Here is a 54,829-nt window from a genome sequence, read left to right as displayed (position 1 = left end):
ATGCAGTTTTCAAAGAACATTACGCGATGCGCGAAGTTCGAGGCGCGATGTTCGAATCGAAGTTTTAGCCTTTGGGCTAAAACAAGATCGTTATCTTACTTCTATATTCACGTTCGCTGAAAAATATAGGATCGGTAGTCAAGCATTTCTGCTTTAACTTCAATCCCGTCTGACTGAGTTTCCATTTCACAAAACCCTTCGTCCAACTCCCGTTATCCTTTCGGATCTCGGACATCGGACTTCGGACCTCGATCATCTGGTCTCTCAAAACTAAACAACAGCTCTTACCAATGAGTTGCCGATCCCTCGGCATGAGTCTTGCGACTCTAATGATCTCTCGCCAGACGTTAAGTCCTTTAAAAGAATCGACCCTTAGGATGTTCGTTTAAAGCGTGACGCTCTAAACAGTTCTCCTTAGAAAGGAGGTGATCCAGCCGCACCTTCCGATACGGCTACCTTGTTACGACTTCACCCCAATCATCGGCCCCACCTTCGACGGCTAGCTCCAATCCAGAGGTCAGAACTCAGATGCCTTTTCAGAGATCGGTTATCAGAGGCCAGATGTCAGATGCATGTAGTCTATTTAGACTAACTCTACTCTGACCTCTGGCTTCTGACCACTGACTTCCGTCTTGGCTTCTGCCCTCTGTCCTCTGGACCGGTTACCTCACCGGCTTCGGGTGTTGCAGACTTTCGTGGTGTGACGGGCGGTGTGTACAAGGCCCGGGAACGTATTCACCGCAGTATGCTGACCTGCGATTACTAGCGATTCCGACTTCATGCAGGCGAGTTGCAGCCTGCAATCCGAACTGAGACCGGCTTTCTCGGATTTGCTCCACCTCACGGCTTTGCTTCCGTCTGTACCGGCCATTGTAGCACGTGTGTAGCCCAGGACATAAGGGGCATGATGATTTGACGTCATCCCCACCTTCCTCCGGTTTATCACCGGCAGTCTGTCTAGAGTGCTCGCCTTCACGCGTTAGCAACTAAACACAGGGGTTGCGCTCGTTGCGGGACTTAACCCAACATCTCACGACACGAGCTGACGACAACCATGCACCACCTGTCTCTACGCTCCCCGAAGGGCACTCCCTAGTTTCCTAGAGATTCGTAGGATGTCAAGCCCTGGTAAGGTTCTTCGCGTTGCGTCGAATTAAACCACATGCTCCACCGCTTGTGCGGGCCCCCGTCAATTCCTTTGAGTTTCAACCTTGCGGCCGTACTCCCCAGGCGGAGTGCTTATTGTGTTAACTGCGGCACAGAAGGGGTCGATACCCTCTACACCTAGCACTCATCGTTTACGGCGTGGACTACCAGGGTATCTAATCCTGTTTGCTCCCCACGCTTTCGCGCCTCAGCGTCAGTTACAGTCCAGAAAGTCGCCTTCGCCACTGGTGTTCCTCCACATATCTACGCATTTCACCGCTACACGTGGAATTCCACTTTCCTCTCCTGTCCTCAAGATCCCCAGTTTCCGATGCACTCTCAGGGTTGAGCCCTGATCTTTCACACCAGACTTAACGATCCGCCTACGCGCCCTTTACGCCCAATAATTCCGGACAACGCTTGCCCCCTACGTATTACCGCGGCTGCTGGCACGTAGTTAGCCGGGGCTTCCTCCTTGGGTACCGTCATACTGACTCAATATTTTCAAATCAGTCATTCTTCCCCAAAGACAGTACTTTACAATCCGAAGACCTTCATCATACACGCGGCGTTGCTCCGTCAGACTTTCGTCCATTGCGGAAGATTCCCCACTGCTGCCTCCCGTAGGAGTCTGGGCCGTGTCTCAGTCCCAGTGTGGCCGTTCACCCTCTCAGGCCGGCTACTGATCGTCGCCTTGGTAGGCCTTTACCCCACCAACTAGCTAATCAGACGCGGGTCCATCCATAATCGGTAGCATTTTCAGAGGCCACCTTTCCTTAAACGCTGATGCCAGCATCTAAGATTATCCGGTATTAGCCCTCGTTTCCAAGGGTTGTCCCGGCTTTATGGGTAGGTTACCCACGCGTTACTCACCCGTCCGCCACTCCGGTTGTCAGATGTCAGAAACCGGATGCCAGATTAGGGTTTTTCCCTTCTGGCTTCTGGCCTCTGTCATCTGACTTCCGGCGTTCGACTTGCATGTGTTAGGCACGCCGCCAGCGTTCGTCCTGAGCCAGGATCAAACTCTCCAAAAAAAGTTATTCAAACTTCTACTATTGAAGAAGATGATTCGCTCATGATTTATTTTGAAACTCTCTCGAGTTTCTCTCATTGGCTGTCCTTGTTGTTTAGTTTTCAAAGACCATTAATTTTCCTTAGCCGTTTGCGGCCGGATTTACATATTAGCATTTCCAACTCTCGTTGTCAACAACTAATTTAAACTCAGTTTTGATCAAGCAGCTTGAAGCATTTACCCCTCACATTTCGATCATCGTGCGTTTGTGGCACTCAGTTATAATACCATTTTCAGCATCTGCTGTCAACTGTTATTTTTACCGACATTGCTCTCGGTCCCACTCGGTGGAGCAACTTTGTAATAGTATCATCGACATAAATAAATGTCAACTGTTTTTTTAGGTTGAATTCTTAGCCTTGTTCGGAAAAAACAAAACCAAGATCAGGCTTACTGCTGCCATAATGAGCACACCCCAAAAGACATAGCTTAGAGAACTCTCCAATGCTGATGTCATTGTCGTTAAAACCTCAGTAGGTAGCGCAGCTCGCTTAGAATGCTGATACTCTTTTACTCTGCTTAGGATATTTAACCCCCTTAGCTGACTGCTGAGCATCCGATAAACTATCGTAATAGCTGATCGTCTTATCAAAGTACCGGTTCAGAGACAACAATTGCCGGCCCAAGTGAATAAAACTTGTTCCATCATACATGGCCCCACTTAAAAAATTGTTAATCCCGAAATCAAGACTCATAAACTTTGTAGAAGGCGCATGTTCTAATTCCGGAATCTCGATGACAACAATGAGCTCATACTTGCCTTGCACTAACGGTTTAAACTCCAAGGTTTTAACCTTTTCGCCTTTGAGTTGTAGATGGTTCGGTACATCTACATAAAGAAACGTATCCTCAAAGCCGAAAGTTTCCTTTAAATAACCTCGGAGTTGTTTCGGTATAGAAAGCCTGATTTTATTTCCAGAGAGCACAGTGAATCCATCCTTTAGGTACTTTACGTTAAAGGGCTCATGTTTAAATTTTGGCGGTTTAGCATTTTCTATTCCGCCGGTCTTTTTAAGCTTCTAAGACGACTTCCAGGCGCCCTCTAACGTGTGCAATAATTCCTGTGCTGACTGAGATGGTAAGTTGTTATACCAGAAATGATTTTTAAGCCGTTTCTTTTGATCATACCAATTCGGATAAGAAATTCCCGACTCTTTGTCTTACGTTCATAGTTCGCAACATTCCAGAGTTTCCAAGCCGCATAAGCTAAGTGCCCAAGAACTAGGGATACATCTCCCGTGGCGTTAATAACACATGATTTAGCCAGTTTCAATCCTCGTCACCTCCCTTCCCCTGGCGTTCAATGTACATCTTGATAGACTCTTCTGAAATAGAGCCAATCGTCTCCAAGTAATAACTCGGATTCCACAGATGCCCTTTCCAAAGTTTCTTCGTAATCTCGGGAAATTTCAGGAGTAGCCTGCGTCCTGTGATTCCCTTCAGCATCTTTGCGATATAGGAGGGGGCAATCTTTGGATGGGCCGAAACAAAGACATGCACATGATCCTGTTCGCCCACTTCGCACGCTGCAATAATAAACTCCTTTTCTTGGGCAATGTCTTGGATCAAGTCTTTGAGATAGCGCTCAACTTCGGCTGTTAAGACTTTCCGTCGGTATTTCACCGACCATACAAGGTGATAGTTGACGTTGTAGACACAAGTACGTCCGTGAATTAAATGTTCTTTCTTCATACATATAGTATATCAATTCATCGCCCCATTGAAATAGGGGAGGATTCTTGGCGGGTTGTCCCAAATCTAGCTTTTGCTAATTTCTGCGAACCTCCCCCACGGGACATTTGAGGAGACCTGTAGAGGTGGAAGTCTTCTAGGGCCGGTTGATAAACCAACTCCTAAGCGTTCTCTCTCAATTTATGCTTCTCTAAAACTGCTCGGATCGTAAACCATTCTACCTCGTCGGATAGAAGATCTCTAATGGGTCGTAATCTCTCACGACCCACCTGTCTTACTGCCTCTAAAATATGGGATTCTTGATCTATGGGAATAAAATCATCCCAAGGCACAGCATGTCCTTCCTGAGAACATCGTACTAGATGATCCTCAACCGTGAGTAAAGTCACCTTCCTAATTTCTGCAATATCCTTTAAGGTGTATCCTTCTTGGTAGAGCTGAAAGGTTTGGAGATGACTTGACACTTTATCTTTAGCACTCTTCTCAGAGTTAGTACTCTTCGAAGCGTTAGTGCTTTTTGCGGAATTTGAAATCTCCTGTGAAGGGTCACTGTTTACTTGGACATTTAATAACTCTGAGGATAGCGATTTCGCGATCTCATTACCCTGTTTCTCTCCAATAAAATTCCGAATTTCCTCTAGAAATTGATCCCCGTATTTTTCTAACTTTCGCTCCCCAACTCCACTAATACGAATCAAGGAGCGTTTATCCTTCGGACATACTTGTGCCATTTCTCGTAAGGTAGTGTCTGCAAAGATCATGTACGGGGGTAGATTTTCCTGAAGAGCTATTTTTCTGCGCAACACACGAAGATGATCAAAGAGACTAACCTCTTCCCCTTTTTCACCAGATGGCTTACGTGATAATCTCTGCGTGACAGTTGCTTCCCCTTTTAAAACCGAAAGTGCTATAGGCAGGAGTTTTACAACTGGGTATTCACCAGTCGATAATTGTAAAAAGTTCTCCGCCACTAAATAGTTAATCCGATCTTTAATCTCTTGGAGTGGTATTTCTTTCATAATTCCATGCGTCGAAAGCTCGTCAAAGCGTAGTTCAAGAATTTTTGCCTTGCGCGATCCCTTTAATACCTCCGCCACCAATCCAATTCCGAAACGTTCTCGCATCCGATAAATGCAGGAAAATATCTTTTGGGCATCCACTGTGATATCGTTCATTTCACGATCGTCATTACAACTACTACAGTTCCCGCATTCTTCTTGAACATTTTCTTCATTAAAGTATTCTAAAATCGTCTTGCGTAAGCAACGAGGAGTGTGACAGTATTCGACCATCCCCTGAAGCTTCTTAAACTCATTCATTTTCCGCTCGGGTTGAAAAATACTCTGCTCAATTAAATATCGTTGTAATACGACATCCTGAGGGGAAAACAGCAATAAACACTCTCCTGGGTCTCCATCTCTGCCAGCACGTCCCGCCTCTTGATAGTAGGCTTCCATATTTTTAGGCATATTGTAATGGATTACGTACCGAACATTCGATTTATCAATTCCCATCCCGAACGCATTGGTAGCCACCATAACCGTTCTTTCATCGAAGAGAAAATCCTCTTGGCTTTTTTGACGATCTTCATCATTCATCCCCGCGTGGTATTTTCCAGCTTTGACACCACTTTTAGCAAGAAACTCTTGAAGACTGTCTACTTCTTTACGTGTCCCAGCATAAATAATGCCTGACTGATCGGCATGTGTTTGCACGTAATCCAAAACGAAAACCCTCTTGTTTTCTCCACGAAACGTTAAAAACGTCAGGTTTGGGCGGTCAAAACCAGTGACAAAGATGCCTGGTTGCTTTAACTCTAATAGACGGACAATATCTGCTTGGACCTCCTCAGTTGCCGTCGCTGTGAAAGCCCCGATCAGTGGTTTCTTCGGAAATGATGTAATAAAAGGTCCAAGCTGAAGATAACTCGGTCTAAAATCATGTCCCCACTGCGAGACGCAATGGGCCTCATCAATTGCCAAGAAGGAGACCTGCAGAGATTCCAAGAGGACACGAAAACTCTCCGACTCTAAGCGTTCAGGCGCAACATACAATAACTTATATTCTCCGTCTGCAGCCCGTTTAATCCGCGATCGAACTTCCTGAAGAGACAATGAACTATTAATAAAGGTGGCGGGTACCCCATATTGTTGCAGAGCGTCCACCTGATCTTTCATTAAGGAGATTAACGGGGAAATGACAAGAGTCGTTCCCTTAAATAACAATGTGGGAATTTGGTAAGCCAAGGATTTCCCTGCCCCTGTCGGCATAATGGCTAATGTATCCCTACCCCGGAGTAAACTTTCGATGACTTTTTGCTGGCCATCTCGGAATTGAGTATACCCGAAATACCTTTGCAGTACCTCCAAGGCCTTTTCCATCATAATAAGAACAACTCCTTAAGTTATTATAACTTTCTATGTTGTCTTCATTATAACAAAAAAATCCCAGTTAAGGGTTTTTAACTAGTAGATTTTTCAACCTCACCCCAACCCTCAGTACCGATTAAAGGAACAAAGCGCACTAACCCTAGATCTTCTTCTGACAATTCACCGGTCAGTGCTTTCTTAACACGTAGCAGATGTTGTTTTCCCTTATCTCCTACTGGAATAACCAAGCGCCCCCCCAGAGCTAATTGCTCAATTAAAGAATCTGGTATCACTGGGCCTCCCGCCGTAACTAAAATAGCATCAAATGGTGCCATTTCTGACCATCCCAATGTGCCGTCCCCCACGCGTACTCCAATATTTTTATAACCCTGCTTACTAAATTGTTCCTTCGCAAGCTGGGCAAGCAAGTAATGGCGTTCAATTGTATAGATGCTCAGAGCTATTCTAGATAGTATCGCTGCCGAATAACCGGACCCCGTTCCAATTTCCAAGACTTTATCACTCGCTTTAAGCTCTAAAGCTTGAGCCATAAGGGCTACAATATACGGTTGACTAATGGTTTGTCCCGCTTCAATTTCTAGGGCGGTGTCATAATACGCAAATGCTTGATTATTTTCACTCACATAGCTGTGTCGCGGAACCGCGAGCATACTCATGATGACTGCCTCATCGGTGATGTCACGCCCTCTGAGTTGCGTTTGTACCATCCATTCACATTCTGCCTGTCGACCTTCAAAACTATCCTTACAATAATCTTTGCTCAAATTTTTCTCCCCTTACCTTACGATATTTTTTTATTTTATCCGCATTGGAGAGTTTTTAATTTATATTAAGTATAAATATTTTATTTTTTATTTTTTTGCCATTATTATGTAGAAAGGAGGCGCTGCATGCGCCTCCCTCTTGGAGCTCGAGTATTAATGAAAGGTATCATCCTGTTTAATCCTATCACTAAAGAAATCTTTATTTATATCAGAATTTTAAACTTTGCCACCACATTAAAGTTAACCCTGGCACAATGGAAGCTCCCTTTAAGAAGCTTCATTATATGAGTAAGAAGAGGATTTAGCACTGTAATACAGGCATCCAAGTATTGTAGGCAAATACCTAACGGATTATTAATCTCATGGGCTACTCCTGCAGCAAGCTCTCCTGTTCAATGACCTCAGTTCCATTCATTATAGGCATGATAATGTCCAAAAGAACAATATCGATATCATGCTCTATAACAAGTTTCTCCACTTCCAATGGGCTTTGGCATAAAAATACCAAATAGAAGGCCTATCCTTTGGATAATCCTTCTATACGTTTTAAATCTTAACTATTTAGCATTTTTCAACCTTCGCTACAGCCTTAATAATCTCCACAACTAACGTCGCTGTCCTGTAAAGATCTTCTTCTTCGATACTTTCCTCTGTTGTATGCGGCTTTTGCATACCGGTTCCCAATACAACACACGGTACACCGTAGAGATTATAATAATTAGCATCGCTTCCCCCGCCAGTTGGACCGAAGGTTACCTTTAATCCTGCGTTTTTAGCAGCTTGACTGGCAATGACTGCTACTTGAGATTCCTCCCTAAGTGTAAATGGATCGTATAACCTAACTACCTCAATCTCGGCAACCGCTCCCATTTCCTCGGCACAACCCCGAAACGCTCGGCACATTTGATCAGTCTGACTTTCTAGTTTCCCTAAATCACGGCTTCTTGATTCACACGTGATTTCTACCCAGTCAGCGACAATATTTGTGGCCCTGCCACCTTGGATTGTTCCAATATTTGCGGTCGTTTCTTCATCTATCCTACCTGTTGGCATGCTAGCGATCGCTTTCGCTGCTACAACAATAGCGCTGATTCCCTCTTCAGGGGCCGCACCTGCATGAGAAGCCTTGCCTTTAATGGTTACGTTGAGACGATCTTGCCCAGGGGCGGCAAGAACAATTTCTCCAGGTCCGCCGACACAGTCGAGAATAAATCCAACATCCGCTTTCAAGAGAGTTTTAGCTAGATTCTTTGCGCCGTTGAGTCCCCCTTCTTCAGCGACACTAAAAATCACCTGAATATCTCCATGCTCAAGACGTTTTTCTCGGATAACTCTGATAGCTTCTAAAATGGGGGCTATTCCTGATTTATCGTCTGCGCCTAAAATTGTCGATTTAGCGGAAGTGATCACTCCATTATGTAGTACAGGCTCAATATTTAGACAAGGGTCTACTGTGTCCATATGCGCAGATAGTAAAACAGTCGGAGCCTTCGGAAGGTTCCCTTTTAGGTAAGCGATAACATTGCCGCAGTTGCCACTAATCAATTGACCCGCGTTATCTTCCGTAACACTTAAGCCTAAACTTTCAAGACGATTTTTAAGAACATCTGCGATTTCTCGTTCATTTTTAGTAGGCGAATCAATTTTGATTAGCTCAAAAAACTCGGCCAATAATCTTTCTCGATTGATCATTAGGTATGCCACCGCACAGTCCCAGCATCCCCTTGATAACGGGGTATGACATGAACATGCAAGTGGAAAATTGTCTGTCCGGAAGCGGTTCCTGTATTAGCCCCTACATTGTATCCATCTGGATGATACTTTTCGTCCAGTTCCGCCTTTACTCTTTGGAGAAGATTTCCTATACTTGCCATCTCCTCTGCGGTCGCCTCAAAGATATTACTAATGTGTCTCTTGGTTACAATCAAGACATGCCCCTCGCTGACAGGATACTTGTCAAAGAATGCCAAGGCTAGTTCATTTTCTAAGAAGATCTTAGTCCCTGGCAGAGTGCAAAAAATGCATTCTTTCATCACTGTCCACTCCTTCATCTTATTTGCTATACATAATGGACAAACATTAGCAAGCATCTAATCCTCTACTTTTTAGTTCGTCCATACACAGCCCAACCGAACAACATCGATGTCACAATAATAAAGGCCGGATGAATATTGGCTAAATAGAGCAAAGCGATCGTTACAACCGCGATTCCCCAAGTACTACTGGTCGGAAATGCTTTTTTGCCCATATCATAAGCAGTTTCCGCGACAAGAACTACGACGACTGGACGGACAGCCTGAAGCATAGCCTTGAGTTCTGGTGAATTAGAATATTTTATAATGAGACTTCCTAGAAAAACCACAACGATCACGGTTGGAGCGACTGTTCCTAATACAGCGGCTAAAGCTCCTAGCCAACCAGATACCTTATAACCGATATAGGCGGCCATTTTTGTCGCAATAGGCCCAGGTAAGGCGTTACCGATCGCTAGGGAATCCGCAAACTCTTCGTTATCCATCCACTTATATCGATCAACAGCTTCTGCTTTCACAAGGGGAATCAGTGAAGGACCTCCACCAAAACCTAGATTTGAAGCACGGGTAAAGCCTATAAACAGGTCCCAGAGTTTCATTAGCAAACCATCCCCTTTTAACACCAATTAAATAATACTATAGTTCAACGAAAAACTACTAACCCAAATACCATAGCTACGACAATAATTAAAGCGGGATGTAGCTTCAACCAATATAACGAAACCACCGTCCCCAAAGCTATGCCCCAAGTTATTAGATTTGGGAAAGATCCTATACTCATGTCAAAAGCGGTTTGAGCTATTAAGACTACAACAACGGGGCGTACTCCCTTTAGCATTCCTTTTAAGACTGGAGAATTGGAGTACTTCATTAAAAACCGTGCCAGTAAAATGACAGCCAGCGCGGTAGGTAGGATCACTCCGATTAAGGCTGCTAAGGCTCCTAACCAGCCGGCCTCTTGATACCCAACATATCCCGCCAATTTAGTAGCAATTGGACCTGGCAGAGCATTTCCAACGGCAAGTGCATCTGTAAACTCCGCGTTCGTCATCCAGTGATACCGCTCTACCACTTCAATTTTAATGAGTGGAATGACTGCTGGCCCACCGCCGAAGCCCAGGTTACTAGCTCTAGCAAAAGCAATTAGCAAATCCCAAAGTTGTGATAACATTGTATTTCATCTCCTTCCTCTGTCCAGATTAAATTCCTTTAATCAAATATTCCAGACTTGTCTCTGTTAGTTTTCTTAGCGTAAGTATAAAGCCTTAAGTCCAGAAATTCAATAGATTTGGTATACCATATTAGTGATTTTTGTATACCAAATTTCATTAACTATGAATTAATTGAGTACTACTCTCCTAAAAATGACTCCGATAAGGTATACACCTTTATGAATTATCTCAAAAAGCCATCTCCAAATAAGCTTTGCTCGAATTTTCCGCGTGCCTTTTGCCGGTGGCCTCAGCTTCTGAGCTGTCATGTCTACGTAGAGCCTCAATGATCGCACTGTGTTCCACCCATACTTCTTCAGGTCGCCCAGGTTTAGAATAGGCCACTTGAGTGAACTTCGTTATATACTCGTGCAAGGTATTAAGAAAATCGTAGACTCTTGGGCTTTCAGCGGTTCTATAAATTATCTCATGAAATTTATCGTTCAATTGGTTGGATTTTTTAAAGTTTCCTTTTCTATGTTCGTCTGAAATCTGCTTAGATAACGTTTCCAAACGGTCTAATTCTCGAGGTCTAATTTTCGAAGCTGCAATACCACAAATAAGCGCTTCTAATGATGTCCTAATCACCAGAATCTCTACGATATCTGCCTTGGTGAATCCAGAAACCACTACCCCTTTGCGTGGAATATGAGTTACCAACCTTTCCAATACAAGCTTGTGAATTGCTTCGCGTACCGGAGTCCTGCTAATCCCCAGTTGTTCTGCAATAATACGTTCCACAAGTCTCTGTCCCGGTTCTAACTTTTTGTCTAGAATAGCATTTCTGAGAATTGAAAACACCGAATCCCGGATATGACCTTTATCATCGAACTTAATAGGTGAAAAATGATGTGCCACATTCCTTCCCCCCTATAGAAACTTTTAATGATCTCTACTTTCAACGCCATTATAAATCCATTGCTAGACTAAAGGCAAGTAAAACATGGTATACCATATTCCAAAAACCAAACAAGTAATCGCTACCGAGCTAGTGAACCCTGGCAATTCTTATGGATCACGTATTATGAGAATGACACCATAACCAAAAGATCTCCTTAATCATATAATGAAGTCAGAAAGATTTTATATAGGAGGGCTAACTATGTTTAGTTATAGCAAGTCATTATTTTATCCGGTTCAGGTTCAACTCCGTGACCCGGTGTTTGGCCAAGTATTAATGGAGCATTATGGTGGCAAGGACAGTGAATATTCCGCGGCATCTCAATACCTAAATCATCGTTCCAACATGCGCAACCGATATCTTCGTGATCTATTGGGGCTCATTGCAGCGGAAGAAATGGGTCACATGGAAATGATCGCCGTCGCTATTAACAAGTTAGGAGGGCCACCACTATCTTACGTTAATTCGCAAGGAATCCCTTGGAATATCAATTATCTCGATCAAAGCTTAGACCCCATCGCCATGCTCCAAGCTGACGTGGAAGCAGAGGTTCGGGCCCGGATTTTATACAATAAGCATTTTACAATGACCAATGACCCCGGGCTTAAAAAGATGATTAGTTTCTTGGGGAGCAGGGAAGATGTTCATAAACACCTTTTCCAAAAAGCTCAGATGATGATTCGACAAGGATCACCTCCTGAACAATTTAATGAGTTACTCGTTGAGTATAAAATGAGTCTGCAGATATTTGAGAATTAGAGTGCTGGTGAACTCGTTCAACTAATGCTCAAATGCCAAAAAATATGAGCAAACTGTATCCAACATGATACAGTTTGCTCATTTCCTAACTGATTTTAGCCATGAAGTATAGTCTGACCATTTCTTATCTACATCCCCATAACTCGGCTTAACCCCCGCTTGCAGGACTGAGTAATGCCAACTCATCACCCGCTTTGAGCACCACAGAAAAACGCTTATTTCCACTGATTTGCTGTTTATTGACAAACATAATTGCTTCTATTAGGTCCTGTTCTGAGATGTTGGGACAGCTTTGCCTGATCTCATTGAACACCTGTCTTACTGTTCCTTCTTTTACAAGCAGCTGCCTTATACTGCAGTCCACACTAATCAACCCAAAAAACTTAACAGTAATCATACACTATAGTCTTCCAAACTTAACTTCTTCAGTCTACGTTTTGTTGGCACACCCTGGTCATCCCAGCCTCTGATTTTGTAGTAGTCCTTAAGCATTCCTTGCAGCTTAACCTTACTGTCCGCATCCTCTGCCCTTTGCAGTTCACTAGTAAGTCTCTTGGGCAGAGTATCATCACTACCCTTCAGACCTTGTCTCAGGTTGATAATCCTTTCTAGATTATAGCCCCTTTCACCAGTCTTGATAAAGCTTCCAATCGTTGCATTAAAGCCTGTCACTGCTTTAATGGAATATGGATGCGGTAGGATACTCTTAAGGTTAAAGTTCATTAAACTTGTATGGTTATGCAAAAGGCCCACTAGCCAACCAAAAGATGGGATTGCCTTGTTAATAAACCTTACAAGACTCTGATTCGGATTTTTCACCAATGCCTCTGGTAGTAATGAATAAGTGGTAAATAGACAGGTACCACCAGCAGATACTGCCTCCATCAAATCCTGAAAGAAGATGGTATAGGCAGCTTTTCCGCTGGCAATCTTTCCACTAACGTTCAGTCCCAGCCCTTCAAGCACAACTAGATAACCTCCGTTTAAGTGACAACCCCCTCTGTTTGACGTTGCATACCCTAAGCCCATTCCCTGTGCTGCACGTGGTTCATAAGCAGCAATTTCCAGACCCTTAACATTCATGGCAAAGTCACTACCGCCATATCTTTCCGATATGCGTTTTGTTCCTTCCGCCAATACATCTCCAATGCCTTTACGAGTTGCTACTTTTTTAACTAATTCCTCTAGAGTTGAGCAATCTCCAAACGTTAAACCATTCTTCCATAAACCTTTTTCATTGAGCTCCATTGCAAAACCAACACTACTGCCAAAGCTAATGGTATCAAGTCCATACTCATCACAGAGATGATTGAGGTTTAAGATACTTTGCAGATCATTGTTCAGCAGATTGCTGCCAAGCAAGCCCAAAGTTTCTAACTCAGGCCCTTTAACTTCTTTTCCATGGACTTTAACCACCCTGCCACACTGTATTGGGCACGTTACACAGCCCTTGTATTTTATTGTATAATCTCGCTTTAATGTTTCACCATTAATCGCTTCAAAGTCGTCATAATTACCCCTTGAATAATTCTTGGTCGCAAGTTGATTGCGAAAATTCATCATACTTACAAGCCCAGCAGTTCCAAGCCCTGGCAGCTGTTCACCTGTAATTAGATGTGACTTAAGCTTTTTAACCCAATTCAGGTTGTGTTTTTTGAAACCTTCCTGAGCGGAAATTTCTATCTTCTCTGTTCCGCTGGCAACAATCCCTTTAAGATTCTTGAAGCCAAACACAGCACCAACTCCACCACGCCCTGCTGCACGCTCCTCACTGATCACAGCAGCATACCTGACCATATTTTCACCAGCAATCCCTATGACGAACTTGCCTCTGCTTTTTCCACCCAACAGGTCTTGAGCCTCACCTGTATTTTTGCCCCATAAATGTTCAGCATTTTTGATTGAAATATCTTCAGATGTAATATCAATATAGACCTTTTCTTTGCTTTTTCCGCCAATAACCATTCCATCGTAACCAGCACGCTTAAGGTGCAACCCAAAGCTTCCACCACAATTTGAGGAAACCAACAGACCTGTTAAAGGGGAAATTGTGGACACATTGAATCTGGAGGAACATGGTGATGTTGAACTGGTAAGAGGGGAAGTTGTGATCACAATTATGTTTTCCTCAGAAAAGGCTTCCACCTTACTCTTGAAAGAATCATAAATGACCTTTGCAGCCAGCGTTTTGCCGCCTATAAACAGTTCTCGATCCTGATCGGATACAAGATAGTCTCCTACTATACCACTGCTCAAATTAATCTTAGCAATTTTCCCAGCATAACCAAACATATTCACCTACTCCTTAATCACATGATAAATCTTCAACATATCCTCTTTCGACATAATCTTTGGCACAGGATAAAGTGGGTTGCTTTCTGCCAGAGCACGTTTTACCATCAAAGGAATATCGCTCTCCACAATACCCTTGAACTTTTTGGGAATGCCCATACTTTGATTGAGTTGTTTTATGGACTCAATAAACTTCATTGCCTTTTGTTGCTTGGTGTCGGTCGGTGCACTTATGCCAACCAAATCAGCTAATTCGGCTAAAGATTGGTGCACTGATTCACCATAATACTCTAGGATATAAGGCAAGATGATAGCATTAGCTAGTCCATGAGGAGCCGAGTAAAATCCGCCTAGGGTATGGGCGATGGCATGCACATAACCAACATAGGCCCGTGTGAAGGCAAGTCCTGCCAAAAAGGAAGCCTGTTGCATATTCTCACGTGCGACAAGGTTTGTGCCATTGGAATATGCCTCAAAGATGTTTGCAAAAATTAGCTTTATCGCCTCTCTGCTCTGTTGTTTTGTCTGTGTTGTGTTACTTCTGCCAATGTAAGCCTCGACGGCATGTGTCAAAGCATCAACTCCCGTTGTCGAAGTGATATGCGGGGGTAGATTAACCGTAAGCAAGGGATCCATTACAGCATAATGTGGAATGAGTGAAGTGTCATTAATGGCATACTTTTCATGCGTCTTGCTATCGGTTATTACGGCAGCAACTGTCGTTTCACTCCCTGTGCCAGAAGTTGTTGGAATGGCAAATAGCGGTGGGATCTTTTTCAAAACTTTAAAAACGCCCTTCATCTGAGAAATAGTCTTTTTAGGTCTTGCTACACGCGCACCCACACCCTTTGCGCAATCCATTGGCGACCCGCCGCCAAAAGCAACAATACCTTGGCAATTGTTTGCCTTGTACATCTGCAATGCTTCCTCAATATTATCAATGGTTGGGTTCGGAACAGTTTTGTCATACACAACAAAGTCCACACCCTCATCACTTAAGCCTTTAAGTAATTCATCTAGCAGTCCAAGTGAGGCAATAATCTTGTCAGTTACTATCAAAACGCTGTTAATACCCTTGCTTTTAATTAGCTTGGGCAGCTTTTTCAAGCTGTTTGCTCCTTGAGTTAACTCAGGCTTACGCCAAGGCAGCAGGTAAGAAACCAATTTGAAAACACTTTGATAAATCCTGCAATACAATTTATACATTATAAACCCCCTCTTTCTATTTAAAGTTAAAGGCAATTTTATGAGGCATATTAAATAATCATCCCTTTAATAAATCCGTCACTAATCCTTATGCCTTTTCCTTTAAATTCTTCTATTCCAAGACACTTACCAAATAACTTTAATGATTACTTTTTTCACAACCCCCTAACCCTTCATATGTACTTATCTGTCGTCCGACCGACCGATAAGCCCTAAAAAAATTATTCAACCTTCGAAAAGATATTGGCTATGCCGTCAATTGGAATTTTTTCTACACCAAGTCTCCACTGAATTGTAAATCCGTCAAGCGCTGCTAGTATTATATAGGATAATACGCTATAGTCGGCTGTTCTATTTTTTAGCACCTTTCTCAAACCATCTTCCAGTGCTATTCTCCACTCCTTATATTTTTCTCTGAAGCGTTGCTTAAGAGGTTCATTGCTTGTTACTGCATCACTAACCAAATAAAGATGTAGTTTACCTCTGGTTTCCGCAGTTGATATTCTTTCGAATACCACCCTTAATATTTCCTCTGGAGCGATATTCTGCTCAATATTATCAATCCAGGATAAAAGCTCTTCTGTGATTTGTTTAAGATGAATATCCGCAATGTCATAGATAATATCATTCTTATTCGAATAATAGTAATATAATGTTCCTTTGCTTATGCCAACTTCTTTTGAGATATCTGCCAGACTGGTATTTTTGACGCCCTTCTGGGCAATCAATTTACTTGCTGCATCAAGTATACTTTGTCGTGCACTGGTTAGTTGTCCTTCTGTATCTTCTTTACTCATTATTTCACTCCATATCACGGTCAGTCAGCCACCCGACCGACTTAATAATTACATTGTAGTTTTATTTTAACGAGTAGTCAACATGTCGGCATGGCATCATAGCAATATAGTTATTAATAGGAATGTTTGCATCCTGATTCTGTTATTAAGCAACTGGAACAGCCCTGGAAATCACTCTCATCAAATCTAACAATAGGTATCTCCAACAGTTTCGAGCGGTATAACTGCAATTCACAACTACGAATTAACTAAATAATTTAGCCCAAAAGGGACCGTATTGAAACTAAGTTGATATGCTCCTCCCCTGGTAGTAGGTTTTATTATTTAACCTGTCTACCATGGGGGGAACATATCAGTTTCGCCACGGCCCCCTTTGCTTTTCCCACGATCGTGTGATTAAGCATCTCTTTCTCTTATTAAGGAAGAGATTTTTATCTATCCAAATTTATTTACTCCCTAAATGAGAAATAAGCGATAGATCCAGGTCTTTTTCTCTCACTAATTTTCGCTTGATTTGGGATTGGACTGCAACCTCGAAAATTACAGGATAGATCTTCTTTACCAATTCTGAAGGGAGCTCTAATTCATTGCCAAGATTAATAAGGCGCTGTAAAACTTCTCTTTCCCGAGCGGTATCCTTCACCCGATCCAGACGCTTTTGATCCGCTACTTTACTGACAATTTGCATACGAGCAGCTAGACATTCGATAATAGTTTGATCAATATCATCAATTTGGTTGCGCAAGGATTCAAGTGACTCCTCATCCTTTGTCCCACCACAGGCGAAGATTCTCTTGACCGATTCGGCGACCACACCCAGTTCTCCAGCGAGTTGGACAAATTGTTCAGGGTACAATGACTGGGCTCCATCGCTGACTGCCTCGGCAGGATTAGGGTGCATCTCGATCAATAGACCATCCGCTCCGCAGGCAATAGCGGCCTTAGATAGGGATGCGATCAAATCTCTTCTGCCCGCTGCATGACTTGGATCCACAATCACCGGTAAATGCGAAAGCTCTTTAGCTACTCCGACTGCACTAAGATCTAAGGTGTTACGAGTACAGGGTTCATAGGTGCGAATTCCTCGTTCACAAAGAATGACGTTCGGGTTGCCAGCAGATAAAATGTATTCAGCCGCCAGCAGCCATTCTTCAATCGTTGCAGATAAACCCCTTTTGAGGATTATCGGTTTGTTGATTTTACCAGCCATTTTTAGAAGCTCGAAGTTTTGCATATTTCGGGCACCGATTTGAATAATGTCAATCTCGTCGACCACTAACTCGAGGCTTGGAGCATCGATTACTTCTGTAACACAAAGTAAATCCTGCTCCTTAGCAGCTTGCACTAAATAATTAAGCCCCTCCCTGCCCAAGCCTTGGAAACTATAGGGTGAAGTACGTGGCTTGAAAACCCCACCCCGCAAAATTTTTCCTCCCGCTTTTTTTACGGTCTCAGCCGATTGACTCATCTGAATACTTGATTCTACAGCACAGGGTCCGCCTATGAGAATAATTTCCTTGCCCCCGATAGTTACCCCTTTAACCTCAAAAGAACTACGTTCCGCCTTCAGTCCTGCTAATTTCAAATCTTTCATAGTAATTGCCTCCCTTATTTAAATTAAAAAAGTCCACGGCACATCCCCTAATAGGGACGAAAGCCGTGGACTTCCGCGTTACCACCCATTTTGACCACAATTGGTCCTCTCAACAAAGGTACAGTCTATCAATTCACATTTGTCGAATATCTCAGTCTAGCCATAACAAAAAATAAAAAACTTCTCATCCCTTGAAGGGACGAGAAGTTATATCTCGCGTTACCACCCAACTTAAGCCAAAAAGGCCACTCGACAAAGGTACGGGAATTGATATCCGATACCCCCTTCCTGTTAACGGTGAAGAACCGTCCTGGCCTACTTGTTTACGTTCAGCCGGGCAGCTCGGGAGGGAACTTCACCTATCATCACACATAGAAGAGTTTTCAGTCGAGACTCTTCCTCCCTGAAAGGTAATAAATAGACTACTTTTCTCCGTCTTAGCTTTTAAAGAATTTAATTACTTGTATTATAACACTACTAGGAATTTTGTCAACTATTAATTATAAATTGATAAAAACAGAGCCCATCAATCTGGGCTCTGTTTGGATGACTAATTCACGTTCTACTTAGGATTTGGACCAAGCCAATAAGGCTGTAGCGATTGCAACCAATGCCAACGGCGGTATTTACAACTTGTCAATCAGTCTGAATTTGCCATGAACTTCATCTCAAAACATAGTATAACCCTTTTTTAAAGTATTATACATGGTCTAGATTTTTTCCTCTTCTAGCCTATAAATAGTAGTTACGTCTGGCTTTCGTCACTTCAGACTATCGTAACTGAAGCCTCGATGTCCAGCTTTAGCTGAACGAGTTTACCCTAGTCTTCCCTCTAACTTAACTCATGAATAAATATTCCGCTTCTCAGCTTCGGCTCAAACCAAGTCGATTTGGGGGGCATCAATTGACCTGCATCAGATACTTCAAACAACTCATTAATTGAAGTCGGAAACATTGAAAAGGCAAGCTTCATATCACTGTTGGCTCTTTTTTCAAGTTCTTTAAGCCCTCTTATTCCACCGACAAAGTCTATTCTTTTATCTGTTCTTATGTCGATGATATTAAGAACTGGAGTTAAGATATGATTTTGAAGCAATGCAACATCGAGCCCGTCAACAGGATTCGTTGAACGGATTTCATCCTTTGCCGTTAACTTATACCACACTCCCTCTACGTACATCCCATACGTCGATTTTTCTATAGGTTTATAGGGTTCTGCCCCCATTTCTTCCACTAAAAAGGCTTTGGCTACTTCAGTCAAAAATTCATCTTTACTATGCTGATTTAGATCTTTGACTACGCGGTTATAATCCAAAATCATCAATTGGTCATGTGGAAAAAGCACAGACAGGAAGAAGTTGTATTCCTCGTCTCCAGTATACCCTGGATTTTCTTCTCTTCGTTTTAAGCCAACCTTTACCGCTGAAGCTGTTCTATGGTGGCCATCCGCTATATAGATACTTTGTATAGTTTTAAACTCTGTATAGATCGTTTCTATGTCGCTTTCCTGATCTATTTTCCAGACTGTATGTCTAACTCCATCCGGAGCTACAAAATCGTATAATCGAGTTTTCTTCTTTATCGAGTCCACTACTTGATTAATGATTTTTTGAGAACGATACGCTAAAAATATAGGCCCTGTTTGAGCATTACAAATATCGACATGGTTTATTCTATCAATTTCTTTGTCTTCTCTCGTTTTCTCATGCTTTTTGATCACATTATCGAGGTAATCATCTATTGCTGCACAGCCTACTAAACCAGTCTGGGAACGGCCTTCCATTGTCAGTTCATAGACATAGTAGCAGCACTGACCTTCCTTAACTAATAGACCGTCATTGATCATATCTTGAAGACTATCTCTGGCTTTCTCATAGACCTTAGTCTCATAAGGATTGAAGTCCTTATCAAATTGTGTCTCTGCTCTATCAATTTTCAAAAAAGATAGAGGTTGCTTTAATACTTCTTCTAAAGCTTCTTGACGATTATAAACATCATAGGGAAGTGCTGCCACTTTACTGACAACATCTTCTCTAGGTCGTAGCGAATTAAAAGGTCTAATAATTGCCAATGCTCTTTCCTCCACATCATAAAGCTCTTCTGAAACAGTGGTGTGAAACAAGGGACAGGCACCCTGTTTCTCCACCAGCGAAACACGGTGCCTGTCCACTTGTTTCGCTGGTCCTCTTGACCTTCGTTCTGACTACTTAATGATCCTAACTTTTAAAACCCCGTCAATTTCTCTGATTTTCTTTTCTAATTCAGGGGTCGAAGGGGATTCAATATCAAGTACGGTATAGGCATACTGTCCTTTGCTTTTATTAATCATGTCCGGAATATTAATGTTTTCTTTAGCGAAAGTTGATGTGAATTGGCTTAGCATGTTCGGGATATTTCTATGATTAATGGCAATACGTCCAGCTTTATTACATACCCCCATGTCACAGTTTGGATAATTGACTGAATTTATGATATTTCCATTTTCAAGGTAGTCCATTAATTGCTTCACTGCCATAACTGCACAGTTATCTTCTGATTCACTTGTCGAAGCACCTAAATGAGGAATGGTAATGACTCCTTCGATACCGCACACTTTAGGATTTGGAAAATCCGTGATATATCGACTGACTTTTCCGGAGTTCAAGGCTTCAATCATATCCTCATCAATGACCAAGGAATCTCTTGAAAAGTTGAGTATTTTCACTCCATCCTTCATGATAGCAAATGTTTCTTTGTTAAACATTCCCTTCGTGGTATCGGTTAGAGGGACATGAACCGTAATAAAATCACATTCTCGAAAGATCTCTTCTAACGACTTAGTAGGCTTAATGAATTTTGAAAGCTTCCAAGCAGCATCCACCGAAATGAAAGGATCATATCCGTAGACCTCCATCTCAAGCTTATTCAAGGCATTAGCAACTAAAACTCCTATCTCGCCAAGTCCAATGACCCCTAGTTTTTTGCCTTTTATTTCTGTTCCAGCAAACTTTGATTTATTTTTTTCTACGAGTTTAGCAACCTCTGGATCATGTTGACAAGAGTTTACCCAGTTTACTCCGCCAAAAATATCACGTGAAGCAATAATTAATGAAGCAATGACAATTTCTTTTACGCCATTGGCATTAGCGCCTGGGGTATTAAAGACTACCACTCCACTTTCGGCACATTTATCCAAGGGAATATTGTTAACTCCAGCTCCAGCTCTAGCAATAGCCTCTAACGAACGGGGTAGCTCTAAATCATGAACACTCGAACTTCTTACGAGCACGCCATTTGCATCATTAAAACGATCAACCATTTCATAATGATCCGAAAATAGGTCTAATCCAACATTGGCTATGGGATTTAAACAGTTAATTTTAAACACAGTTACATCCACCCCTTAAATTATTGATTATCTTCTTCAAATTTCTTCATGAATTCAACTAAAGCCTTGACCCCATCTTTTGGCATCGCATTGTAGATACTTGCTCTCATACCACCAACACTTCTGTGTCCCTTTAAGCTTTCAAAGCCAGCAGCCTTAGCTTCCTTTATAAATTTAGCATTCAATTCATCGGAATCCGTGACAAAAGGGATGTTCATTAAAGAACGGTCCTTCTTTACTACAGTTCCTCGAAATAGCTTACTAGAATCAAGATAATCATATAAAATAGCAGCCTTTTCTAGATTGATTTTTTTCATGGCTTCTAGCCCGCCTAGCTTCTGAACCCACTTGAATACTTTACCGCAAATATAGATACCATATGCTGGAGGGGTATTATACAGGGAATTGTTATCTGCATGGGTCTTATATCTTAACATCGTTGGGGTCCCGGGTAAGACGTCCTCCCTAATTAAATCTTCACGAATGATGACTACAACCACTCCTGCAGGACCAATGTTCTTTTGTACGCCAGCAAAAATAAGACCATAGTTTGTTACATCAACAGGTTCAGATAGTATATCTGAGGACATGTCAGCGACTAGAATCTTCTCCCCAGTTTCAGGTAAGTCATGATATTTCGTTCCATAAATGGTATTGTTATGGCAGATATAGACATAATCAGCATCATCTGAAATCTTAAGGTTCTTGAGATCCGGGATATAGGAAAACGTCTTATCTTCAGAAGAAGCTATGACATTAATCTTTCCATATAGCTTACCTTCAGAAATCGCCTTTTTCGCCCATTGTCCTGTGTTAATGTGATCAGCTACTCTATTCTTCATTAGGTTCATAGGAATCATGGCAAATTGTTGGGATGCTCCGCCTTGAAGGAACAAGACCCTGTAATTATCCGGAATTTTCATTAAATCTCTTAAATCTTTTTCAGCATCGCCAATAATTTGTTCGAAAGCTTTTGAACGATGACTCATCTCCATAACCGACATACCTGTTCCATTGTAATCCAACATTTCCGCTGCTGCTTCTCTAAGTACCTCTTCCGGTAATACGGCGGGACCTGCAGCAAAATTGTAAACTCTTGACATTGAAAACCCTCCTTCTATTTTATGCAATTGAATTAAAACTGGAATACTTAACCAGAATTCTGCAAACTGAATCCTTTTCCATAAAATAGTACTTTTCTATAAAACACACCTTCTTTTTTAGATTATTAATAAACTTACATAATCTGGATATTCAAGGAAAAACAAAACCCACCCCAGCATTGGGGCGGGAATTCCGCGGTGCCACCCAAGTTCTAGTCGATTAAGGGTACAGGTAAACAGACGCATAAAATTATAAAAACCCCTCGTCCCAATTAGGGACGAGAGGTTATTCCCGCGTTGCCACCCATGTTGCCAAAAATCGGCCAACTTATGTCCGCTTTATCGGGCGGAACCCGTCACAATTCATCATTGGCCACTCCAGGATGGAATCCTACAGCTTTGTAGACTGACTTCCACCAACCGTCAGTTCTCTAAACTCTAAAAGCTAGGGACTTCCCTTCATCGTGTTCAGTATAAGTATTTGAATTGTTTTGATTTTAATTGATTAATGTCGTCGTGTCAAGTCCTAATTTTAAAACTTTTGTTGGTTTATCTCTATAAATTAACGAATGGAATCTTTTCTATTCACTGGCCCTATTAAAGGGTTAAAAGACATGAACTTAGGATGCGTTGTATACTGTACCTAAAAGATTAGTGAAATGATTTATTATATTGGCAAAAGCACCCTAAAAGAGTGTATGATATAGAATAATTATCTATGTGGTTGATAAGTCATTTCAAAAGACTAACCCGAGTTCTATGAAAGGGGTAACATCATGGGAAAAGTATTTTTAGAAGATATCATCAAAGCAGGTCAAGCACTCAAATGCGTGATCAATAAAACACCGCTCCAACGAAATGACATTCTCTCAGAAAAATACAACTGCAATCTCTATTTAAAGCGTGAAGATTTACAGGTTGTACGTTCGTTTAAGATTCGTGGAGCTTATAACCTGATGCAAAGTATTCCCTCTGACCAATTAAACAAGGGTGTCGTCTGCGCCAGTGCAGGCAACCACGCCCAGGGGGTCGCCTATTCATGTAAAGCCTTAAGTATTCCGGGGACAATATTCATGCCCATTACCACCCCAAAGCAAAAGGTCTCTCAAGTCAAGCGCTTCGGAGGAAGTTTTATCGAAGTCATTCTAACTGGAGACACCTTTGACGATGCCTTTAATGATGCCAAAGATCATTGTGAAGCTGAAAACAAGATTTTCATTCATCCTTTTGATGATCCTATGGTTATCGCTGGGCAGGGTACAATCGCTATTGAAATTCTTAACGATTTAGCAGATCCAGTCGATTATGTTTTCGGAGCCATAGGAGGGGGCGGCATGATGTCAGGAGTCGGAACATACATCAAACGCCTAAGCCCAGCTACTCAGATTATCGGAGTAGAACCTACTGGAGCCTCTTCTATGAAGCAATCCCTTGATCGAGGTGAGGTTATGGCCTTAGACAAAATCGATAAATTTGTTGATGGTGCAGCTGTAAAGCGTGCTGGGGACCTAACCTTTGAGATCTGTCAAGAAGTTCTAGACGGTGTCACTGTCGTCAGTGAAGGAAAAGTTTGCACTACCATCTTGGAAATGTACAATGATAGCGCTATTGTCGTCGAACCAGCTGGTGCTCTTGCTATAGCTGCGCTGGATGCTTATACGAGTCAGATCCATGGCAAAAACGTCGTATGCATTATTAGTGGCGGAAATAATGATATTGAACGGACAGCGGAAATTAAAGAACGCTCCCTCCTCGATCAAGGACTCAAGCACTATTTCATCATTAACTTCCCACAACGCCCTGGTGCTCTGAAAGAATTCATGGTCGATGTCATGGGCCCAAACGATGACATCACGCGATTCGAGTATACGAAAGTTAACAATAAAGAAAAAGGCCCTACCTTAGTCGGGATTGAGCTGACCTACAAAGAAGATTACCTTACCTTCGTAGAGAAAATGGACAAAAAGGGAATTCAATACACGGTTATCAACGAGAACCAGGAATTGTTTGATCTCCTGATCTAAGACCTTGATTTAGCAAGCGGGTATCTGATCGTAATGGACGTTATGGTCGTTATGGTCGTAATGCTCGCATTAGACTTTTTGAACTACCTGATTAAATTTCTGTTTGCCTAATTTTTTCGAATATCTATTGCATTGGATGTTATTCTTGCGATACATTATAACTATAATCTATATTAACCTCGCACTTTAGCGACTATAAGAAAGCAACGGCGCTTTGGAAATTACTCGAAAACGAACGAGTCTTTCTATTGCGCCGTTTTTGATTTATTTTTTTAAACTCCGATAACGCTAAGCGGCACAACTGATGAATTCAACTGGGCTATTTCCAGAGCAGAAAGTATAATTTTACAGTTGTATACTTCTGGAAGCATCAGTGCAACTTAGACGGCCGCCCTAGGGTCCCTTCTCACCATCACGGCACATTACCCTCACAGCGCCTTACCATCACGATGCCTTACCTTGGTGGCGCTCTAATCTCGCACATCCTTATTCGAGTCATGGCCAGCGCTAGGCGCTAACCAGTTTTCTATCTCTCCTATTAGGAAGTCCTTCCATTAATTACGAGGAGGTATCTGACTATGGAAAATCCCCAAATAGTGAGCACTGGCTTTGCTAGATTGGATGACGTGATCCAGCATCTGAGGATGGGAGATAATGTCGTTTTTCAGGTTAGGGAGATTGAAGTATATCAGAGATTCGTCAAGGCTTTTATTGAAAAGAATTCAGATCCACCCAGAAAGATTATCTATATCAATTTTACTCGACACGATCCACTTATTAAGAATACCAATGAAGTTGAGATTTTTCCGGTCAATGCTGAGAACGGATTTGAAGAGTTTTGTGCCCAAATTCATGAAAAAATTACGCGTGAAGGACGAGATGTTTTCTATATTTTCGACTGTTTATCTGAGCTTTTAGATCGTTGGGCCACCGATTCGATGATCGGAAATTTCTTTAAGGTAACCTGTCCTTATCTCTATGAGTTGAATACCATCGCTTATTTCGCGACCTTCAAAAACCACAATTCCTTCCATACCACGGCTGTGATTCGTGATACGACTCAGGTCTTGTTCGATGTTTTCCAAGTCGATGCCACGACCTACATTCACCCATTAAAAGTTTGGAATCGCTATACTCCGACACTATTCCTTCCCCATTCTATCCATGAAAGTCAATTTGCACCCATAACCAGCAGTGGAGATGTGGCTGCTCTCTATTCTCAGCTCGGAGAGGATGATGAAAATCCTGAGCGTGATCTCGATTACTGGGATCGTTTATTTTTAAAGGCTGCCGAACTCCTTTCTTCCTCCTCTTCAACTTCAGCTCAAGTGAAAGAGCGCATTCAGCAACTAGCAAGGATATTTCTAACCCGTGACGAGAGAATTCTTGAACTAATCTATGAACATTTTTCTCTCCAGGATATCTTGTCTACTAAGTCACGCCTGATTGGTTCGGGCTTTATCGGCGGTAAAGCCATCGGAATGCTTCTAGCGCGAAAAATTCTAATCCAAGCCTCTAAAACATGGAAAAGCCTCCTTGAACCTCATGATTCATTTTATATAGGTTCAGACGTGTTTTACTCTTTTCTTGTTGATAATCAATTATGGAAACTCAAGCTGGAACAACGACGAACACGTGAACGATATTATGAAAAAGCCTCTTATCTGAGCGATAAAATTCTCCAGGGACAGTTTAACGATACGATAAAAAATAAATTTCTTAGAATGCTTGAATATTTCGGTCAGTCCCCGATTATTGTCCGTTCCAGTAGCCTTCTAGAAGATGGCTTTGGAAATGCCTTTCCTGGTAAATACGAAAGTGTCTTCTGTATCAATCAAGGTACCCTTGACGAACGATACCATCACTTCACTGAGGCTGTTCGAGAAGTCTTTGCCAGTACCTTAAGCGAAGAAGCACTGGCTTATCGGGAAAAACATGGTCTAACCAATACTGAAGAGCAAATGGCCCTGCTTGTCCAAAGGGTGTCTGGATCAAATAAGCAAGACTATTTTTTCCCTGATCTTGCAGGGGTGGGTTTTTCTCACAACACCTATGTTTGGGATACTCAGATGAATCCTAACGCCGGTATGATACGGCTTGTTCTTGGCTTGGGGACAAGAGCAGTGAATCGGCTTGAAGGAGATTATGCTAGAATTGCGGCTTTAGATCGACCCCAATCTATGCCTTATGATGGACTTCAGAGTTTCAAAGCCTATTCCCAACAAAAAATGGACGTCTTGAACATCCGTCAAAACCGTCAAGAATGCCTTTCTATCCAAAGTCTGATGGATCAAGATATCGACTTACATCAAACGACAATTGCTGAGCGTGATCTAGAAACAGAACAAAGAATGAAACAACTTGGCCTAAAGCGTAAAGAGTCTTGGGTTTTTAGTTTCAACAAATTATTTGCTGACACCGATTTTGCTCCAACCTTCTCTAAGCTTCTTAAAACCCTTGAAGCGGCCTATTGCCATCCTATAGATATTGAATTCACGCTGAACTTCCGGAACAATGGCCAGTATCTCATTAACCTCTTACAATGTAGGCCCTTACAGGTCCAAGGGTTTAGGGAACGCGTTGAATTCCCTCAAGAAATTCCATCGAACCAAATCCTTTTTAAAAGCAAGGGACACTTTATGGGTGGTAATATTTGCACAACAATTCATAAAGTCATTTTTGTGGACCCATTCGCTTATAACCTACTTAGCCAGTCGGAAAAATGTGAGGTTGCTAGAATCATTGGCAGGCTTAATAAGCAAATCCATAAAGAAACAACCACAGTCCTTCTTCTCGGTCCTGGAAGGTGGGGATCGCGAATTCCTTCTTTAGGAGTTCCCGTTGCTTTTGCTGAATTGAACCATATTTCGATCTTAGGAGAAATCGGCTACCAACATACCGGCTTCCTTCCCGATGTATCGTTTGGAACCCATTTCTTCCAGGATATGATCGAAAGCGAGATATTTTATCTGGCTCTATTTCCCGAAAAGCAAGACTCTATTTACCAGGTAGATTTATTAGATAATTTTGCTCAAAAATCTCTTGATATAGGAACAGGAAAGTTCGATCTTAGAGACGCTGTGAAGGTATATGACTTTGAACCAAGCAAACAAAGCTTAATCATGATTTCCGATATCTCAAACCAAGAGATTCAATGCTTTATTAAGTGAAAACTTCTTTGATGACTGATGACATCTTCTTGCGAAATCCTAATAATTTCCATTATATAAAGCCAAAGGGATACCTAGTTTTGATGAACTAGGTATCCCTTTTTATTCATACTTCTTTATTATCTCTTCAGCGACCAGAGCTTGAGAAAGTCGTAAATCCATGGCCCTCTTCTGAATGAGACGAAAGGCCTGCGGCTCGCTCATATTTAACTTTTCTACCAGGATCCATTTGGCTTGTTCCAGGATCTTGCTCTCATCGATCCGCTTCTTTAATCTATCTCGCTCATTGATTAATTGAGTCATCGAATTTCGTACAGATAGTGCAAACCGAGCAGTTTGAAGCAAGGTTAAGCGATTAATAGGCTTAGGCAGAATCAGGGCACCTATCTTTTCGAGACTACATTGCATATCGAGCAGCTGATCCGGTCTTGCGATCACCACTATGCCAGCGGATGTTTTATCGTGGGCATCGAAGACCAAATCCGTTCCTTGTTCATCGGGTAGTGGAGTGCTAATAATCACCAAATCTAATACAGTGTTAATAAAACTTCTGCGCGCTTCATTAGCAGAATGAGCGCAACTTACCGGATAAAAACCTTCTTTTATCAGCATGGCTTGCATACTGCTCGCCATATCAGCTTTTCCACAAACGATTAATACACTCCCCGCACTCACTACAATCACCCCTTTGAGCAGGGTAAAGAAAACTTAGTTGGCCCTATGCGTTAGCTAAGGCGGCCACCTAGTTGCACTTATGCCACCCAAAACATATACTTTCTATCTTCGTAAACCGACCGTTAATAAGGTTTTAGATACTTTTCAATCTCCCATGCATGGACTGAGTTATCATAGGCTTCCCATTCCAAAGTCTTGGCAGCTAAATATTTGTTAAACGTATGTGCACCAAGTGTCGACTGAATCAGCGGATCTTTCTTCATCTCTTCAAGGGCGAACAAGAGGTTAGAGGGTAACCGTTCGAGTTTAAGATCTTTCTCCTGTTCAGGGGACAAGTTATAAATATTCACTTTAACTGGATCGACCAGTGGCAAGCGATTGTTTAAACCATCCAGTCCCGCCTCTAACACCACTGCTAAGGTCAAATAAGGATTACAGGTAGGATCAGGACTTCGAAGTTCCAGTCTTGTCCTTTCTCCCCGAGGTGCCGGAACTCGTAGCAAGGGACTTCGGTTCATGTGAGACCAGGCGATATGCACTGGAGCTTCATAACCTGGTTGTAGTCGTTTGTACGAATTGACAAGGGGATTGGCGATGGCCGTAATCCCTTTAATATGATTTAACAACCCTGCCGTAAAACACTTAGCCGTTTCAGAAATATCGTTTTTAGTTTCACCCCCATTAAAGAGGTTGATTCCGTTTTTGGTTAAGGACATATTAATATGCATTCCCGAACCATTGACGTTAGGAAGTGGTTTGGGCATAAAGGTTGCATGAAGACCGTTGCGCTGAGCAATAATCTTAACCACCATTTTAAAGGTCATGATGTTGTCAGCCGCTGTGAGAGCATCCGTATACTTAAAATCGATTTCATGTTGCCCTGCCGCTGTTTCATGATGCGACGTTTCGATTTCGAACCCCATTTCCTCTAAGACCATGCAAATTTCACGACGAGTATTTTCCCCTAGATCGATCGGGGCTAGATCACAATAACTGGCCGAGTCATGGGTAATCGTGGTTGGCTGCCCTTCGTCATCGTTGTAAAACAGAAAAAACTCGCATTCGGGACCAACTTGAAATGTATAGCCTAAGTCTTGCGCTTTCTTCAAGGTTCGTTTAAGAATATAGCGGGGATCTCCTTCAAACTGCATACCGTCATGGTTCTTGATATCGCAAATGATTCTCGCGACCTTACCTTGTTGCGGCCTCCACGGAATGATGGAGAAGGTAGCTGGATCAGGAAAAAGAAACATATCGGATGATTCGATACCAGAGAATCCTGCCACGGCTGAGCCATCAAACATAACTCCGTTTTCGAAAGCGTGTGCAAGTTGTTTATCCGTAATCGCAATGTTCTTCATACTGCCATAAATATCTGTAAACTGTAGGCGTATAAACCGAACATCATTTTCTTTCACAAACTTAAGACAATCTTCTTTTGAAAAATGCAATTCAGATGCTCTCCTTTCTCAAGTAAAAATATGAACTAATTCTCTTTTATTAGCCTTATTATATCTCAAATAAGGCCGTTTGTAGCCATAGTTCATAAAAATGCTTACCAGCCACAATAAAGATTGCCATAGGGTCTTTTATTATAAGGAATCAACTTGGAAAATCTTTTGGCTATAATCTGCTCATAATTTCCACCAAAATAGCCGACATAATCTTTAACATAGCGCTTAAGCTGTTCTTGATCTTGCTCAGAAAGTTCTACCACCTTGACTTCCTTGCCCAGTTTATAGTCTTCCACTTCCCCTCGGATATACATAACTCCGCCATGCATCCCCGTCCCGCAATAGGACCCTACTATTTCTTCATCGTCTTCCAGGCCTAGACCGAGGACGACAATAACCCCACCGGCCATGTATTCCCCTAAAAAATCTCCTGCTTTCCCTCCCAAGACAATCGCCGGAATCTTTGCTTGGTATTCCTTCATATGAATTCCGACCCGGTATCCTCCATTCTCCCGAATATAAATCTCTCCACCGCGCATGGCATAACCGACAGTATCACCTGAACTTCCATGAACCACGATTTTTCCATCATTCATAGTATTCCCGATACTGTCTTGAGTATTTCCTTCAACAAATAACTCTAAGCCATTCATAAAGGCGGCCATATCATTTCCAGGGGTTCCTTTAAGTGTTAAACGTGCCTGGCCTGTGATTCCATCTCCAATATAGCGTTGCCCATTCACGTTTTTAACCACAATTTCTTCAGAACCAGTAGCAAGTTCCTCACGAATCTTGTTGTTCAATTGTCGATAATAGAGTCCTTTGGCATTGATTACAATCATCCGTTTCACTTCCTTAGGGTAAGTCTTTGACTGCGTAGTTCTTTGGGAAAATGAATATAGCCAAAATCCTCTTGCAAGAGATGCTCTCGAAAAGGGGTTACATCGACTTCTTGGTCCATAAGTCCGGTAAGAATTCCAGCCCGATCCACGCTATTTAAGGCAATATAGCCCACCAGCTTTCCAGCCCGTAAAACAATTTTTTTATAACTTCGCTTAGTCTGATCTTGTTGGATATATTCTTGAAAATCAGGAGCATTGGGTTTAATAATCCCTGCAGTGAGCATGGGCAGGTCAAAAAAACCGATGGCGTTCATGGCGAATCCGCCTAGGTATGCGGAGCTTCCTCCAGCCATGTTCACCCCTGCATTAAATCCTTGCTTAAAGGCATTCGGCAGAATCGGTAAGACACGGTTCTCCTGATAGATCTTGTCATATCCTTCTGTGACATCGCCGGCCGCATAGACATCGCTAACACTCGTTGCCATTTGCGGATTAATTAAGATGCCTTGATTTAGCTCGATTTCGGTATCCCGGACAAGATCCAGATTTGGTCTGACCCCGATGGCTAGGATTACCCGATCACACTCTAACTCTTCTCCATTCTGCAGGCGAACTCCAGTTACCTTGCCCTTCTGACCCAAAATCTCGGCTACCGTATTATTTAATTGAAACTTCACGCCTTGTTCTTCAAGATGATCCTGGACGATTTGAGCTGAGTCTTCATCAAGAATGGCACTTAAAATGCGATTCGAGAGTTCAGCGACTGTCACATTCGCTTCTCGCTTAACCAAGGCCTCAGTGGCTTTGAGGCCAATGAGGCCCGCCCCAATGACCACCACTTTGATTCCCGGAAAGAGTTCTTTTCCCAACTCCTTCACATCGTCCCAAGTCAAAAAGGTTGACACTCCAGAGTACTCTCTGCCCGGGATGGGGGGACTTATGGGTTTTCCGCCAGTTGCAATCAAGAGGCGATCATACTCAATCTTTTCCCCTGTAGGAAGTTCGATCTTCTTTTCTTCAAGTCTTAAGGCTTGAACCTCGGTCCCGAGATGAGCCTCTACTTGCAGACGTTCATAAAAATCGGGATCTCGATAATACATCTTCTCCGGTGTAACTTTGCCTGAGAGATAATAGGAAATCAGAGGACGGGAATAGGCCGGATACGGTTCTTTGGAAAAAAGCGAAATTTTTCCTTCTTGGTCTACACTACGGATTCCTTCCACGGCCCCGATTGCTGCGGCCGAGTTCCCGACGATCACATATCTCATGCTACTCCCCTCCCTCTATATCACTATCCATAAACTGAAGGGCACGATTAGGACAATTCTGAACGCAAATCGGCACATTTGAGGCATTCGTTGGATCTGAGTCGTCTGCACCGTTAGAACAAAGGTCACATTTTGAAGCTACTTTGTGTCCTTGATTATCTCGCCGAATCGCACCGAAAGGACAAGCGAGAATACAGGTCCAACACCCCACACACCGGCTTTCATCATTGCGTACAATTCCCGTAACTAGGTCTTTCTGCATTGCTCCACTGATACATGCTTTTGTACACGGTGCTTCATCACAATGTCGACATTGGAGCGCAAATGAAATTTCTAAATTGCCTTCGACCAGAATTCTCGGTAAGGGCTTTGTCCTCTGCTTTAAAAAGGCTTTGACAATGTCCGACGGATACTCTGAATGGGCCGTCGCACAATACACTTCACAAAGTTTACAGCCCACACATACCTCTTCTCGGGCATAAACACGTTTCATTCGAAACCTCACTTCCTCTCTCCTGAGGCAAAACTACCTGCCCACTTACTCAAATAAAACAACGCTATTAATATTAATTCAACGAGTTTATTAAAAAATCCAGCTTAGAATTTACTTGATTGTCATAGCTATCTTATCTGTCTCAATAATCTCAATAGCCTAGCAACCTCTGATACTTACGAACTATATCTTTATTCACCAGCTGCTAAGACCCCCAGAATATTTAACTCACGATCTGATAATCCGATTCCCCTAAGCATCAGGCGATTTCCTCGCAAGCTTTCAATAGCATTAATCCCCATGCCACCGAGGAGTTCCTTAACCTCATGTTCCCAAGCTTTTAAAAGATTCGTGACTCTTTCTGCTCCGATCTCAGGATTCAATCGTTTGACTAATTCGGGTTTTTGCGTAGCAATTCCCCAATTACATTTTCCAATATAACATTTCTGGCACATATGACAGCCGAGGGCTATAAGAGCCGAACTGGCTACATAGACAGCATCAGCACCCAGCGCGATGGCCTTAACAATGTCTGCGCTATTCCGGATACTTCCCCCGACGACGAGTGAGACCTGATTCCGAATCCCTTCATCGCGCAAACGGCTATCCACGGCAGCTAACGCTAGTTCAATTGGAATTCCGACTGAATCCCGAGTCCGAAGCGGGGCAGCCCCAGTTCCCCCACGAAAACCGTCAATAGCAATGATATCGGCACCCGCCCGAGCAACCCCGGAAGCAATGGCGGAGACATTATGCACAGCGGCAATTTTCACAATAACTGGCTTCTCATAATTCGTGGCTTCCTTTAAAGAGTAAATAAGTTGGGTTAAATCCTCGATAGAGTAAATGTCATGGTGGGGTGCTGGTGAAATTGCATCCGAGCGTTCTGGAATCATCCTAGTACGGGATACTTCCGCACCGACCTTTTCACCCGGTAAATGCCCGCCAATTCCTGGTTTTGCTCCTTGCCCAATTTTTATCTCAATGGCTGCACCCGCATTCAAATACTCTGAATGCACCCCAAAACGACCGGATGCCACCTGAACAATCGTATTCTTGCCAAATTTATAGAGGTCTTCATGGAGACCTCCTTCACCAGTGTTATAGAAAGTCCCTAGGGTTTCTGCCGCTTGAGCTAAGGACTTAGCCACATTAAGACTTACTGAACCAAAGGACATCGCCGAGAACATGATCGGCAAGTCGAGCTCGAGCTGAGGAGGTAGGGGGTCAACAAGCTTCCCATTTTCCACTCGAAGCCGCTCGGGTTTACGGCCCAGAAAGGTTTTCAATTCCATGGGTTCTCGGAGTGGATCGATGGAAGGGTTCGTTACTTGACTGGCGTTGAGTAGCAAGTGGTCCCAATAGATCGGATAAGGGCGATCTGTCCCCATCCCAGTCAGCAAGATCCCACCGGTTTCCGCTTGTTTGTAGATTGCTTTCATGGTGTTCGCTGTCCAATTGGCGTTTTCACGAAATTCTAGAGGAAATTTCCGAATGAAGAGCGCATGAGTTGGACACATAACCACACACCGATGACAATTCACACACTGGACGTCATCTGAGACGACCTTTTCTTCTTCTGCATCCCAACGATGTGCCTCGTTCGCACATTGCCTTACGCAAACCTGACAATTAATGCAGCGATCTTTAGTTCGTTCAATAAGAAACTCCGGCGTATTCATACTGAGTGCCATACCCTTGTACTCCCTTCTTCTCGAGTGTCGCAATCACTGGTTCTCCCCCGCGGGGAGCCCAGACCTTTTCAGGGTGAGGGCAGACTTCCCGGATGGCAGATTCTTCAGAAGCAAGAAACAGAAAATCTCCTTTGGTTGCCGCGACCATCGATCGTAATTTGAGTCGATCATTAAGTGCGATCAAGCCTTGGCTTGAGCCAAGAATTATGGAGAAAGGACCATTCATTAATAAATTACCATACATCGCACGCACAGCTTTAAGCAGAACTCGTTTTTCAGGACTCATCCGCTCGATGTCTTTCCAAAACGGCGCCGCTAAGGTCGCGATGGCCACATCCATCGGCAATTTCTGTTTTCGAACTAGAAAGTCAAACGCATACGTAATCGCTTCAGTGTCGGTTTGCAGGGATAACTTATAGCCGTACATTTCTAAAAAGCGTCGATTTGCTCCATAGGATGAAATTTCTCCATTATGCACGATGGACCAATCGAGCAGGGTGAAGGGGTGAGCTCCACCCCACCAACCAGGGGTATTGGTCGGGAACCGTCCGTGCGCTGTCCAGCTGTACCCGTAATACTTGTCTAAGCAAAAATACTCTCCGATATCCTCAGGGAAACCCACCCCTTTAAAGGCTCCCATATTTTTGCCGCTTGAGACAACGAAGGCTCCCTTGCATTCGGAATTGATGTGCATCACACTGCGCACTACAAACTCATCTTCATTTTCCTCTTCCAGCAAAAAACCTGGTTTAGGTCGGACAAAGTAACGCCAAGCTAGGGGAGGGTTTTTAATCGCCCGGGTTTTCTTGGTCAGGATTTCACCGCTTTCTGCAACATGAAAAAAGTGATTGAGATAATCCTCTGTTTGTTTTTTTCCTTCCGATCCTTCAAAGTACAAGTGAAAAGCATAATAGTCCTCATACTCAGGATAAATACCATAGGCGGCAAATCCTCCACCTAAGCCATTGGAACGGTCATGCATCAAAGCAATCGACTGAATTATATCTTCTCCGGAAAAAACTTGTCCGCTGCGGTTGATAATCCCACTGATCGCACAACCGGACGGGATCCGGACTTCACCTTCTCTAAGCATTTTGTCTCTCCTTTCATCTGATCGGATTAATTCTTACTTATTAAAATTTGGGCAATCCATCCCCCCGAAGACTCGATGTCCTGCTTAAGCTGAACGACTTGAGAAAATGAAAAAGACGCCCCTAAAAAACTCATACTTATCTCAAGTACAAATTTCTTATGAGCGCCTTTGCTCTATTCATTAATGTTTTATACATTTAAACTAACATAGAGACTGCCCTACATTCAACTGTTTCAGGCCAAGTATACAATATTAAATTTAGAATGGCCATCTCTAAAAGCGTCTCGCTCAGAACTTGAATCGAATTAATCTCAGCCCTTTAGTCTAGGAGTTAATCTCTCAACAATGGTCGTAAATGCCACTGGAAGAGGGATCCCACCTAAATCGTTTATGGAAACCCAGCATTGCCTTTCTCCAAGCGGATTAATTTTTCTAGAATCTAAGCTATATTCTCCATTTAATTCTTTCATTGAGGACGCACACGATGGTCCAGTCTCAAGCGGTTCGGGCAGATTGAGCGAATCGGGACAATCCGGCAGATCGATGATCGCCCAGATCATTTTCCATTGTCGGTGGCTAAAGGTATACCAGATCGGACCATCAAATCTTAAACCTTGCTCGAATTGGTCTCTGACTAAGCTGTCAAATGTCCGCTCAGGTACGGATTGTTGAAAAAAGTCAAAGTACTCACCCATAGCAGTGGCAGGCAGCTTATCGTTTAAATCACAGAAATGGTCATGACTTAATTCCACACCTGGAAACTCCCATAGATCGGCCAATAGCCCATTGGAAGGACGTTTCTGCAAATAACACATATCCCCTCTGCGTAGCACAAAGGTCAAGCGTGTCACCACTTGGCGCGGAGCCTTGGGTTTCTTGACGGGGTAGCGCAGGAAGTCCCCTTGCAAATACCCCTGGTAGCTTTCAGCTAACGGACAACGTGGGCAGTCCGGTTTCTTTGGGGTGCAAACCATCGCCCCTAGTTCCATCAAAGCCTGATTAAAGTCCCCCGGTTGAAGAGCCGGTTGCCATATCATGAGTTGGTCTCTAAAGTGACGATAACTGCGAACAGTTTCTACTGGCTCCGACCAGGCTATAAGACGAGAAACTACCCGCTTTACATTTCCATCGATAGCAGCTACTCTCTCCCCGAAGGCAATACTGGCTATGGCTCCTGCCGTATAGTCTCCGATCCCCGGAATCTGTAGAAGGTCTTTATAATCTCTAGGCATTTTTCCACCCAATTGTTTGAGAAGATAATTAGCCCCTTCCCACATACGGCGAGCTCGAGAGTAGTATCCTAGTCCACTCCAAATCGTCAAGACATCATCCAGGCTGGCCGTCCCCAGTTGTTCTACACCGGGAAAGCGCTGTATAAATCGTTCATAATAGGGAATGACCGTCTTAACTTGAGTTTGTTGTAACATAACTTCAGACACCCAAATCGCATAGGGCTCTCCCGTCCTTCGCCATGGCAAATCTCTTTTTTCTACTCCATACCAGCTTAGTAATCGGGTCGAAATAGTCTGATCTTGGGCAATATGTTTTGCACTATCGTACGATGCTATCATTGTGTCTCGCTCCTATAGTAAAATAAAATCACGAACCGACCCTTGCTTGCTAAAGCGTATTATTTCCATGTTTTTCTATTACTTATTTATTAATATCAATCCTACTAAGCAAAATGCCACTCCTAAGATCTGGGTAATTGCAAAACCCTCTTTGTAAAACAGTATTCCTATGGGGATGAGCATAATAGCAAGAATAATATTAGCTACTAAGGACCCAACACTGATGTTCCACCCCGCCCTATACGCCAGCAGATATCCCAATTCAAGGCCCACTATTGCCCCACCTAGAGCAAAACTGGTCCAATTTAAGTCGTTAAAGGATTGAAAAAAACCTTTATCCGTTTTATAAAATGGAAATGCCACTAACGTTAAAACCGCAGCAGTTAAGTAAGTAATGAGCAACGCCGAAAAAGGGTTAGCACTTTGAGGTGTGGATTTTTGGCATACGTTGTAAATAATATTTGAGGTTACAATAAGTACTATTGGAAAAACATACATAAACATTGACGCACCCTCATTCATTTTAACTATATTTGCTGTGTCCATCCATCTATTAAACCATGAAAACGAGCGATAAGCCTAGTGCCTTTCGCTCGTTTTTACAAAGATAGATAGCAATTTTAAAAAACTCATTTGAACAAGAGGGCCAGCAATACCAATTTTTCGGTGTTGCTGGCCCTCTCCTGACTTATTTAATGACACTTTTACCCATGAGGTATTTATCGACTTCCCGTGCGGCAAGCTTTCCTTCTTGGAGAGCCCAGACGATGAGACTCTGACCTCTCCTCATATCCCCTGCCGTGAATACCTTATCCACATTGGTCTCAAAAACCTCATAGTCCGCTTTCACATTGCTGCGGGGGTCTCTAACAAGCTTAAGTTCATCGGCAATCGTATCTTCCGGACCTAGAAATCCCATGGCCAGAAGCACAAGGTCAGCTTTCCATACTTTTTCGCTCCCAAGAACTTCCTGTGGCACCATTCTTCCAGAGGGGTTCTTGACCCAAGCGATTTCTACGGTATGAACTTCAGTGACCTCACCGTTCTCATTTCCCACAATCTTTTGAGTGGATATAAGGTAGTGTCTCGGATCCTTGCCATACAGGCTAATGGCCTCTTCTTGGCCGTAATCCACTGTAAGTCTCTTAGGCCATTCCGGCCAAGGATTAGACTCTTCTCTTCTCTCGGCAGGCGGTTCAGGCATGATTTCAAATTGGTAGACGCTCTCACAGCCATGTCGTATGGAGGTGGCTACGCAGTCCGTTCCTGTATCCCCTCCACCAATAATGATCACATCCTTACCTTTGGCGCTGATGAAATTGCCGTCCTGAAGATTTGAATCCAAGAGGCTTTTAGTATTAGCCTTGAGAAAATCTACCGCAAAGTGAACCCCCTGAAGATCTTTTCCTTCAACATCAAGTCCTCGGGCTTTGGTTGCACCGGCGCAGAGCACAACCGCATCATACTGATCCACTAATTCCTGGGCACTGATGTCTTTGCCCACCTCTGTGTTAAGCACGAATTGGATTCCGGATTCCTTCAACAGCGTGAATCGTCTTTCCACGATCTGTTTTTCAAGCTTCATGTTGGGAATCCCGTACATCATTAAGCCGCCGACTCTGTCGCTTCTCTCATAGACAGTTACATCATGCCCCACTGTATTTAAATAATAGGCAGCAGATAATCCGGAAGGGCCTGAACCGACAATAGCAACTTTCTTTCCTGTGGCTTTACCCTTCCTGGGCGCTACCCACCCTTCAGCAAAGGCTTTCTCGATGATTTCATATTCAAGACTGTTTATGGTAACAGACTCCATGATATAGCCTTCTGTGCAAGCGCCTTCACACGGTGCAGGGCAGACTCTGGACGTAAATTCCGGGAAAGGGCTGGTTCTGGTCAGCCTTTTATAAGCTTCTTCCCACTGACCTTTATAAATAAGCTCGTTCCACTCAGGAATAAGATTATGCAGAGGGCATCCCGAGGCCATGCCATTTAACAGCACACCGCCGTGACAGAAAGGGACTCCGCAGTCCATGCAGCGCGCACCCTGAGATTTTATGACCTCAGGATCCCGCGGCAGCCTTATCTCCTTCCAGTCTTTGATTCTTTCTTCTGGAGATCGTTTCTTCGGTTTGATTCTTTTGTACTCTAAAAATCCCGTCGCTTTTCCCATTTCAGCCCCACCTCACCCTTAAGTCCTGGAGACATCTTTAAAATTCTCTTCAAAGGCGACCATCAAGGCCTCTTCGCCGCTTAAGCCTGCCTTGTGAGCCTTATCAATGTTCTCCAGCATACGTTTGTAATCCTTGGGAATGACCTTAGTCAATCTCAGTGAATAGCTTTTCCAGTCATCAAGAACTTTTCTGCCCTGAGGACTGCCGGTAGCCTCGACATGTTTTTGGATCATCTTCTGAACTTCGTTCATTTCTTCTTCAGATTCTAGTTTCTCCAGTGTCACCATCGATTTGTTGCAGTATACTTCGTCAAAGTCCAGAATGTAGGCTATCCCACCAGACATTCCGGCAGCAAAGTTTCTTCCTGTTTTACCTAGGATAACCACTTTGCCTCCTGTCATATATTCGCAGCCATGGTCACCCACACCTTCGACGACCGCTTGTACCCCACTGTTCCTGACACAGAATCTTTCCCCTGCTATCCCGTTGATATAGGCTTCCCCTGAAGTTGCCCCATAGAAGGCGACATTTCCGATCAGGATATTCTTCTCAGGCTCAAAGTCAGAAGTCTTCGGTGGATAAACCGCAACTTTTGCGCCTGAAAGGCCTTTTCCTAAATAGTCGTTAGCATCCCCTTCCAGTTCCAGAGACAGTCCTTGCGGAGTAAATGCTCCAAAGCTTTGTCCAGCAGATCCTACAAAGGTAAGCTTGATTGTATCCTCGGGAAGCCCATTTTCACCGTATCTCTTGGAAATTTCGCTGCCGATGATTGTGCCGACAACTCGGTCGACATTATTGATCTTTAGCTTAGCTCGGATAGGTGTTTGATTCTCAAGTGCCGGTTTACAGATTCTAAGCAGCTTTTTTATATCCATTGAGTCTTCCAGCATATGGTTCTGTGACTGGGTGTTGAATCGACTGACATCAGCACCGGCATAGGGCTGATAGAGAATCTGGGACAGATCCAAGTGAGCTGCCTTCCAATGCTTGATATTATCTTTGGTTTTAAGTCTATCCGAACGCCCTACCATTTCATTGATGGTCCTAAAGCCAAGTTTAGCCATGATTTCACGCATTTCCTGGGCGACAAATCTCATGAAGTTCTCGACATGCTCAGGCTTACCGCTGAAATTCTTCCTTAAAGCTTCATCTTGAGTAGCTATTCCTACAGGACAGGTGTTGAGGTTACAAACCCTCATCATGATACAGCCCATAGCTATCAGCGGCGTTGTCGCAAAGCCAAATTCCTCTGCTCCAAGCATTGCCGCAATGACGACATCCCTACCTGAAAGTAGCTTTCCGTCTGTTTCCACGACCACCCTGTCTCTCAACTTGTTGAGAACTAGAGTCTGATGCGTTTCAGCAAGCCCAAGCTCCCAAGGAAGTCCTGCATTTCTGATGCTTGTTCTTGGGGAAGCTCCGGTTCCACCGTCGTATCCGCTGATTAGAATGACATCCGCTTTTCCTTTCGCTACCCCTGCAGCGATTGTCCCTACTCCGACTTCAGAAACGAGCTTGACGTTAATACGCGCATCCCTGTTGGCATTTTTCAGGTCGTGAATCAATTCAGCGAGATCTTCAATCGAATAGATATCATGATGGGGCGGGGGGGATATAAGATCTACGCCTGGGGTTGAATGCCTAACCTTGGCAATCTCCGGATAAACCTTGCGTCCCGGAAGCTGACCCCCTTCACCGGGCTTTGCTCCCTGAGCCATTTTGATCTGAATCTCTTTAGCATTCACAAGATAGTTACTGGTAACGCCGAAACGTCCTGAGGCAACCTGCTTTATCGCACTGTTTTTTGTGTCTCCGTTTGGCATGACCTTGAATCGTTCGCTATCCTCTCCGCCTTCACCGGTGTTGCTTTTACCACCTAGTCTGTTCATGGCAATGGCCAGACACTCGTGGGCCTCCTTGCTAATGGATCCGTAGGACATTGCCCCGGTCTTAAACTTTCTGACGATTGAATCCACATGTTCCACTTCTTCAATGGGAATAGTGTCACCTGCGTTAACCTTAAAATCAAGAAGATTCCTTAAGGCGTATATTTCTTCATCGTTTATTTTTTTAGAGAAATCCTTATAGAGAGTGTAGTTTCCTTCCCTGCATGCCTTCTGAAGCATGTAGATCGTTTCGGGATTGTAAAGATGGATTTCCCCATCATCTTTACACTGGAAGTATCCACCTACTTCAAGGGTGTCCGTATAAGGTGAATTTTCATCATAGGCGCTCTCATGTCGCAGCTGATTTTCAACCGCGATTTCTTCAAGTCCTATACCTTCAAGTCTGGAAGGTGTCATCGTGAAATATTTGTCTATCAGGTCCTTTTTCAGACCTACCGCCTCAAAGATTTGAGCTCCGTGGTAACTTTTTATGGTAGAAATACCCATTTTGGTGAGAACCTTAAGAATACCTTTGACCGAAGCCTTAATAAAGTTCTGTTTACCCTTTTCGTAACTCAGTCCTTCTAGCAGTTCTTTTTCAGAGAGATCCTTAATGGTTTCATAGGCAAGATAGGGATTGATTGCAGTGACTCCATAACCGATAAGCGTACAGAAATGATGCACTTCTCTCGGCTCAGCAGATTCCAGCACGATTCCCAAGTTGGTCCTAATCTCTCTCCTGATCAGGTGGTGGTGAAGTCCGGAGGAGGCCAAAAGCGCAGGAATTGCTGCAAGCTTCTCATTTGCGCCCCGGTCTGAGAGGATAATGATATTAGCTCCTTCACTGATCGCCTTGTCAGCTTCTCTGAAAATCCTGTTTAAGACTCTTTCCATAGACTTTACCCCTTCTGAGGCTTTATAAAGTATGGAAATTGTAGCTGCCTTCAACTTGCCATTATTTAGTTGCTTAATAGTATGGAGCTGTTCATTGGTCAGGATCGGGTGCTCCAGGAATAGGCTGGCTGAATTTCTCTGATCGGGATCGAGAAGATTTCCGGTATCCCCAAGAAGCATGCTACTAGAAGTGACTATCTCTTCCCTTATTCCGTCGATCGGAGGATTGGTAACCTGGGCAAAGAGCTGTTTAAAGTAGAGGTACAGCATCTGGGGTTTCTCAGATAATACAGCCAGCGGCGAATCCATACCCATAGCTCCAATAGGATCTGCGCCTTGTATCGCCATCGGCTGAATTGTTTTAGTTATATCCTCAAACGTATAGCCAAAGGCTTTCTGCTGCTGAATAAGGTCTTCCCTTACCTGCTCTTCCTTCGCTTCCTCGACAGCCATGTCGCTGAGTTTAACAATATGTCTGTTGTTCCATTCCTCATAGGGATGCATCATCGCTACACTTTGCTTGATTTCTTCGTCTGAGATGATTCTCTTCGCTTGGGTATCGATAAGCAGCATTTTACCCGGTTCTAGCCTGCCTTTGTATTTTACATTTTCAGGCTTGATGTCAATTACTCCGACCTCCGAGGCCAGAACAACCCTGTCATCTTTTGTTATATAATACCTTGAAGGTCGGAGCCCGTTTCTGTCCAGTACTCCGCCTATGACCACACCATCAGTAAACCCCATGGCGGCAGGGCCATCCCAAGGTTCCATTATAAAGTTGTTGAATTCGTAGAAATCCTTTTTCCCCTTGGACATCAGCTCATTCTTTTCCCATGGTTCAGGGATCATCATCATCACTGCGTGAGGAAGCGACCTTCCGGTAAGGTGAAGAAATTCTAGGCTGCTGTCGAACATCGCAGAATCACTGCCTGTCTCGTCGACGATAGGGTAGACCTTTGAAATATCCTCAAACAAAGGGGAATCGATACATTGCTGTCTCGCCTTCATCCAGTTTACATTACCTCTGATTGTATTGATTTCGCCGTTGTGAACGATATATCGATTGGGATGTGCTCTTTCCCAGCTTGGGAAGGTGTTGGTGCTGAACCTTGAATGAACCATAGCCAACGCTGAGACAAAATCAAGGTCTGAAAGGTCAAGATAGAAATCTCTAAGTTGCTCTGCTGTAAGCATACCTTTATAAACGATGGTTTTTGAAGAAAGGCTGGCGACATAGAAGGTGCCTCCTTTTTCTTCACACATCGGAAAAAGGACTTTTTCTGTTCTTTTTCTGATGGTATAAAGCTTTCTTTCGAAATCCATTTCATCCGATATAGCGGCATCCTTTTCGATAAAAACCTGGATAAATCTAGGCATTACAGCTTTCGCACCTTCGCCGATTGTCGTCTTATCGATAGGAACTTCCCTCCAACCCAGGATCTTCTGCCCTTCTTCCTGAACGATTTTCTCGAAGGTTTCTATCTGCGTTTTTCTGAAATCCTCATACTTGTGGGCAAATATCATACCTACGCCGTAGCTGCCTTTTTCCGGCAAATTAAAGCCCAGGACATCACATTCCCTTTGGAAGAAATCGTGAGGTATCTGAATTAGTATTCCGGCACCGTCGCCTGTATTTTCATCCGCTCCGCTTGCCCCTCTGTGACTCAAATTTTCCAATACAGTTAAAGCTTCATCTATAATGTCATGAGACTTCTCACCCTTAATATTCACAACGAATCCCATACCGCAGGCATCATGTTCTAATACTGGATCGTAAAGGCCCTGTTTCTTTGGCAAACCATAACTTTGCATATTACTCACCCTTCGTTGCGGATTTTAATACTTATAAACCAAAAGGCGCTCTCAAAAGAATGTACGTCAACTTAGAAGTACAAAACTTTCTCGAGCGCCTTTGCTCTACATTATTTAATTAATTTTGTTTAACTAAACTTAACACAAGAGCACCAATGATTCAACTGTTTATAACTGGGATAACTATGAAATATGCAAGTTATGGACGGTTCTGGACTTGCATTCTTGACTTACAAATCATTTGCATCCATTACTTGCAAATGATTTGTAAGTCTTGCACACTACTCGGTTTTACAGCCATCACTTCTACTTGGCAATGCATATAAATATACGTAATACTATCTGCAATTTCGAACTTTCTTCCATAAACCAAATCCTTAGACCATCTCGGACACCTAGAGCAAGTAGAGTTTAAACATGCGTCCAAAATCTCTCCATTGTGGTACGAATGTTATCAGCATTTCTAACATAACGAACCTTTTCCCATTCTTCAGGAAAGAGCTTCTTATAAGACGATTGAGAAAAACGCTCATCAATCAGTAGCACTACCCCTCGGTCCTCTTCTGTACGAATAACTCGCCCTACTGCCTGTAAGACCTTATTGAAGCCGGGATACATATACGCAAATTCATAACCTTGACTACTGGCTGATTCATAATACGAGCGAATAATCTCCCGTTCTAGGCCAATCTGGGGTAACCCGACTCCAACAATCACCACTCCAGAAAGTCGATCCCCGATCAGATCAATCCCTTCGCCGAAAATCCCACCCATCAGCGCAAATCCGATCAGTGTCCGCTCTGGATTAATCGCAAAGTTTGCTAAGAATTCTTCTCGTGCCTCTTCTGGCATGCCTGGAGTTTGACAGATCACTTCAACCTGTTGATTTAATTCCCTAAATCTCAGATAAATCTCATTTAGATAATCATATGAGGAGAAATAGACAAGATAGTTTCCCTCTTTATGAGAAATGGCAGAGCTTATTGCTTCAGCAACCAGGCTATAGGACTGAACACGCTGCCTATACTTGGTAGAGATGCGGTCCTGAATGAGCAGACAAAGATTCTCTGGGGGAAATGGAGATGCTAATTTCAGCTTATACGATGTTTCCTCGCCGCCCAAAATGTTCATATAATAGTCCATTGGACTCAGAGTTGCCGAAAAAAGGACCGCAGCCCGCCCCCTCGCAAAGGCTTCTCTCAATCGCACAGAAGGGTCAAGGCAAAACAGCTTGACTCGAAAATCATCTCGAGTTGGCTGATGATAAGTAACGTAGTGACTATCATAACTTTCCGAGGTCCGGATAAAACTTAAGGCTTGAAAATAGTGGTCTACAAATAAATCCCGCCAAGCAAAAGGTTGTTCACTGGTTTTTAGAAAACGCTCGGCTTCTTTGACAAACTGTCTCAACGCTTGAAGCAGTTTAGCCGGAGGCTCTTTTTCTATTCGTTCTCCGCTTCCCTCAGCTTCTGAGCAGAGTTTTTTCTCTTTGACTAAGGCAGAATTAACTTTAGACAAGCTTTTCGTCAGTCTCGCATCATCCTCTTTGGTAAGCCTCTTCAGCTTCAGCCAGGACTCCTTACTTACTTCTGCTGAAAACATTTCTCGTGCCCGATCCACTAGGTTATGCGCTTCATCCACTAAAAAGGTGTACTCTCCCCCTTCAAGGAAAAATCTCTTTAAATACACCCGAGGGTCAAAAACATAATTATAATCACAGATCACAACATCTGCCCAATTTGCCATTTCCAAAGAGAACTCAAAAGGGCAAATTGAATGCTTACGTGCATATTCCTCAATCACCTGACGCGACCAGGAATCCTCTTCAAACGCATCCTCCACCGCCACCCGTACCCGATCGTAAAATCCTTGGGCATAGGGGCAATCCTCAGGAAGACAGGTCGACTCGGGGAGAAAACAAAGTTTTCGCTTCGCCGTCAAGGTCAGACGCTTAATTGCTAACCCTTGTGTATGCAAATCTGTTAAGGCTTTTTCGGCAACCGTTCGCGTAATAGTCTTTGCCGTCAGATAAAAGATTTGTGAGGTAAGCCCTTCCGCCATAGCTTTAAGGGCGGGAAATAAGGTTGCCATCGTCTTGCCAATACCCGTGGGAGCTTGGGCAAACAATTTTTGGCTATGCTTGACTGTTTGGTAAACCGCTACTGCCAATTCCCGTTGTCCTGGTCGATACGTCGTGAAGGGAAATTGCGTCTTGCGAATACTAGCGTCTCTCTTCTCCGCCCACTCTTGCAAGTGGTAGGCCCATGCTAAATAACACTCGGCTAAGTTAAAGAAAAACTCCGAAAGCTCTGCCTGAGAAAATGTTTTCTTGAATTTTTTAGTTTGGGCAGTATCCAGTTGAAAGTAGGTTAACTGAGTTTCCACTGTCTCTAAGCCTTCTTGAACCGCATACATGAAGGCATAGCATAGCGCCTGTGCCCAGTGCAAATCGTTAAATGCTTCATCAATGAGGTCTAAATCCAGCGAGGTTGTTTTAATCTCATCAATGCAGGCTCCAGAATCGCTCTTTATAACGCCATCGGCACGACCCTTAACTTCCAGATTGGAATAGACATAGCTAAGCGTCACTTCTGGGAGATACTCTGCTCCGCTTATTTTCTGGACATATTGATGGGCCTTGGTCCCCTCTTGAGCTCGTGAAGCCCCAATCGAACCCGGCTTAATATCTCCGTGCATGAGCACAAACTCAACAAGATTACGGACTGATACCTTGAAGCAAGGGGACTGTTCTGCTGCTTCTGCGCTAATTATTTTCACCTCTTTCACCGGTGCAAGGTGAGGCATGGTTAAATACCCTTTGATTATAACAACTAACCAACAAAAAGCCTATCAACAAAACCACGAATCAGTAGCCTATGATAGAGATTGGTTGGTATGTGCGAGAGAAACACCCGATGTTTTTAGCTATTTGCATTAAAAACCGTATAGCATATGGCCAATCTCGCTCGAATATTGACCGTCACTGGATTCCAGTTCCTGTTCACATCGATGTCAAAATGGAAACCCTAAATACACCAAAATTAAAGTGATAACAAGATCAACTCTTGTTACCACTTTATTTACTATAAGGATTTCAATTCTTCATTCTCATATAGTTGCGCCGACATCTGATTTGGAATGTTTTACATTTTACATTTATTCCTATAATTCAATGCATTTTAGTTTAGAAAATCACCATTGCACTAAGGCCGCTAATAATCCCCACAAAGATAACTGAACCCGTTACGAATAAGAGGATTCGAGTACTAAATGCCCTCTTAACAATCAGAAGTGAAGGAAGGCTTATGGCTGGTAAAGTCATCATAAGCGCGACCGCTGGGCCAACACCAAGTCCGAATGCCATCAAAGTTTGAATAATTGGAATCTCAGCTGCGGTGGGAATAATAAACAATGCTCCCGTGATTGATAAGAAAATAATAATTAGAATACTACTGGCCCATTCTGGACTGATCACTGGAAATAGCCAAGCCCTTACCGCACCAAGTGCTAATACCATCACGATATAGGCAGGGATTGTATCTAAAATCAGTGGCCATAACGCTTTCATCCATCTAATAAAAAGGTTTTCTTTAATGTTAGTTAATGGACTCGACGGTATTACTTCTTCATGCAAAGTTACATCTTGATCGTTCGCTAAATAATTGGCAATATAAGCAATACCAAATACTAAAACAACCCCAGCTACAACCCTAAGTAAAGCAAATTTCCAAGATAGAACAAACCCCATAAAAATGATCGTAGCAGGATTAAGGACTGGGTTCCCTAACCAGTATGCTAAGGAAGAGCCCACGGATGCCGAACTTTTACGTAAGCCAACAGCTACTGGGGCCGCACAGCAAGTACACATCATTGAAGGAACAGATGCCACCCCCCCAAGCAAAGTACTACCAAAAGACGTACAACCTATTGCTTTTCTAATCCATTCTCGTGGCAAAAGAACTTGAACTAGGGATCCGAGCAGCAGTCCAAGGATGACCGCTTTCCACACTGATGTGAAATAGGCAGTAGCATAACTAAGTGCAGTTTGCCAAGAGGGAACTGGCGCAGTAGCAATCTTTCCGGAAAGAATAGATGTTCCAATCGAATGATTACTAGCCGCAAGGAACGCCTTATGATAGTACGGTTCCCACTTAACATACCATATTCCAATTATAGCGATAGCTATGAATATTAGGACAGGGATTAGAGATTTTATCTCTTTCTTGCGCATAATAATTCTCCTCTTTCTGATTTGATCTTTGCTGTCTTTATTGGTCTCTCTTTAAGCATAGGTATTAGATTATGTTCTTAATAACCTTTAGTTTATGCAATAAGGTGATTATAGTGATTATGGGGCCGTCCGTCAAGACCAAGAATTTAATGCGTCAGTGAACTAAATCGGCTTAAACTGAACATCGATACTTAGATACGAAAGTCTCCGGTGACGTTACTCTCCGGTAAACACTATCGCCGAAGGTGCATGCTCCATATGGTACTAACCCCCTGAGGATTACTGACGCGAAAAGCGACAGCCTCAACGAATACTCTCGGCTGAAGGATTGGTTTCACCGAAGTATAGACTATCCCAAAAGGATCCGTGATACCATTGATAATTACCCGCACCATAAATCACGTGCAGGGGTTTGTTCTCCGCCATTTCTCGGGCAATGCGCACAAGATCCTCTTTATGTATGACCGCCAGTTTCTCGACGGCCTCGGTCGTGTATTGGCTAAGACTTTCTTTAAGAAGTTGGAAGGCAGGTTTGGCTTTCACGATTTCGCCCGTTTTAAGTGTTACATCCACGATCCCTTCGATCATGATATCTGTGGGCAGATCAAGTTTTTCCGGATGGACCGCTATCAACTGACCATTATAAGCAACATAGGATTCTCTGTAGGCTGGTATATCAGCAGGCTTGACGAGGTCTTTAACCTCCTCCGCTTTAAGTCGTTTACCATTATCCACGCGCACGAGAAACGGCAGGTCAGTAAAGGTTTTGATAAAATCCGCATCGTAAAGCTTCTCTTCAATTAAAACCTGAGCTAAACCTAAGGCAACCGCTGCATCGCTACTAGTGTTAATGGGAAACCATTCATCCGCTTTAGCTGCGGTGGGACTAAAGTTAGGATCAAAAACCAGGATCTTTGCGCCTCGATTTCTAGCTTCCAGCAAAAAATGGGCATCCGGAATCCGCGTTGCTAAGATATTTGAACCAAAGACCATGACATAGCGTGAATTTGTCCATTCCCGTGGTTCGAGCTCTTCGCTTTGGACCCCGAAGGTCATCGGCCAAAACATCGGCAAATCCCCATTTTGGTCATAGGCATGGTGCATGGTCCAGCCTGCTAAGGTCGCTAACCTACTGACCGCCCCTTTTTGGACATATCCGGTTCCGCCCACCTGAAAGAGCACCCCGATAGACTCCGGACCATACTTATCAGCAATTTCTTTTAAACGCCCTGCTGTATAATCTAAAGTCTCAGTCCAAGATGCTTCTTTAAAATCTCCAGAACCTGGCTTACCTTTTAAAATGAGGGGCGTTTTCAAGCGGTCCGGACCATAGATAAGGTTTGTCATGGACAGCCCTTTTAGGCAACCGCGAGGATTGTACTCTTCTTCTGGATAGTCAGCGGCCTGAATAATTGACTTAATCTGGTCGTCCTCAACAAGGGCCTTCATACCGCACGCCCCTGTACAGTTCGGCGAACAGGTCGTGCGAACATAATTTAGCTGCGCATCAACTTGCTCAGGTGTGGCTATCGCTTGATGAATAAATGAGGCCGTACCTGCTGTCCCTACGAAAACACCAGTAGCCGCAGATACTTTTAGAAATTGTCGACGCGAAAGCTTCAGGTTCTTTCTTTCCACTTCGGGCACCTCCACTTGATTGTTCAATTTCTAACTAACTTAGATATATAGTGGTTCTTCCCCTCAATTAGATCACACTTTTATTGGTAATTCCGTGAATTCTGTCACACTTAAGATGTGATTCGATAAAGGAATGCTCACTGTTCCAGCGAAGTCAAGCATATATAACGCGTTCAATTACCGTAAGAAAAGAGACTCAAACCCTAATAAGAAGGTGTTTAAGTCTCTTTCTTGCTTAATTTCTAATCAAGCTGTTCATCAATTCATCTACATGTTTTTATTAAAGTCCTAGATACCAGGTCGCAATAGAGAAGTAAATTAATATTCCTGCTATGTCAGCAATCGATGCAACCAGAGGCCCACTAGCAGTGGCGGGATCCATCTTTAATTTGCTAAGCAAAAATGGTAGGGACATGCCAATAGTACAACCAACTAATACTACTACCACCATAGATAAAGCTACTATTACTGCCACATCAGGTCCACCTCTAAAAATACCAATTATTGACACAGCAAATGCCATTACTAAGCCTAATAAAATAGCAACAACAATTTCTTTTCTGAGCAATTTATACCAATCACCAATTTCCACATCTCCAATAGCTATAGCCCGGATCATCAGGGTAGAGGATTGAGAGCCTGCGTTACCAGCACTACCTATCAATAATGGCATAAAGAATACTAGAGCGATTACTGCTTGAATGGTTTCTTCATAGTGTGCGATACCCGCTCCGGAAAGAATGTTCATAAAAATTAACACCATTAACCACGGGAGTCGCCTTTTGATTAGGAAGAATGGGCTGGCATCAAGCAGGTTTATATCCATCTTTCCAACCGTCGCCATTTTATGAAAGTCTTCTGTATTCTCTTCTTCAATAACGTCGACAATATCATCTACAGTGATAATACCTACTAATCTCTTTTCATTATCTGTTACGGGAATAGCTAAAAGATCGTACTTACTAATTAATTCTGCAACATATTCTTTATCTTCCAAGGTAGTAACAGAAATCATTTCCTTGCGCATGATTTCTTCTACTTTCTTGGTAGGGGCAGCAATAACTAAATCCCTTAAAGAAACAATCCCTTCTAAGCGACGGCTGGCATCAGTAACATAACAGGTATAGATCGTCTCTTTATCCAGGGCATTTCTTCTAATTTTATCTAAAGCTTCCTGAACTGACATTTCTTTTTTTAAATCTACTAACTCAATGGTCATTAAGCTGCCGGCAGAGTCATCAGGATAATTGAGAAACTGGTTAATAAGTTTTCTTTCGGTTTCCGGAGCGTTTTTAAGAATGCGTTTAACCATATTAGCAGGCATTTCTTCTAAAAAATCGATTTTATCATCAAAGTAAAGGTCTTCTAAGATATTATGAAGTTCTTTCTCATTAATCTGCATCGATAGTTCTGACTGACTCTCTGGAAACAAGTTTGCAAAAACATCAGCGGCAATTTCTTTAGGCAGTAATCTAAAAACCAAAAGGGTAGCCTTAGGGTCTAATTCATCTATAAACTCGGCAATATCTGCGATTTGTTCCTTAAGCAACTCTTCTTTGAGAAGAGAGTATTTCTTTTCCAGTAATAAGTCTTTAATTATGTCAAAGTTCATGAAAATTCCTCCTTCTCAATGACTGATAAGAGGCCATTTTACTGCATGAGCATTTAAATCATTACTCTACTTCTATTACTTAGATGTTCATGCAGTAAAATGGCCTTACTTGAGGAGGTTATCTCACTAAAGTGATTTATATACAAACCTCCTGTTTTAAATTCATACCTCGTACTATGCGCAGGACCACTGTCCAAATAAATCACCTCCAATAAAAAATCCTTACTCTTGTCGAGTAAGAATTAAATTACAAGTTAGAATCCATCCCCTCGCGACAGTTTTGGCTCTATACAACGTGAGGGTTCCCCCAGGCAACATTGGGTAACACCTTAAACTGATGTTTGACTCTCTCGATATTTCAGGGCAGTAGTATATTTTTGTATGCTAACCTCACCTAACGGGTTCTATTTTCCATAAATATTATATTACACATTATACGTTTTGGGAACTTAATAAAAATTTTTATGTTTTCCCCCCAAAAAAGATACAGGAGTGACCCACTTCCTGTAACCGTAATTTTAAAAAACATTTTTATACTTATTATTTCTATACACCATCCTTTTTTAGGTTTTAACGGTACATATCCAACACTTTCTTCCAATACTCCCCATAAGATCAACTATTCTATTTTAGGTTTCTAAAAGTCGGACAGCAGAATAGTTATTATTTTTGTAATCCATAAAAGTTTCGTGAACCGCAGGAATATCACCTTATTAGTCGAATTAAATTAAGAGTGATTTTGAAGAGAGTATGAGGACAGAGACATGTGGGGTTTAGGAAAAAGAGATTTTATTTTGTTCTTATTAGCTAGTGCTGTGATCGGGGTTACGCAAAGCATCGATATTTCATTTTTTAACAACTTTCTGAGTGATAATTATCATTTGACAATTTCTCAGCGGACATTCCTAGAAATTCCCCGGGAATTTCCAGGCTTTGCAGTTGTCTTTATGACAGGACTTTTGTTTGCTTTTGGAGACGTTCGGACCGCTGCTGTAGCGAACCTACTCGGTGGATTAGGGGCCCTCGGTCTGGCATTCTGGTCACCCGAATATCTACCTATGATCGGCTGGCTTACAGTATACAGTATGGGGCAACATTTATTTATGCCCATGGCCAATAGTATCGGGATGAATTTAGCGTCCAATGGCCAAATGGGAAAAAGATTGGGTCAGATCAATTCTGTGAACACGGCAGTCTTTCTAGCGACAAGCTTGGCCACAGCCTTTCTATTTAGGCATATCAATATTGACTATCATTTGGCCTTCTCTATATCGGCAGGAGCCTTCTTCCTGTCAGCAGTACTAATCTTAATGATGAAACCACACTCGGGTAAGAGAATAGGTAAACGGTTTGTACTACGCAAAGAATATAAGGTTTTCTATGGATTGAGTATCCTTTTTGGCGCAAGGAAACAGATCTTTATTACCTTTGGGCCGTGGGTCCTTATTAAAGTATTTGGCCAGGATGTTGCAACGTTTGCCATTTTAAGCTTCATCATCGCAGGACTTGGGATTTTTTTCAAACCGTTTATCGGGTACCTGATTGATAGTGTAGGAGAAAGGTTCGTTTTGGCTGGAGAATCAGTGTCTTTAATATTTGTCTGTCTAGGTTATGCCTTTACTCAAGGGTTACTAGAAAATATGGGTCTAGGAAAAATTACTCTATATGTTATCTGTGCACTGTTTGTTCTCGATCAAATGCTGGTATCCGTGAGCATGGCCAGAGCCACCTATGTTAAGAGAATCGCCTTAAATTCCGAAGATGTTTCTCCAACCTTATCCATGGGCATAACTCTTGATCACATAGTCTCAATGTTTGTGCCCTTTCTAGGCGGGTTTATCTGGACTGTTCTAGGCTATGAATATGTATTTGTGATCGGAGCTGCTATTGCTGCACTCAATCTGCTCTTGACTACTAGGATGAAGCCGTTTAGCCAATTACCAAATAAAGATTCTGCCGTATAAAATTAACATTTCAACTCAAAAATAAATGCTGCTATCCGTTACCTTTACAAAAAATCAACGACAGGCGATGCCTGTCGTTGATTTTTTAACGAGTACCAAACAATCTTCCGGGATTTTCAATCAAGAGTATATCAATCTGTTCCTCCGTAATACCGGCCTTTCTTAGTACTGGAAGGACATTTTCAAAAATATTCGCAGGGTGCCAATGGGCTAACATTTGCTGTACAATTTCGGGCAAAATGATGGTAACTCCAGTTTCCCTCTGCACCTTGGCTGCTGCCCGAAAAAATACTTTCTCATAATCGGTAATGACATCCTTACTGGATGCTAATTTTGCAGATGCGCCAACAGTGTTAGCATTAACTGACCTATGGGAGTGAACACACCCTTTTGGTCTGCCAGTGGTCCCTGATGTGTAAGGCAAAACCGCCATATCATGCTCAGATACAGTCAACGGGCCTGGTTTCAAACTAGAATTGATAGCCTCCTGCCAATAAATTGTCTGGGGATTCTCGAAGTCATAGCGTGGGGCACCAACTTCATCAGGAATTGCCGATAAGAAACAGAGCCGCCATAATAGTGGATAGCGGCTTTATCAGGATACCTCCGAGCTGAGACCGTAAGATTATCATATAAACTGGTCTTTGGCACAGGTAAACTATGAGCTAGACGTTTAGGCCAAAATTCTAAATGTCTTGTTCTTGACATAATGCACCACTACCTTTTGATTATATTCTAGGGCTACTAAGTCTTATAACAGCCGGCGCAGTACTTTGCCCGCGCCGGTAGCTGGCAAGGACTCCCGAAACTCAACATAACGCGGAGACTTGTAGGTCGTCATTTTTTGTTTGGCCCAGTCCATTATGTCCTGAGCGGAAATTTGGGTACCCTGCTCCGATTTCAGCACAACGTAGGCCTTGACTACTTCGCCTTTCTGAGCATCGGGTACTCCAGTGACCGCTACTTGGGCAATTGCTTCATGCCGAATGAGCATTGCTTCCACTTCCTCTGGAAAAACACTGTAGCCTGATACCTTGATCATTTCTTTGAACCGTCCGCTGAAGATTAAATAGCCATCTTCGTCCAACCATCCCATATCTCCAGTGTATACCCAACCATCACGAAGAGTCTGAGTTGTGGCCTCTGGTCTATTCCAATAACCCTGGAAAACACCTGGATTGGTGATAACTATTTCGCCCATCTCGCCAACCGGCATTTCCTTACCCGTATCTGGGTCAATAATACGAATCACCGTCCCGTAGTTCGGGATCCCTTGAGTTCCCCACTTTACGGCAGTCGAGGGCATAAAGGTATCCGCTGTGTGAGTTTCGCTGAGCCCATAAGCCGCTTCGTAGATCTCACACCCTCCGGTAAACTTAGCCCACGCCTCCGAAATCTCTTGAGTTAGGATAATTCCAAAGCTGGTAGCTCTACTCGTTCTTAAGGAGGAAATATCATACTGTCCTGCATTGGGTACCTGCATGACTGCGAGATTCATAGGGACTACACTATACCACCACGTACATTTGTAGCGTTCAATGGCCTGCAGAACTGCGAGCGGATCAAACCGATACAAAAGCACCATGCTGGCGTTGGCATAAATTGGGCAATTGAGCCCCAACAACATCCCCGCGATATGGTAAAGGGGCATCACGGTAAGTAAGACATCCTCCGCCCCAATTTTGCTGCTTTGGGCTACTGCAGCTGTCTTAAAGAGAGCGTTCTCATAACTAAGCAGGGCTCCCTTCGGTTGACCGGTCGTACCGGAAGTATAGACCATGAGACCAATGTCCTTCATATTGAGGTCCACGGAAGAAACAGAACTTTCCAGATCCCTGATCACCGAAATCATGTCGTGAACACCCGGAATGAAGGGTTTCGCTTTGCATATCTCTGCTGGAACATTGAGGGTAGGCTCAGTCGGCAAATAATCTCCATAATTCGTGAGAATAACCTGCTCAATTTGTGTCTTTGACTGAACCTTCATTATGATATCGTAGAGGCCGT

At 43.0% G+C, this 54,829-nt stretch carries 39 protein-coding genes, 1 rRNA gene, 1 riboswitch and 1 other annotated feature (1 of these 42 running past the window's edge); of the genes, 4 read left to right on the top strand and 36 right to left on the bottom strand.

Going from position 1 to position 54,829, the window contains the following annotated elements; translation table 11 throughout:
- Positions 1–418: 418 nt before the first annotated feature.
- The 11 genes from ACYQ3Q_RS20340 to ACYQ3Q_RS20290 all read right to left on the bottom strand — a co-directional run bounded on the left by ACYQ3Q_RS20340 (position 419) and on the right by ACYQ3Q_RS20290 (position 11,166).
- Positions 419–2,180, bottom strand: a 16S ribosomal RNA gene (locus ACYQ3Q_RS20340).
- A 529-nt stretch (positions 2,181–2,709) separates the two neighbouring features.
- Entirely contained in the window at positions 2,710–3,144 is a 435-nt protein-coding gene (locus ACYQ3Q_RS20335) for a transposase (RefSeq protein ID WP_459930333.1), read from the bottom strand.
- A gap of 116 nt (positions 3,145–3,260) precedes the next feature.
- Complete coding sequence (locus tag ACYQ3Q_RS20330) at positions 3,261–3,491, bottom strand: hypothetical protein (RefSeq protein WP_459930332.1); 231 nt, start codon at positions 3,489–3,491, stop codon at positions 3,261–3,263.
- Positions 3,488–3,910 (bottom strand): IS200/IS605 family transposase, encoded by a 423-nt coding sequence (gene tnpA, locus ACYQ3Q_RS20325; RefSeq protein WP_459930331.1) that lies wholly within the window; start codon positions 3,908–3,910, stop codon positions 3,488–3,490. The genes ACYQ3Q_RS20330 and tnpA overlap by 4 nt, the downstream gene beginning before the upstream one ends.
- A gap of 161 nt (positions 3,911–4,071) precedes the next feature.
- Positions 4,072–6,294, bottom strand: coding sequence for a DNA helicase RecQ (recQ, locus tag ACYQ3Q_RS20320; RefSeq protein ID WP_459930330.1), 2,223 nt, complete (start codon positions 6,292–6,294; stop codon positions 4,072–4,074).
- A gap of 77 nt (positions 6,295–6,371) precedes the next feature.
- Positions 6,372–7,064, bottom strand: coding sequence for a protein-L-isoaspartate(D-aspartate) O-methyltransferase (locus ACYQ3Q_RS20315; protein WP_459930329.1), 693 nt, complete (start codon positions 7,062–7,064; stop codon positions 6,372–6,374).
- Positions 7,065–7,625: 561 nt separating this feature from the next.
- Positions 7,626–8,756 carry a M20/M25/M40 family metallo-hydrolase gene (locus ACYQ3Q_RS20310; protein ID WP_459930328.1) on the bottom strand — a complete coding sequence of 377 codons (1,131 nt, stop codon included), beginning with the start codon at positions 8,754–8,756 and terminating at the stop codon, positions 7,626–7,628.
- Positions 8,756–9,097 carry an HIT family protein gene (locus ACYQ3Q_RS20305; protein ID WP_459930327.1) on the bottom strand — a complete coding sequence of 114 codons (342 nt, stop codon included), beginning with the start codon at positions 9,095–9,097 and terminating at the stop codon, positions 8,756–8,758. Before ACYQ3Q_RS20305 ends, ACYQ3Q_RS20310 begins: the two co-directional genes overlap by 1 nt.
- A gap of 65 nt (positions 9,098–9,162) precedes the next feature.
- A complete protein-coding gene (locus ACYQ3Q_RS20300; RefSeq protein WP_459930326.1) occupies positions 9,163–9,702 on the bottom strand; it encodes a chromate transporter in 540 nt (179 codons plus the stop codon).
- Positions 9,703–9,740: 38 nt separating this feature from the next.
- A complete protein-coding gene (locus ACYQ3Q_RS20295; protein WP_459930325.1) occupies positions 9,741–10,268 on the bottom strand; it encodes a chromate transporter in 528 nt (175 codons plus the stop codon).
- Between the two features lie 229 nt (positions 10,269–10,497).
- Positions 10,498–11,166: a GntR family transcriptional regulator gene (locus tag ACYQ3Q_RS20290; protein WP_459930324.1), complete on the bottom strand. Its 669-nt coding sequence runs from the start codon at positions 11,164–11,166 to the stop codon at positions 10,498–10,500.
- Between the two features lie 244 nt (positions 11,167–11,410).
- On the opposite strand from ACYQ3Q_RS20290, the gene ACYQ3Q_RS20285 reads away from it, so the two are divergent.
- The gene (locus tag ACYQ3Q_RS20285) at positions 11,411–11,968 is read left to right on the top strand and encodes a manganese catalase family protein (RefSeq protein ID WP_459930323.1); all 558 of its coding nucleotides are present in this window, start codon (positions 11,411–11,413) and stop codon (positions 11,966–11,968) included.
- Between the two features lie 148 nt (positions 11,969–12,116).
- Here ACYQ3Q_RS20285 and ACYQ3Q_RS20280 read toward each other — a convergent pair whose 3' ends face one another.
- From ACYQ3Q_RS20280 to serC, 8 genes are all read right to left on the bottom strand, one after another.
- Positions 12,117–12,365 (bottom strand): MoaD/ThiS family protein, encoded by a 249-nt coding sequence (locus ACYQ3Q_RS20280; RefSeq protein WP_459930322.1) that lies wholly within the window; start codon positions 12,363–12,365, stop codon positions 12,117–12,119.
- Positions 12,362–14,260, bottom strand: coding sequence for an aldehyde ferredoxin oxidoreductase family protein (locus ACYQ3Q_RS20275; protein ID WP_459930321.1), 1,899 nt, complete (start codon positions 14,258–14,260; stop codon positions 12,362–12,364). Before ACYQ3Q_RS20275 ends, ACYQ3Q_RS20280 begins: the two co-directional genes overlap by 4 nt.
- 6 nt (positions 14,261–14,266) lie before the next feature.
- Positions 14,267–15,466: an iron-containing alcohol dehydrogenase gene (locus ACYQ3Q_RS20270; RefSeq protein WP_459930320.1), complete on the bottom strand. Its 1,200-nt coding sequence runs from the start codon at positions 15,464–15,466 to the stop codon at positions 14,267–14,269.
- Positions 15,467–15,687: 221 nt separating this feature from the next.
- Positions 15,688–16,263 carry a TetR/AcrR family transcriptional regulator gene (locus tag ACYQ3Q_RS20265; protein ID WP_459930319.1) on the bottom strand — a complete coding sequence of 192 codons (576 nt, stop codon included), beginning with the start codon at positions 16,261–16,263 and terminating at the stop codon, positions 15,688–15,690.
- 445 nt (positions 16,264–16,708) lie between these two features.
- The gene (locus tag ACYQ3Q_RS20260) at positions 16,709–17,857 is read right to left on the bottom strand and encodes a bifunctional 3-deoxy-7-phosphoheptulonate synthase/chorismate mutase (protein WP_459930318.1); all 1,149 of its coding nucleotides are present in this window, start codon (positions 17,855–17,857) and stop codon (positions 16,709–16,711) included.
- 192 nt (positions 17,858–18,049) lie between these two features.
- Positions 18,050–18,305: a binding site (T-box leader), on the bottom strand.
- A gap of 384 nt (positions 18,306–18,689) precedes the next feature.
- Positions 18,690–19,928 carry a DUF1015 domain-containing protein gene (locus ACYQ3Q_RS20255; RefSeq protein WP_459930431.1) on the bottom strand — a complete coding sequence of 413 codons (1,239 nt, stop codon included), beginning with the start codon at positions 19,926–19,928 and terminating at the stop codon, positions 18,690–18,692.
- 132 nt (positions 19,929–20,060) lie between these two features.
- Complete coding sequence (locus ACYQ3Q_RS20250; protein ID WP_459930317.1) at positions 20,061–21,224, bottom strand: phosphoglycerate dehydrogenase; 1,164 nt, start codon at positions 21,222–21,224, stop codon at positions 20,061–20,063.
- A gap of 20 nt (positions 21,225–21,244) precedes the next feature.
- On the bottom strand, positions 21,245–22,327 hold the full coding sequence (gene serC, locus ACYQ3Q_RS20245; protein WP_459930316.1) for a 3-phosphoserine/phosphohydroxythreonine transaminase: 1,083 nt from the start codon (positions 22,325–22,327) through the stop codon (positions 21,245–21,247).
- Between the two features lie 776 nt (positions 22,328–23,103).
- On the opposite strand from serC, the gene ilvA reads away from it, so the two are divergent.
- Both ilvA and ACYQ3Q_RS20235 read left to right on the top strand, forming a co-directional pair.
- A complete protein-coding gene (gene ilvA, locus ACYQ3Q_RS20240) occupies positions 23,104–24,351 on the top strand; it encodes a threonine ammonia-lyase (RefSeq protein ID WP_459930315.1) in 1,248 nt (415 codons plus the stop codon).
- A 578-nt stretch (positions 24,352–24,929) separates the two neighbouring features.
- On the top strand, positions 24,930–27,521 hold the full coding sequence (locus ACYQ3Q_RS20235; protein WP_459930314.1) for a PEP/pyruvate-binding domain-containing protein: 2,592 nt from the start codon (positions 24,930–24,932) through the stop codon (positions 27,519–27,521).
- Between the two features lie 102 nt (positions 27,522–27,623).
- On the opposite strand, the gene ACYQ3Q_RS20230 is transcribed toward ACYQ3Q_RS20235, so the two are convergent.
- From ACYQ3Q_RS20230 to mgtE, 15 genes are all read right to left on the bottom strand, one after another.
- Positions 27,624–28,196: an ANTAR domain-containing response regulator gene (locus ACYQ3Q_RS20230; RefSeq protein WP_459930313.1), complete on the bottom strand. Its 573-nt coding sequence runs from the start codon at positions 28,194–28,196 to the stop codon at positions 27,624–27,626.
- Between the two features lie 122 nt (positions 28,197–28,318).
- Entirely contained in the window at positions 28,319–29,647 is a 1,329-nt protein-coding gene (gene glnA / locus ACYQ3Q_RS20225; protein WP_459930312.1) for a type I glutamate--ammonia ligase, read from the bottom strand.
- Positions 29,648–29,751: 104 nt separating this feature from the next.
- Positions 29,752–30,492, bottom strand: coding sequence for a GltB/FmdC/FwdC-like GXGXG domain-containing protein (locus ACYQ3Q_RS20220; RefSeq protein ID WP_459930311.1), 741 nt, complete (start codon positions 30,490–30,492; stop codon positions 29,752–29,754).
- Between the two features lie 5 nt (positions 30,493–30,497).
- On the bottom strand, positions 30,498–31,760 hold the full coding sequence (locus ACYQ3Q_RS20215; protein ID WP_459930310.1) for an NAD(P)/FAD-dependent oxidoreductase: 1,263 nt from the start codon (positions 31,758–31,760) through the stop codon (positions 30,498–30,500).
- 1 nt (position 31,761) lies between these two features.
- On the bottom strand, positions 31,762–32,265 hold the full coding sequence (locus tag ACYQ3Q_RS20210) for a 4Fe-4S dicluster domain-containing protein (protein WP_459930309.1): 504 nt from the start codon (positions 32,263–32,265) through the stop codon (positions 31,762–31,764).
- Positions 32,266–32,444: 179 nt separating this feature from the next.
- On the bottom strand, positions 32,445–33,947 hold the full coding sequence (locus ACYQ3Q_RS20205; protein ID WP_459930308.1) for a glutamate synthase-related protein: 1,503 nt from the start codon (positions 33,945–33,947) through the stop codon (positions 32,445–32,447).
- On the bottom strand, positions 33,910–35,040 hold the full coding sequence (locus ACYQ3Q_RS20200) for a class II glutamine amidotransferase (protein WP_459930307.1): 1,131 nt from the start codon (positions 35,038–35,040) through the stop codon (positions 33,910–33,912). The genes ACYQ3Q_RS20205 and ACYQ3Q_RS20200 overlap by 38 nt, the downstream gene beginning before the upstream one ends.
- A gap of 311 nt (positions 35,041–35,351) precedes the next feature.
- A complete protein-coding gene (mutY, locus tag ACYQ3Q_RS20195; protein ID WP_459930306.1) occupies positions 35,352–36,611 on the bottom strand; it encodes an A/G-specific adenine glycosylase in 1,260 nt (419 codons plus the stop codon).
- 78 nt (positions 36,612–36,689) lie between these two features.
- The gene (locus ACYQ3Q_RS20190) at positions 36,690–37,115 is read right to left on the bottom strand and encodes an EamA family transporter (RefSeq protein WP_459930305.1); all 426 of its coding nucleotides are present in this window, start codon (positions 37,113–37,115) and stop codon (positions 36,690–36,692) included.
- Between the two features lie 184 nt (positions 37,116–37,299).
- Positions 37,300–38,784, bottom strand: a complete 1,485-nt coding sequence (locus ACYQ3Q_RS20185) for a glutamate synthase subunit beta (protein ID WP_459930304.1) — start codon at positions 38,782–38,784, stop codon at positions 37,300–37,302.
- Between the two features lie 18 nt (positions 38,785–38,802).
- A complete protein-coding gene (gene gltB / locus ACYQ3Q_RS20180; protein WP_459930303.1) occupies positions 38,803–43,377 on the bottom strand; it encodes a glutamate synthase large subunit in 4,575 nt (1,524 codons plus the stop codon).
- Between the two features lie 411 nt (positions 43,378–43,788).
- On the bottom strand, positions 43,789–46,074 hold the full coding sequence (locus ACYQ3Q_RS20175) for an ATP-dependent DNA helicase (RefSeq protein WP_459930430.1): 2,286 nt from the start codon (positions 46,072–46,074) through the stop codon (positions 43,789–43,791).
- Between the two features lie 487 nt (positions 46,075–46,561).
- Positions 46,562–47,608: a permease gene (locus tag ACYQ3Q_RS20170; RefSeq protein ID WP_459930302.1), complete on the bottom strand. Its 1,047-nt coding sequence runs from the start codon at positions 47,606–47,608 to the stop codon at positions 46,562–46,564.
- Between the two features lie 303 nt (positions 47,609–47,911).
- Positions 47,912–49,246: a molybdopterin-dependent oxidoreductase gene (locus ACYQ3Q_RS20165; protein ID WP_459930301.1), complete on the bottom strand. Its 1,335-nt coding sequence runs from the start codon at positions 49,244–49,246 to the stop codon at positions 47,912–47,914.
- Between the two features lie 280 nt (positions 49,247–49,526).
- Positions 49,527–50,858, bottom strand: a complete 1,332-nt coding sequence (mgtE, locus tag ACYQ3Q_RS20160) for a magnesium transporter (RefSeq protein WP_459930300.1) — start codon at positions 50,856–50,858, stop codon at positions 49,527–49,529.
- Between the two features lie 258 nt (positions 50,859–51,116).
- A riboswitch (M-box (ykoK) riboswitch) is annotated at positions 51,117–51,267 on the bottom strand.
- A 355-nt stretch (positions 51,268–51,622) separates the two neighbouring features.
- Between mgtE and ACYQ3Q_RS20155 the strand changes: the two genes are divergently transcribed.
- Complete coding sequence (locus tag ACYQ3Q_RS20155) at positions 51,623–52,822, top strand: MFS transporter (protein WP_459930299.1); 1,200 nt, start codon at positions 51,623–51,625, stop codon at positions 52,820–52,822.
- 85 nt (positions 52,823–52,907) lie between these two features.
- On the opposite strand, the gene ACYQ3Q_RS20150 is transcribed toward ACYQ3Q_RS20155, so the two are convergent.
- Complete coding sequence (locus ACYQ3Q_RS20150) at positions 52,908–53,291, bottom strand: phosphotriesterase family protein (protein WP_459930298.1); 384 nt, start codon at positions 53,289–53,291, stop codon at positions 52,908–52,910.
- A 282-nt stretch (positions 53,292–53,573) separates the two neighbouring features.
- A protein-coding gene (locus ACYQ3Q_RS20145) for an AMP-binding protein (RefSeq protein WP_459930297.1) crosses the window boundary here: on the bottom strand, positions 53,574–54,829 show its 3' portion. It continues 385 nt past the right edge of the window; the window shows 1,256 of its 1,641 coding nt (coding positions 386–1,641); the start codon falls outside the window, past its right edge; it ends in the stop codon at positions 53,574–53,576.

The organism is Desulfosporosinus burensis (assembly GCF_054657535.1).
Note: the sequence above shows the minus strand (reverse complement) of the source record. Positions and strands in the feature narration are given on the sequence as shown.

Bases quoted from the DNA above. Each gene is read 5' to 3' on its own strand.
- tnpA (WP_459930331.1), bottom strand. From the start codon at position 3,910: ATGAAGAAAGAACATTTAATTCACGGACGTACTTGTGTCTACAACGTC.
- recQ (WP_459930330.1), bottom strand. From the start codon at position 6,294: ATGATGGAAAAGGCCTTGGAGGTACTGCAAAGGTATTTCGGGTATACT.
- ACYQ3Q_RS20310 (WP_459930328.1), bottom strand. From the start codon at position 8,756: ATGATCAATCGAGAAAGATTATTGGCCGAGTTTTTTGAGCTAATCAAA.
- ACYQ3Q_RS20305 (WP_459930327.1), bottom strand. From the start codon at position 9,097: ATGAAAGAATGCATTTTTTGCACTCTGCCAGGGACTAAGATCTTCTTA.
- ACYQ3Q_RS20295 (WP_459930325.1), bottom strand. From the start codon at position 10,268: ATGTTATCACAACTTTGGGATTTGCTAATTGCTTTTGCTAGAGCTAGT.
- ACYQ3Q_RS20285 (WP_459930323.1), top strand. From the start codon at position 11,411: ATGTTTAGTTATAGCAAGTCATTATTTTATCCGGTTCAGGTTCAACTC.
- ACYQ3Q_RS20280 (WP_459930322.1), bottom strand. From the start codon at position 12,365: ATGATTACTGTTAAGTTTTTTGGGTTGATTAGTGTGGACTGCAGTATA.
- ACYQ3Q_RS20275 (WP_459930321.1), bottom strand. From the start codon at position 14,260: ATGTTTGGTTATGCTGGGAAAATTGCTAAGATTAATTTGAGCAGTGGT.
- ACYQ3Q_RS20270 (WP_459930320.1), bottom strand. From the start codon at position 15,466: ATGTATAAATTGTATTGCAGGATTTATCAAAGTGTTTTCAAATTGGTT.
- ACYQ3Q_RS20265 (WP_459930319.1), bottom strand. From the start codon at position 16,263: ATGAGTAAAGAAGATACAGAAGGACAACTAACCAGTGCACGACAAAGT.
- ACYQ3Q_RS20260 (WP_459930318.1), bottom strand. From the start codon at position 17,857: ATGAAAGATTTGAAATTAGCAGGACTGAAGGCGGAACGTAGTTCTTTT.
- serC (WP_459930316.1), bottom strand. From the start codon at position 22,327: ATGTCAAGAGTTTACAATTTTGCTGCAGGTCCCGCCGTATTACCGGAA.
- ilvA (WP_459930315.1), top strand. From the start codon at position 23,104: ATGGGAAAAGTATTTTTAGAAGATATCATCAAAGCAGGTCAAGCACTC.
- ACYQ3Q_RS20235 (WP_459930314.1), top strand. From the start codon at position 24,930: ATGGAAAATCCCCAAATAGTGAGCACTGGCTTTGCTAGATTGGATGAC.
- ACYQ3Q_RS20220 (WP_459930311.1), bottom strand. From the start codon at position 30,492: ATGATTGTAATCAATGCCAAAGGACTCTATTATCGACAATTGAACAAC.
- ACYQ3Q_RS20215 (WP_459930310.1), bottom strand. From the start codon at position 31,760: ATGAGATATGTGATCGTCGGGAACTCGGCCGCAGCAATCGGGGCCGTG.
- ACYQ3Q_RS20205 (WP_459930308.1), bottom strand. From the start codon at position 33,947: ATGGCACTCAGTATGAATACGCCGGAGTTTCTTATTGAACGAACTAAA.
- ACYQ3Q_RS20200 (WP_459930307.1), bottom strand. From the start codon at position 35,040: ATGCTTAGAGAAGGTGAAGTCCGGATCCCGTCCGGTTGTGCGATCAGT.
- mutY (WP_459930306.1), bottom strand. From the start codon at position 36,611: ATGATAGCATCGTACGATAGTGCAAAACATATTGCCCAAGATCAGACT.
- ACYQ3Q_RS20190 (WP_459930305.1), bottom strand. From the start codon at position 37,115: ATGTTTATGTATGTTTTTCCAATAGTACTTATTGTAACCTCAAATATT.
- ACYQ3Q_RS20185 (WP_459930304.1), bottom strand. From the start codon at position 38,784: ATGGGAAAAGCGACGGGATTTTTAGAGTACAAAAGAATCAAACCGAAG.
- gltB (WP_459930303.1), bottom strand. From the start codon at position 43,377: ATGCAAAGTTATGGTTTGCCAAAGAAACAGGGCCTTTACGATCCAGTA.
- ACYQ3Q_RS20175 (WP_459930430.1), bottom strand. From the start codon at position 46,074: ATGCACGGAGATATTAAGCCGGGTTCGATTGGGGCTTCACGAGCTCAA.
- ACYQ3Q_RS20170 (WP_459930302.1), bottom strand. From the start codon at position 47,608: ATGCGCAAGAAAGAGATAAAATCTCTAATCCCTGTCCTAATATTCATA.
- mgtE (WP_459930300.1), bottom strand. From the start codon at position 50,858: ATGAACTTTGACATAATTAAAGACTTATTACTGGAAAAGAAATACTCT.
- ACYQ3Q_RS20155 (WP_459930299.1), top strand. From the start codon at position 51,623: ATGTGGGGTTTAGGAAAAAGAGATTTTATTTTGTTCTTATTAGCTAGT.